Here is a 56,723-nt window from a genome sequence, read left to right on the forward strand (position 1 = left end):
GGAGAAAGAGACCCGAAAACCGGTGGCAATCTTCCACAATGTTGCCACCGTCGGACTGGATTCACCTCGCTCGATCTGTCCCAGCATGGCCTTGCTCACCCCCGTTTCACGGGCGGCCATATCCAGGCTCCATCCTCTTTCAGTGCGCAGCCCTTTCAATCGCTGGGCCAGATAGCGACTCATCTCCTGCATCTGTTCTCCGATTACTTCGAACCACATTGTGCGCCATAACGCACAGCGCTATAGTCAAAACCACATTGTACGCAATAGCGCACAAGCTATCAGCATCCACAAGGAAGTTTCCCATGCCCCTAGCCCTCCCCCACATGGCCGCGGGACTCATCGCCGTATTGGTGGGTTACACGAGTTCTGTCGTCTTGATCATCCAGGCTGCCACGGCCGCCGGTGCCGATGCAGCCCAGGTATCTTCCTGGTTATGGACACTGGGTATCGGCATGGGGGTCAGCTGCATCGGCCTCTCCCTCTATTACCGGGTGCCTGTCTTGACGGCCTGGTCCACCCCGGGTGCCGCCCTGCTCATCACCAGCCTGGGGAACTTCAGTCTGGCGGAGGCCATCGGCGCCTTCATCATCTCTTCACTGCTGATCACCCTCTGCGGTATCAGCGGCTGGTTCGACAGGCTGATGCGTCACATTCCCGCCCCCCTGGCGGCCGCCATGCTGGCCGGAGTCTTGCTCAGGTTCGGGCTGGATCTCTTCAAGGTGGCACCGCAAGATCCTTTGCTGCTTGGCACCTTGCTACTGGCTTTCTTGCTGGGTCGCCACCTCTGGCCCCGCTACACCATGGTGCTGGTCCTGGCTGCCGGCATGCTGCTCTGCACCCTGAGGGGCGAGCTGCAACTCAACGAGGTTCACTGGCAACTTTCCACCCCGGTCTGGATCTCGCCAGCCTTTTCCATCGACGCCCTGCTCGGCATCGCACTCCCGCTCTTTCTCGTTACCATGACCTCGCAAAACATGCCGGGCATTGCCATCCTGTGCGCCCACGGCTATCAACCGGCCACTTCTTCCCTGATTGGCTGGACCGGATTCATCGGCTTGCTGCTGGCCCCGTTCGGCGGTTACGCCTTCAATCTGGCCGCCATCACAGCCGCCATCTGCATGGGCAAGGAAGTGGATCACGATGTCACTCGACGCTGGCCTGCTGCCGTGTGGGCTGGATGTTTCTACCTGCTCACAGGCTGTTTCGGTGCCACCGTGGTTGCCCTGTTCAGCGCATTCCCTGCGGTGCTGGTCACCTGCGTGGCCGGGCTGGCGCTGCTCGGCACCATAGGCAGCAGCTTGCACAGCGCCTTGCAGCAGGACAAGGAGCGGGAAGCCGCGCTACTGACTTTCCTCGTGACTGCCTCGGGGATCACCCTGCTCGGGGTCGGGTCTGCCTGCTGGGGATTGCTGATCGGAGTGACATTGCATCAAGTCAACCGGCTCCGCGCCTGACCTGACCATCTGGGGAGACTCCAGTGAGACGCAGCACATAATCCTGAGAAGAGCGTTCACATATGAACCTTATTCCTTTCTAGTGACAAAACGGCGCAGATCCTTCCCGACAAGCGCCGTTGTCAGACTCAATACTGGAGAACGAAGATGAGGAATCAGGCTGTCATTTTGTTACTGGCACTGCTGGGCGCCACCACGACCCAGGCTGCCGACACCGATCGGGAGCTGGCACGCCAACTCGCGCTGCAACAGAAGAACCTGCTGCCACTCCTGAACAATCAGGAATACCAGAGTCCACTGCCCAACCTGCTGCAAAAGGCCAGCCCGCGCCTGAAGCACCAGGCTCGGGATGCCAACCAGGCGGCCATCAGTCGGCAAGGGCTGGATGGCGAGGTCAGGGAACTGATGCAACTGCGGCTGGCCAATCCGGACCAGGCGGATGCACTGCAACAAGGGGTTGAGCCACTGGTTGCCTACATACCAAGTGGTGACGAAAAGAGCTGGAGCGCCATCGAGGCGTTCGACAGCGCCGGCAGCCCGATCTATCTCGATGTGAACCAGCCGCCGGCGCGACCGGTACTGGTGGTGGAGGCCGATCCGGTCAAAGCCAAGAATGCCGGCCTGAAGGTGATGCGAAAGGCGCTGGCTGCCGCCGACATGCAGGTGACGCCCCGTGCCACCAGCAACACCACGCCTCTCAAGACCAGCATTCTCAAGAAGATCAGGCTCAACGATGATCAGGAGCCCTGGCTGCTGGGCGCCGCCGAGGTCTATGCCGTCGTGGCCGGGGTCAACCCTGGCAGGGACGAGCCCGTGGTGGATATCGTCGACATGCCCTATCTCGACTACGACAACACCGACTACACCCCCAACCAGATCCTGGTCTATTGGGATCGCTACCGCTGGGGAGCCGTCGACGTGGTCATGATGGAGCAGGATGACAACGTCAATTACAAGGAGCTGAGTGCCCTCCTGATTGACGCACTCAAACTCGGCTTCACTGCGGGCGGCGTACCCGAGGCCCTGCCCTTCCTCGACCTCGGCGGTCGTATCGTCAAGGCACTTCCGGACTCCTGGATGACCAACAACGACGACTACCTCGACACCTTCTATACCCTGGAGCAGGACCAGAGCTATCACCAGTATCCCGGTGCCGCCGGCAATGCAGTCATCGATCTCGAGCCCAGGGAGATCCAGCCAACCCGGCCCTGACTGTCGCTCAAAACAAAAAGCCAATGAGAAGACTCATTGGCTTTTCTGTATCAGAGCCGCGGATCAGGCCTGACCTTTCGGCCTCACACCCAGTGTGTGACAGATGGCATAGGTCAGCTCTGAGCGGTTCAGGGTATAGAAGTGGAAATCCTTCACCCCTTCCTGACTCAGCACACGCACCTGGTCGATGGCAATGCTGGCTCCCACCATGTTGCGCGTCATCTGATCGTTTTCCAGCCCTTCGAAACGCTGGTGCATCCAGCGCGGGATCTTCACGTTGGTGAAACCGGCAAACTTGGCCAGGGTCTGGTAGTTGGAGACCGGCAGTATCCCCGGCACGATCTCCGCATCGATACCGATGGCGGCGCAGCGATCCCGAAAACGCAGATAGGTCTCCACATCGAAGAAGAACTGGGTAATGGCCCGGTTGGCACCGGCATCTATCTTGCGCTTGAGGTTGAGCAGGTCGGATTGCGCACTGCGAGCCTCGGGGTGGCCTTCCGGATAGGCGGCGACCGAGATATCGAAATCGGCTTCGGATTTGAGCAGGGCGACCAGGTCGGTGGCATACATGTCAGGCTTGTCGAGGCCGGGAGGCAAGTCTCCGCGCAGGGCCACGATGTGGCGAATGCCGCTGTTCCAGTAGTCACGGGCAATGGTGCGCAACTCGTCACGGCTGGCATCGATACAGGTCAGATGCGGGGCGGCGATGAGGCCGGTACGCTCCTTGATGTCCTTGATCACCTTGTGAGTGCGGTCCCGGGTGCCCGAATTGGCGCCATAGGTCACAGAGACGAATTTGGGCTCCAGCACCTGCAGGCGCTCGATGGACTGCCAGAGGGTGTTCTCCATCCCTTCGCTGTTGGGCGGGAAAAACTCGAAACTGACCGATATGTCGCCACCCAGATCCGCCAAACTCTGGTTGAGTGCCTCAACCTGACGCGCGCTGTGAAATCCCATCTGCTCTCTCCCTGTCCTGCAACCCATTCCTTCACGCCAAAACGGATGTTTGGACGTCTAAACGTCTTTCTATCTTTATGAGAAAACGGATCAAAGTCAATACCGATTTGTCAGCGACAAGGGGGATTGCCGATTTTTTTATTTTGCAATTCAACCTAAGTAATGAGCGACCCCATCCCAAAATGCTGTCAGGCACGCTATGATGCGGGCGGATCGTCCTGGACGTTCTGAATCTGCGTGTGATTGCTTGGCCGGGTTTCCCGGCCTTTTTTTAACTTCTTTCCCCGCCTGCCGATAAGCAATTCAAGCGTTTGCAGGAGCCCCATCATGGAAGATCACCCCGGTTTTGCCACCGATCTGCTGTTCGATCGCTATCAGGGCGAGGTGACGGATCATGATGCGTTCTGGACCGTGCGCACCCCGGGCTCTCCAGACTACTACTTCGGCAACTACCTGTTGCTGCCCACCCCCCCAAGCGATCGTGACAAGGGCTGGCTCGAGGCCAGTTTCGACAGGCTGATTGGCTGGGATCCCCGTATCCGCCACCGTACCTTCCAGTGGCCTCTCGCCGCAGGCCAGAACAGCCGGGTCGCCGGGTTCGTGGCGGCGGGATACCAATACATGGAGTGCGTGGTACTGGCGCTGGGAGCAATGGAGTGGCAAGCCCCCACCGGCAGCAATATGGCCCCGGCTCGCCCGTTCACCGCGGCGGACTGGGATCAGTGGCTCGCCTTCGAGCTGGCAGAGCGGGATCCCGCCCATTCGGAGGAGCGCTATCTTCCCTATCTCTTGTCACGCCGCCAGCTCTATCAGGCCATGATCGATGACGAGCTCGGACAGTGGTGGGGGTTATGGCATCAGGATCAACTGGTTGCCAGCTGCGGACTCTTCTTCACCGGCACCCTGGGACGCTTTCAGCTGGTGCGCACGCACGCAGAGTGGCGAAACCGGGGGCTCTGTCGTCTGTTGCTGAGCCAGGTCGCACGCCAGGGACTGGCACGGGCCAGTTCGCTCATCATAGTGGCAGACGAGCACTATCACGCCCAGCGGGTCTATCGCACTCTGGGTTTCGTGCCGGTGGCCCGTATCGGCAGCCTGTGCCGCTGGCCACGGGAATGACAAGTCATCACGCAGATGCAAAACGGGAGGCCAAGGCCTCCCGTTCTTCATGGTGAACCATCAGGGCTGTGCCCCCTCCAGTTCGCTGGCGAGCGCCTCCTCCACTTCGGCAGGAGGCGCTGGAGCGACGGCTCCGGACACCGGTACTGACGGAGGCTGGGTCGCGCTTGCTCCGGAGGGCGCTTGTCCATCCGGCACCACAGGCGCAGCAGGTTCGGTCCCGATGGCACCCGACACAGGGACGGCAGGCACGCTCGCCTCACACTGACACTCCTGTCCCTTGCCCTGGTTGCCCTGATGGGGGGCATACCACCCTTTCAACCCCTGTTCCAGGCGATCGGCCGCCGCCTTGGGTGCCACGGTTCCCAGCAATACCTGCTGGCTCACCTCGGCCAGTTCATCCCCGAGCTTGGGAGTGCCGCGGGAGAGGATCTGGGTGGCAACCCGGATGGTGGAATCGCACTGATCCCGCCACTCCATCATCTCTCTGGCCGCCGGATTGGTGGCTTCAAAGAAGTGGTTGGAGAGCGAGAAGAAGCCGGGCAGCGAGTTGGTATAGAGCTCGGCAAACTGGGGAGTGGTCAGCCACTGCAGGAAGGTCATGGCGGCCTCCTTGTTCTTGCTGGCCGGATTCATCCCCATACCGATGTCGGTGTGATCGGTGAAGAAACAGCCATCCCCCTGCTTTGCCACGGGCGGGCGCATGACACCGAAGTCCACCTTGCCGGTGAAGGGGGCGATCTCCCAGGATCCCGCTGCATAGAAGGCAGCCTTACCCGAGGTGAACAGCTCGTTGGTGGTGGCGTAGTCGCGGCTCTCGCCCCCCTCCCCCAGGTAGTCACGCCAGCGGGCCAGCTCCTCGAACACCTTGACGTATTGCGGGTTGTTGAAGCGCTCCTGGCCCCCGATCAGCGCCAATCGACCATCCTCCCCCTTCCAGTAGTTGGGGCCTATGTTCTGGAAACCGAGCTCGGAGGCAACCCAGCTCTCCGAGCCGCTCACGGCGAGGGGAACATAGCGACCATCCGCCTTCACCTTGTCCAGGGCCGCGAAGAATGCCTCGCGGGTCTGGGGAACCGTCAGCCCCAGCTCACTGAAAATCTTCTTGTTGTAGAAGAAGCCGTGAATCACCGATGCCATGGGTACGCAGAAAGTCTGGGCGCCACTGTCGGTCTGCCAGGGGGATTGGGCAAAGCTCGGGAAGTTCTCCATCCCCGCCATCTCGCTCAGCTCCACCAGATGGCCCGCCTTGAACAGGGCCAGGGAGTCGTCAAACGGGCGGCAGGTGATGAGATCCCCCGCCTTGCCCGCCTTGAGGCTGGCCCAGAGGGTCGGCATGTACTCGACGTTCTGCACCCCGTTGAATTTCACCTGAATACCCGGGTGGGCTGCCTCGAAAGCAGGGATGATCTTCTGTTCCCACAAGGCCTTGTCATCAATGCGCCAGCTCTCTATCACCAGCTCGCTGGCCATCAGCTGACCACACAACAGGAGACTCAGGGCCCCGATCCACTTGTTAGCCATAAGTCCTCCTATACCTTGAAATGGGCGATCAATTGCTGCTGCTTGGCGACCAGATCCGCCAGCACCTCACTGCTGCTGGCCGATTCCCGTGCCTCCCGCTCGGTCTCGTAAGCCACATCCGCAATGCCGGCGACATGACGGGCAACCCCCTGACTCACGGAGATCTGTTCCTGAGCGGCATGAGCCACCTGATCCGCCATCGCCTTGATGGCACTCATCCGCTCGGCAATGGATTGCAGCGCCTCGTCCATCACCCGGGTCTGGGCCACGCAATCCTGGGTCTGCTCCTGGCTGCGTGCCATCACGGCCACCACATGCTTGCTGGAACTTTGCAGGTTCTCGATCATGGCCTGGATCTCCTCGGTCGAGGTCTGGGTCCGGTTCGCCAGTGCCCGCACCTCGTCCGCCACCACCGCGAAGCCGCGACCGGCGTCCCCCGCCCGGGCCGCCTCGATGGCCGCGTTCAGCGCCAGCAGGTTGGTCTGCTCGGCGATGCTGCGGATCACGTCGAGGATGCTGCCGATGTTGTCGCTGAATTCCCCCAGCTTGTGGGTGATGCCGACCGCCTCTTCCATGGCACCCGCCAGTTGTTCGGTGATCTGGCGCGTAGTCGCCACCTGTTTGCGTCCGGCGCGGGCCTCTTCGTCCGCCAGGTCCACCTCACGCTTGGTGCCGTCGGTGGAGCGCGCCACCTCGGTCGCACTCACCTCCAGCTCGGTGATGGCGGCAGCCACCTGATCGGTCTGGCTCTTCTGATCCTGCACCCGTGACATGGCCCGCTCGCTTATCTCGGCGGCGCGGCTCGCCTCGTCCACCAGATGGCGCGAGCCGGCATTGATCTGGGCGAGCAGCTCGCCGGTCTTGTCTGCCAGGGTATTGATGGAGCGGGTCAGGCTGCCAAACTCGCAGCGGCTCTGGTAGTCGATGCGCCGGGTCATGTCACCCGTGGCCATGCGATCCAGCTCCCGATCGATGAGTTGCAGCGGACGCTGGATGCTGCGGGCCGTGGTGTAACCGATGAGGAGCGCGGCGGCCGCGGAGATGGCAGACACGATCAGGATCCAGGCGCTGGCGCTGCTGACGGCGTCATCCGCCCCGACCCGGCTCGCGCTGGCAATGCCGCCCGCCGATTTGGCCATCTCGTCCAGCAGCGCCAGGCTGTTGACCAGACTGGTGTCGAGCTGCTGGTTCAGGGACTGCAGCGAGGCCGCCAGTTGCTGGCCATTGCGCATGGTCGCCAGCAACCCTTTCGGGCCGAGGGCCAGCTCCTGCATCCGATCGAGGTTGACGATGAAACGCTGCCTCACGTCATCGGGCACCTGCACCCGTTCGAGCCGTTTGCGTGCCATCTCGATATCCTTGCCGAGCACCTTCTCCAATTCATTGAGATCGGTCTTGGCATCGGCCCGGCGGATGTTTTTCAGATCCCGGGCAATGCCGGAGGTGATGAGTTCGGCCTTGTTGCGCATGGAGCGTTTGCTCGCGGTCTGCTGCAACAACAGGTCGGCGGCCCACTGGTAGGTATCTTCCAGCCGGATGAACGCCAGCTCCAGTTCATGGCGCCGATCGAGTGCGGCCACCCACTGGCCGTGCTGGGTCAGCACCTGATCCGCCAACCCGTAGAACTCGCGGGTCGCCCCGTCGACCTGGCGGAACCGCTCGCTCGCCTCGGCCACCCCGTCAAACCGGGCCATCTCCTTGCTCTGGGCCAGGAAACGCGCCTGCTGCGCCTTGAACTGGCTGGCCAGTTGCGGCAACTGGGCCGCCTCCTCGCTGGTTCTGTAGGTGAGCACCCAGCGGTTGCTGTCCTGCAGTGCCCCCTTGAGCCCGGCGACTGCGATCACCAGGGGGGTGGCACGATCAGAAACCTGGGAGAGCCCCTCGTTGATCCCCCGGATCTTCAGAATACTGATGAAGCCGAGCAGAACCAGCAACAACAGCATCAGCACGAAGCCGGCGATGATCCGCTGCACAATAGATAAACCCATGGAGGCATCCTCACTCGTTGGGGAAAGGGGTGAATGCCGAGGTTATCGGCAGCGGGGTGCAATGGAATAGCGGTTCGTGACGCGATGGCGGGCCAGATCACAGTTGGCGTGACATGGCAGGCAGAAAAGGGCCCGAACAGAGCCGGGCCAAAGAGACATGCTTGGTTGTCATGGCCGAGCACCGGCCACGTTTGTCATCAGAAGCGGTAGCCGACGCCGAACATGAAGGCCACCGGATCGATGGAGGTGTTGATGGTGCCCACGGCGGTATGCACATCGGTATCGATGTCGATGAGCCAGGCGGAGGCGTTGACGAACCAGCGGTCATTGATCGCCATGTCCAGGCCCACCTGACCCGCCATCCCCCAGGAGGAGTCCACGCTCACATCCGTCCCGGCCAGGGCACCGCGCCCTTCCTCGTCGAAGAAGGTGGTGTAGTTGATACCGGCCCCCACATAGGGGCGCACCTTGCTGTTGGCATCACCGAAGTAGTACTGCGCCATCAGGGTCGGCGGCAGGTGTTTGACCTTGGCGACCTCACCCAGGCCGGCAGTCGACACCGAGTGGGAGAAGGGGGTCGCGGCCAGCAGCTCGACACCCCAGTTGTCCGTCAACATGTAGGAGAGGGTCAGGCCAAGCTGCATGTTGCTGTCGATCTCCAGCTCGCCCGTCCCCAGCACGTTGTCACTGCTGGTCTGGGGAGAGACGAACGCCAGGCCACCACGGACCAGGATGTCACCGGCCTGATGTGCCATGGCGACGGGGGAAGCAAAAGCGGCTGCGATTAACAGAGGAAGGATATTTTTCATCACATTATTCCTTTTTTGTTTTCTTTCTATGTTGCAAGCCCGAAAACTATAAAAGGATGTGAATGGCCGGTTATTGATTTAGGGAAGGTGCGAACAAGTCCCTGATATGAGATCATGTTTGTCATCTGGAGCCATGAAAAAGGGTTCATCATGAGTCATCAACTTACCTTCGCCGACAGTGAATTCAGCAGTAAGCGCCGTCAGACCCGAAAAGAGATTTTCTTGTCCCGCATGGAGCAGATTCTGCCATGGCAAAACATGGTGGAAGTCATCGAGCCGTTTTACCCCAAGGCTGGTAATGGCCGGCGACCTTATCCGCTGGAAACCATGTTACGCATTCACTGCATGCAGCATTGGTACAACCTGAGCGATGGCGCGATGGAAGATGCTCTGTACGAAATCGCCTCCATGCGTCTGTTTGCCCGGTTATCCCTGGATAGCGCCTTGCCGGACCGCACCACCATCATGAATTTCCGCCACCTGCTGGAGCAGCATCAACTGGCCCGCCAATTGTTCAAGACCATCAATCGCTGGCTGGCCGAAGCAGGCGTCATGATGACCCAAGGCACCTTGGTCGATGCCACCATCATTGAGGCACCCAGCTCGACCAAGAACAAAGAGCAGCAACGCGATCCGGAGATGCATCAGACCAAGAAAGGCAATCAGTGGCACTTTGGCATGAAGGCCCACATTGGTGTCGATGCCAAGAGTGGCCTGACCCACAGCCTAGTCACCACCGCGGCCAACGAGCATGACCTCAATCAGCTGGGTAATCTGCTGCATGGAGAGGAGCAATTTGTCTCAGCCGATGCCGGCTACCAAGGGGCGCCACAGCGCGAGGAGCTGGCCGAAGTGGATGTGGACTGGCTGATCGCCGAGCGCCCCGGCAAGGTAAGAACCTTGAAACAGCATCCACGCAAGAACAAAACGGCCATCAACATCGAATACATGAAAGCCAGCATCCGGGCCAAGGTGGAGCACCCATTTCGCATCATCAAGCGACAGTTCGGCTTCGTGAAAGCCAGATACAAGGGGTTGCTGAAAAACGATAACCAACTGGCGATGTTATTCACGCTGGCCAACCTGTTTCGGGCGGACCAAATGATACGTCAGTGGGAGAGATCTCACTAAAAACTGGGGATAACGCCTTAAATGGCGAAGAAACGGTCTAAATAGGCTGATTCAAGGCATTTACGGGAGAAAAAATCGGCTCAAACATGAAGAAATGAAATGACTGAGTCAGCCGAGAAGAATTTCCCCGCTTATTCGCACCTTCCCTTTCAATTGTTGTTTAATTATGCCCCGGGGCGTATTTTATTAATGCGATGTAACCACGCTGTAATTTGAATTCTATGAAACCACAGACACGCAAAGACAAAATTCTCGGCATTCTTGCCGCCATCTGGGGGATAGGTTCCTTCCTCTTCATTCTGCTGGGTTTCCTGTTCGCCCTCGCCTTCCTGATGCTGACACACTGAGTCTGCCGGACGAGTCCCTCTTTTCTCCCTCTCATCCCTGGCCGGGCGCCAGACCGGCGCACCTCGCCCATCGGCCAACAAAAAAGGGGCCTTGGCCCCTTTTTCTCGAGTGACGCTTATTTCTCCAGTAGAGGAGCGAGGAAGCGCGCCGTGTGGGACTCCTTGCAACGGCTCATCTCCTCAGGCGTACCCGTCACCAGAATACGGCCACCACCAGCGCCCCCTTCCGGGCCCAGATCAACGATCCAGTCCGCGGTTTTGATGACGTCCAGATTGTGCTCGATGATGACGATGGTGTTGCCCCGATCCCGCAGCTGGTGCAGTACCTTGAGCAACTGCTGGATATCGTGGAAGTGCAGCCCCGTTGTCGGTTCGTCCAGGATGTAGAGGGTCTGGCCGGTGTCCCGCTTGGAGAGCTCCCGCGCCAGCTTGACCCGCTGCGCCTCGCCGCCAGAGAGCGTGGTGGCGGACTGACCGAGCCGGATGTAGGAGAGGCCCACGTCCATCAGGGTCTGCAGCTTGCGCGCCACCGCCGGCACCGGATCGAAGAAGGCACGGGCATCTTCCACCGTCATCTCGAGGATTTCGTGGATGTTCTTGCCCTTGTACTTCACCTCCAGGGTCTCGCGGTTGTAGCGCTTGCCCTTGCAGACGTCGCACGGCACGTAGACGTCCGGCAGGAAGTGCATCTCCACCTTGATGACCCCGTCCCCCTGGCACGCCTCGCAGCGTCCCCCCTTCACGTTGAAGGAGAAGCGGCCCGGCTGGTAGCCACGGGAACGCGCCTCCTGAGTGCCGGAGAGCAGCTCGCGGATCGGGGTGAACAGGCCGGTGTAGGTGGCCGGGTTGGAGCGCGGGGTGCGGCCGATGGGGCTCTGGTCGATATCCACCACCTTGTCCAGATGCTCCAGCCCCTCGACGCTGCGATAGGGAGCCGGGGTGGACTCGGTGGCCTTGTTCAGCTCGCGGTGGGCGATGCGGAACAGGGTGTCGTTGATCAGGGTCGACTTGCCGGAACCGGAGACGCCGGTGACGCAGGTCATCACTCCGATGGGCAGATCCAGGTTGACGTTGCGCAGGTTGTTGCCGCTAGCCCCTTTCAATTTCAGCCACTTGCCGGTGAGCGGGGTGCGCTCGGCCGGGATGGCGATCTGCTTGCGCCCGGAGAGGTAGTCACCGGTCAGGGATTCGGGGTTCGCAATGATCTCCTCCGGCGTCCCCTGGGCGACGATGGCCCCGCCGTGCACGCCAGCCCCCGGGCCGATGTCGAGCACATGGTCGGCGAGGCGAATGGCATCCTCATCGTGCTCCACCACGATCACGGTGTTGCCGAGATCACGCAGGTGGGTCAGGGTCTTGAGCAGCCGCTCGTTGTCCCGCTGATGCAGACCGATGGAGGGCTCGTCCAGTACGTACATGACCCCCACCAGGCCAGCCCCGATCTGGCTGGCCAGCCGGATCCGCTGCGCCTCGCCACCGGAGAGGGTCTCTGCACTGCGCGACAGGCTCAGATAGTTGAGGCCGACGTTCACCAGGAAGCCGAGCCGCTCGACGATCTCCTTGAGGATCTTGTCCGCTATCTGGGCACGCTGACCGGACAGGTTCAACCCTTCGAAGAAGGCCAGGGCATCGCCGATGGACTGCTCGGCGATGGCGGGCAGGTTGCGATTGTCCACGAAAACGTGGCGGGCTTCTTCCCGCAGTCGGCTGCCACCGCAACTGGTACAGGACTTGTTGGCGATGTATTTGGCCAGCTCTTCCCGCACCGCGTTGGATTCGGTCTCCCGGTAACGGCGCTCCATGTTGTGCAGAATCCCCTCGAACGGGTGCTTGCGCACCACCACGTCGCCGCGGTCATTCATGTAGCGGAACTCGATCTCGGTGCGCCCGGAGCCGCGCAGGATCACCTCCTGGGTCTTGAGCGGCAGATCCTCCCAGGGGGTCTCCAGGTCGAACTTGTAGTGATCGGCCAGGGATTTGAGCATCTGGAAGTAGTAGAAGCTGCGCTTGTCCCAACCACGGATGGCGCCGCCGGCCAGGCTCTGGCCTGGATCATGGATGAGCTTGGCGGGATCGAAATACTGCTGCACCCCGAGACCGTCACAGGTGGGGCAGGCCCCCGCCGGGTTGTTGAAGGAGAAGATCCGGGGCTCCAGCTCCGACATGGAGTAACCGCACTCGGGGCAGGCGAAGTTGGCGGAGAAGGTCATGGGGGCAACCCCATCCTCCCCGTCCATCGGCACCACCAGCACGATGCCGCCGGAGAGAGTCAGCGCCGTTTCGAACGATTCGGCCAGGCGCAGGGCCAGGTCATCGCGCACCTTGAAGCGATCCACCACCACCTCGATGGTGTGCTTCTTGTGCAGCTCCAGCGCGGGAGGATCCGACAGATCGCATACCTCGCCGTCGATGCGGGCGCGGATGTAACCCTGGGCCGCCAGGTTCTCCAGCAGCTTGGTGTGCTCCCCCTTGCGGTTGCGCACCACGGGGGCCAGCAGCATCAGCTTGGCGCCTTCGGGCTGGGCCAGCACCTGATCCACCATCTGGCTGATGGTCTGGGCCGCGAGCGGAATGGCGTGGGTCGGGCAGCGTGGCTCGCCGACCCGGGCGAACAGCAGCCGCAGGTAGTCGTAAATCTCGGTGATGGTGCCGACGGTCGAGCGCGGGTTGTGGGAGGTGGACTTCTGCTCGATGGAGATGGCAGGCGACAGCCCCTCGATGTGGTCCACGTCCGGCTTCTCCATCAGGGAGAGGAACTGGCGGGCATAGGCGGAAAGCGATTCCACATAGCGGCGCTGCCCCTCGGCATAGAGGGTATCGAACGCCAGGGAGGATTTGCCCGAACCGGACAGGCCGGTCACCACGATCAGCTTGTCACGTGGCAGGATCAGGTTGATGTTCTTGAGGTTGTGGGTGCGGGCACCCCGGATCACGATTTTTTCCATCTTGTTGCGCGCTCGATACGGGAACCAGAGCGGGCCAGTATGGCATAGAGACTACTGGATGAATAGACAGTCTTTCCTTCCGTGCCCCTTCCTCAGAGATACTCCTTGGCCCAGCTCACCGCCTGCAACCGGTTCTTGACGTTCAGCTTCTTGAAGACGTTGTAGAGATGGGATTTGACGGTGTGTTCGCTCACGAACAGGCTGTCGGCGATCTCGGTGTTGGAGGCCCCCGTCATCAGGTGACGCACGATCTCCTGCTCGCGGGCGGTCAGCAGCGTCTGCTGACGCTGAGGTTGCCCGCTCCCCTTGCGGTAGTAGTCCACCAGGTCGCACAGCAGGTGGCGCGGGATCCAGTACTCCCCCTGCAACACCTTGCGGATGCCGAAGACCAACCTGTCCAGCGTGTCCTGACGAAAGAAGAGCCCGCTGGTATGGGGCCACATCAGCAGCAGCTCTTTGTTGGTGCTGGTCGGGGCATTGAGCAACACGGCACTGGCCTCGCCAAAGCGCTGGCAGATGGCATTGCTCCACAGCTCCTGCTGGGTCGACTTGAGGTAGTCCAGATCGATCAGCAGCAAGGTTTTGGGGGCGCCCTCTGCAACGTCTGGCAGGTCATTCAGCTCCCCCACCAGCAAGATGGGCAGACCAAGCTCTTCACTGAGGTGACGCTGGAAACGGGAGGCTTGTGCGTTATTTTCGGTGATCAGCACCAGGAGGGAGTCGGGCGTCATCAAGAGAACTTCCTTGCACATTCGAGTCGGGGCTTTTTGGCAAGGAAGAGTACCAATCCCCCTCCTGGCTGCAGCATTAAAAAAGTATTAGACGCATCGGTGGCTCCTTTGAAGCCCAGCAATTTTCCAGCCAATACAATTGGCTAGCACGCCCCCCCCATTTGGGGGGTCAAGTAGTGCCGGTGCGCACCATAACAGCTCCGCCCTCTTCACGCAGCCTGCCCCAGCCGCCTCCCCTTGCTGGTGACACCTTACCTCGGGTAAGTTACTCAGGCTGTGGCGATCCATTGACGCCACAGTGGCAGGGAAGATGTGCGCTCATGCCCGCCAACTGGTACTATGGCGGCCAAACGCTGCGGCCGATCCATGACGCCTCTGCCGGCAAGCTCCGGCGCAGCCAGGACACTGAAGAGAGATGACACCCAGCCAGGGCGCGCATCTCGTTGCAAACAAACGCATTATTGAATGGGCCCAGGCATCTGGCCTGGCCGGTATACATAAGGGTGGAAGAGAGATTATGGCCAGTCGAGGCATCAACAAAGTCATTCTGATCGGTAACCTGGGGCAAGACCCGGAAGTGCGCTACATGCCGAGCGGCGGTGCCGTGACTAACATCACCCTGGCCACCTCCGATACCTGGCGCGACAAGCAGACCGGTGAGCAGAAAGAGCGCACCGAATGGCACCGTGTCGTCTTCATGGGCAAGCTGGCCGAAGTGGCCGGCGAGTACCTGAAGAAGGGCTCCCAGGTCTATGTGGAAGGCAAGCTCCAGACCCGCAAATGGCAGGATCAGAGCGGCCAGGAGCGCTACACCACCGAGGTGCTGGTCGACAGCTTCACCGGTGTGATGCAGATGCTGGGTGGCCGTCCGCAGGGCGGTGGCCAGGGCATGGGCGGCCAGTCATCCCAGGGCAACTGGGGCCAGCCGCAACAGTCTGCACCGCAACAGAACATGCAACGTCCTGCTGCCCCGCAGCAGAACATGCAACCGCAAGGCGGTTACGGCCGTCCGGCCCAGCAGCCGCAATCCGCCCCGCCGGTCTACAACGAACCGCCGATGGATTTCGACGACGATATTCCGTTCTGATCCCCTGCGGCAGGCCCTGATTCATCAGGGCCTTTTTTTACCTGTTTCTGACGCATTCACCTCCCCCGACGACCATGTTGCTGCCACTTTCCCGCGCTTTACGTCCTCTTCGTCCAGGCTTGTGGCTATCATCGAGACGATTTCTCCCTTCGGGAACCTGCATGAACTACTTGAGTCGTCTGCTGTGCCTCGCCCTGCTGATGTTCGGCAGCCACCTTGCTGCGGAGCCGCTGCGGGTGGGAGTCAGCTTTGCCATTCCTCCCTATGTCATCAGCCACGAAGACAGGGGCATCGAACTCGATCTCATGCGAGAGGCCTTCGCAGGCAGCCCCCATGAGCTGCAGGTCGTCTATCTTCCCCTGGAGCGCACCTTCAGGATGCTGGAGGAAGGTAAGCTGGACGCCATCATCAACGTCAAACCCGGCATGCTGGAAAGTGCCTACCTCTCACAGCCGGTGATCACCTTCCACAACCGGGTCTTTACCCTGGCGCCGACGGCAGTCCACACCATGAAGGATTTGCAGACCCTGCGAGTCAGTGCCTTCCAGCGTGCACGGCAGATCCTGGGAACGACCTTCTCCGACATCGTCGACCAGAATCCCCGTTATGAAGAGGTGGCGAGGCAGGAGGGACAGGTACAGCGGCTCCTGCTCGGGCGCACCGATGCCGTGATCCTGGAACAACGGGTGTTCTACTACTATCTGGCGCAGTTGCTCGGGGATGACCAGGAGGGCGACCGCTATCCCAAGGACAAGGTCAGACAGCACGACCTCTTCCCCCCGACTCACTACCACTTCGCCTTTCGCGAGGCGGGCCACCGGCAATGGTTCGACAGACAGCTCTCCAAGATGAAGGCGGACGGGCGCTATGAGCGAATTTTTGCCGCCTATGGCACCACCTCTACTGCCGGAGACAAAAAAGCCAGCCCATGATGGACTGGCTTGATACCGGCTCCGGGGAGCCGCAGTGGATGGAGCGTTACTTCATCGCGCTGCCGTTTTTCAGCTCTGCTTTCTGCCGTTTGGCTTCGCGTTTCTCTTTCAGTGACATCTGCGGTTTTTTCTTGGCATCTTTGCCGTGATGCTGTTCTTTGTTGCTCATCATCAGACTCCAAAAAGGTTACCTGGACAGTTGGAACGGGTGTTCCAGCATGTCAGCCGAATCGTGGATTTCAGTACGCCAACAGTGACGATCGGGGATCGCACTGGCCTCAGCATACTCCCAATCTTCCGCCGGGATCCAGCCTATCGGCAGCGCCTGTCAGCCAGGCGTTCCCGTAGCGTGCTCCCCCAGGAAATGACGACCTGGCGACACTTTTGGCATCCGGGGACGGATGGTCAGCCTGTCTCCGATGGATGTGTGTTAGGGTGGGCATTCAACGATCGCAGGAGCGCGTCATGAAGAAGCTGGAAATGAAGGATCTGACCGAGGCCGAGAAAGCCGAGATTGCCCTGCTGGTGCAAAAGGCCCAGGCCAATGCCGATCACACCCTGACCAACGGGGAGCGCAACAAGATCCGCGAGGCAGGACGCCAGAAGATCGCCGCCGATCGCGCCCAGGCCGCCAAGGCGGCTTCCACACTGGCGCGGGAGAAAGCCAAGGAGCGAGCCAGTGCCCAAGTGCTGCCCGACACCTTCAGCTGGTCCGATTCCGTCAGCAACAAATACCGTGGCAGACGGTAACGGCAGCATGAATGCTCGCAGATGACGCTGCTGCAAAAAAGGGGGCTGGCAGAGCGTCATGTCATCCCCCTGAAAAGGGCAGCAGGAGGCCCCTGCCAGCTGATGCACACCCGGATAAAACGCCGATCCAGCCATCACTGACTGAAACGAATACCAAGATAAAGATTGCCATGACAGGGTGTGCGTGTTCTAATCGTTTTCGATGGTTCGGTAGTTCAGACCTGATTATGTTAGGCAGTCATCTTAAAGCAGTGATTTGTGCAGGCAGTTATCCCCGATAATTCTTGCCAGATAATTCTCCTTCTTTAGTGCTCCCCATACGTATTTCTGACGAAAAATCATGGATTGCCGCTCCGGTGGCGTTTCACTAATCACTACTCAAGGAAATTATCATGTCCAAAATGACTGGTACCGTAAAATTCTTCAACGCCGAGAAAGGCTTCGGTTTCATCTCCCCGGCTGACGGCAGCAAAGACGTGTTCGTTCACTTCTCCGCCATCCAGTCCAACGGTTTCAAAACCCTGGAAGAAGGTCAGCGCGTTGAGTTCACCATCGAGCAAGGCCAGAAAGGCCCGGCTGCTGCGAACGTCGTTCCGCAGTAATTCAAGCCGGAGCACCTTCCCCTCTTTGGGCAAGGGCCTCAGCAAGAATTGAAAAAACCCGCTTCGGCGGGTTTTTTGTTGCCCGTTTCCGGGTGACCGGCGTGTTCCCCTGCTTCCCTAGCGCCACGGGCAACAAAAAGGGCACCCTAGTGGTGCCCCATTTCCTGGTCAGGTTCCTTACAGGGGCAGGCTGATCCGCGCCTCCAGCCCCCCCTCCTGGCGATTGTGGAGACTGAGCTCACCGCCGTGCTGGTGCACCAGGGTGCGGGCGATGGCGAGCCCCAGTCCCACGCTGCCAGACTCGGTGTTGCGGGCTTCATCCAGGCGCACGAAGGGCTTGAACACCTCCTCCAACTGGCTCTCCGCAATCCCCGGCCCCTGATCGCGAACCAGGATCAGCAACTCGCCGTCACCACGCACCAGCGAAACCTCGGCCCCCCCTGCGTACTTGATGGCGTTGCCGATGAGGTTTTGCAGCACCCGGCGCAGGGTGTTGGCGCGGCAGGCGTAAACCTGCTTGCCCTCGGCCAGGCAGGTGACGGGCTGGCCCATGTCGGCATAGTCGTCACACAGGCTCTCCAGCAGGCTGACCAGATCCAGCTCCCGGGTCGCCTCCTGCTGCCCCTCCTCCCGGGCAAAGCTCAGGGTCGCCGCCAGCATCTGCTCCATCTGCTGCAGGGTCTGCTGGAAGCGCTCCTTGTCCTCCCCGTCCGCCAGAAACTCGCTGCGCAGCCGCAGGCTGGTGATGGGGGTGCGCAGGTCGTGGGAGATGGCGGCCAGCATCCGGGTTCTGTCCTGCACGAAGCGATCGAGCCGGGTGTGCATCCGGTTGAAGGCCTGGATGGACTCGCGGATCTCGGTGGGCCCCTCCTCACGCAGGGGCTCGATGTCCTCACCACGCCCCAGCCTGTCGGCGTTGGCGGCCAGTTGCTTGAGGGGACGGGTCGCCCGGCGGAACAGCCAGATCATCAGGCCGATCACCAGGCTCGCCACCAGCAGCAGGTTGAGGGTGGTCTGCCAGGACCAGCTCGCCGTCTCCTTGTCCACCAGGGAGCTGAACTGGAGCCAGCCGCCGTTGGGCAGTTCGATGGAGCCGTAGAGCCGCATGTCCTGGGGCGGCGGCATGCCGTTGCGATCCTTCATCATGCGGTTGTGGTGCTGCCAGGCCCGGCTGCGCTGGATGTCCTGCTTCAGCTCGGCGCTGATCTCCACCGCCAGGGAGGATGGATAGCCGAGCTTGGCCCGCACCAGCTTCTCGAAGCGGGGGCTGCGGTTGTCCGGCTGCAACGGCTCGTCAGCCAGACGCAGCAGCAGGGTCTCGCTGCGGCTCGCCTTGAGGATCTCGTGATAGAGGGAAGGAGGGGAGAGGGAGAGCAGGCGCACCACGGAGATGATCCGCTGCATGGCGTTGCGGCTGTTGACGTAACCGAGGGCCTCCTCCCTGTCCGAACGGTAGATCTGGATACTGAGCAGCTGGATCAGCACCAGCCCCGCCAGGGCCACCAGCACTATCTGGCCGGTCAACCCCTTGGGCAGCAGCCTGGCGAAGACGCGCTTGATCATGTCGGCCTCACTCCTGGGTCACGTCGGCGGCGAACAGGTAACCGCCACCCCAGATGGTCTTGATGAGCTCGGGATTCTTGGGATCCCGCTCCAGCTTGCGCCGCAGTCGGCTCACCAGGGTATCGATGGCGCGATCGAAGGCCACCGCCTCCCGGCCACGGGCCAGATCCAGCAACTGATCCCGGCTCAGCACCCGCTGGGGCCGCTCCAGAAACACCTTGAGCAGATCGAACTCGGCGGTGGAGAGGCTCATCCCCACCCCCTCCTCGTCCACCAGCTCGCGGCGATTGACGTCGAGCAGCCAGCGATCGAAGCGCAGATCCCGGGTCAGGGTCTCCGGCACGGGCAGGCTCTCCGCCTGGGTACGGCGCATCACCGCCTTAATGCGGGCCAGCAGCTCCCGCGGGTTGAACGGTTTGGAGAGGTAGTCGTCCGCCCCCATCTCCAGGCCGATGATGCGGTCCGTCTCCTCCCCCATGGCGGTCAGCATGATGATCGGCAGACGGGATTTGACCCTGAGCTCGCGGCACAGGGTGAGGCCATCCTCCCCCGGCATCATCAGGTCCAGCACCAGCAGGTCGAACTCCCGCTCATCCAGCAGCCGCTTCATCTCCTTGCCATCGCGGGCGCAACTGACGCGCATGCCATGCTGCTCCAGAAAGCGCTTGAGCAGATCGCGGATCTCGCTGTGGTCATCGACCACCAGAATATGAGGGCTGCCTTGGTTCATCATCATCTCTCCGTTATCGGGCTGGGGCGATTATACGAAAATCAACCGGGCGGGTTGTGTCAAAGTGTGCCAGCACGCCCCTGTGCCACACTCTGCTACAAAATAGGCTTCTACTGGCAAATTTCAGACACTTCCACGGTGTTTACTGGATACCAAGGCGAAAGAGCCTCTACCCGTACACATCCGACAGGAGTTACCCATGAAAAAGCTGACCAAGACCCTGCTGACCGCCACCCTGATCCTCGGCCTGCCGCTGGGCGCCTATGCCGCCAGCGAGGCGGTCTCCACCGCGCAACCGACCCAGGCCACGGCGACCGGTTGCCCCATGGACGGTACCGGCATGATGGGCGGCAAGCATCATGGCGGCCGCCACGACAAGATGGCCCGCATGAAGAACATGACCCCGGAACAGATCCAGGCCCATCTGCAACAGCGCTACGACAAGATTGAAGATCCGGCCAAGAAGGCGGAGTTCGTGAAGAACCTTGGTCTGCGTGCCGACGGCATGATCAAGCACGCCGAGGTGATGAAGCTGTTCGCAGAAGCAAACCAGTAAGTCGACGTAATGAAGCGGTTTGCCGAAGCAGACTCGTGATCCGGCAGGGCCCTGCCCCGACACCGGCGAAAACGACAGGGTGGCGCAAGCCACCCTTTTTTTTGTCTCCACCCCCCAGTTTTTTCACCTTTTCCTGCCTGGCCGCATCATGTTATGTGAGCGATAACAAACGTTTCACTTTCGAAATAAATCATAATGGCCCCTCACACAACAGACGCGGGCACGATCCCGGGCACAGTGGACAGGAGTCGTTATGGGATGGAATCTGGGCACAATCAAGGGGCGCTATACCGCCGTTTTTCTGGGCTTCATGGCGCTGGTGTGCGCCCTGACGGTGATCGGCATCCAGATCTGGATCACCCCCGCCCTGCAAAAGGCGGGGGAGGAGAACGTGGCGCTGCGAGTCGGCGAGATAGCGACCGACATCCGTGACCAGCTCAACGGGGTACAGACCCAGTCGCGCAGCATCACCCAGCTGGTGGCACAACTGCCGAGCGAGCAGATAGATGCCCAGCTCCCGGCCCTCATCGACCAGTACGGCAACGGCATGGTCTTCGGTGGCGGCATCTGGCCCCTGCCGGACAAGCGGGAGGCGGGGCGCGCCAAGTTCAGCACCTTCTTCCACAGGGATGCGTCCAACGCCCTCATTCCCAACACCTACTGGAACTCGGCAGAGGCGCCCAACTATTTCGATCAGCCCTGGCACAAGGCCGGTCAGCAGGCGCCCCGTGGCGTCTGTGCCTGGGCCGCCGCCTACAAGGATGGCGCGAGCCAGCAGCCGAGAACCAACTGCGCCATGGGGATCTACCAGGATGGCGCCCTCTACGGGGTGTCGACCATAGACGTCACCCTGGGCTTCTTCAACGACCTGGTGGCCAAGAAAGAGCAGGAGATCGGCGGTCAGGTGATGATCATCGAGGCTGACGGCAAGATCCTGAGCCGCAACGCCCGTCTGACCGGGGATGTGGTGCTCGGCAACCTCTCCGCCCACGCCGACTATCCCTTCGCCCTCGCCATCAGCGGCCTGCTGGGCCAGGATGCGAGCAAGGGGCAGCTGCGCACCACCTTCCAGGATCAGGGTGAGGAACAGACCCTGCTGATGGAGGCCATCGAAGGGACCCCCTGGCTGCTGGCCACCGCCCTGCCGACCCGCACCCTGACCCAGGACAGCCGGGATGTGCTCGCCACCCTGGCGAGCATCCAGCTCCCCCTGGCGGGGCTGCTGTTCGTGCTCATGGTGCTGGCCATCAGCCAGCTTGGCAGCCGCCTGCAGACTCTCAAACTCAACATCGACGCCCTCAGCGCCGGCGACGCCGATCTGACCGCCCGCATCGAGGTCAAGGGGCATGACGAGCTGGACAACATCGCCCTGTCGGTCAACCGCTTCATCGCCTTCCTGCAACAGATGATGGTGCAGGTGACCGCCGCTACCGACCTCATCACCCGCGAGCTGGCCCAGCTCGATCAGCAGACCGGGCAGGCCAGGCGGATCCTGGGAGAACACGCCAGCGAAACCGATCAGGTCGTCACCGCCCTCAACGAACTCAGCTCCACCGCCGACAGCGTTGCCCGCCACGCCAACGACTCCGCCAGCTTCACCGAGGCCGCCAACGGTCAGGCGGCCAGCTCCCGCAAGGTGGTGGGATCGGCCTCCGCCAGCGTGGTGGCCCTCATCGACGAGGTGGATCTCGCCGCCGCCAAGGTGCTGGAGATGCAGGAAGATGCCCAGCAGATCGGCAGCGTGCTCGGGGTGATCGGCGGCATCGCCGCCCAGACCAACCTGCTGGCGCTCAACGCCGCCATCGAGGCGGCCCGGGCCGGTGAACAGGGCCGGGGCTTCGCGGTGGTGGCCGACGAGGTGCGTGCCCTCGCGGCACGCACCCAGAACAGCACCGCCGAAGTGGGCAGCATGTTGTCACGGCTCACCCAGGGGGTCGCCGAGGCCGTGGTCGCCATGGAGCAGACCAAGCGCAGTTGCCAGGCGGCGGCCGACACCACGGGGCAGGTCACCGGCGGGCTCGACACCATGGCCGACGCCGTGGTGCAGATCCACGATCTCAGCAGCCAGATCGCCACCGCTGCCGAGGAGCAGAGCCGGGTGACCGAGGAGATCAACCGCAACATGGTGAGCATTCGCGACATGCTGAACCTCCTGGTGGAGAACGGCGGCAACACGGAGCAGAGCGCCGCCACCCTGCTGGGGTCCAACCGCCAGTTGCTGGCCCTGGTGCACCGCTTCAAGGTGTGAGCCTGAATACCAGGCAGCAAAAAGGGGCCCGCGGGCCCCTTTTTCATTCACTTTGCCAGGACTCAGGCCTTGTTGGCCAGGTTCAGGGTCTTCACGGTCTCGCCTTCGAACTTGATGACCACGTTCTTCTGGGCCACTTCGGAGTCTTTCAGCAGGGACTTGGTGGTCTCGGCCAGCAGCGGGGAGGCCTTGTTCAGAGCGTCCAGGTCATAGGTCCACACTTCCAGACCGGCGTCGGTCTTGGTGCTGGCCGGGGCGCCCAGCTTGTCCTTGATGGCCTGCTTGTTGGAGCCGCCTTCCTTGATGTCCAGAGCCTTCTTGATCGCTTCGTTGGAAGCGGTGTCCATGGCGTTGCCAGCCATCTCTTTGGCGGTGCTGGTGACGCTGCTGGTCACGGTGTCGGTCAGGGAATCCATCAGGCCGGCGTGGGCAACCAGAGGCAGGGCGGTCAGGGCAATCAGCAAGGACTTTTTCATGAAGATACATCTCGCAAGAATGAAAAGAGCGCGCATGAAACCAGCGGGATGAATTGGAGTCAAGAAAATCCCTTGGTCAAGCCGTATTCGGGGGGGAAAAGCCCCGTAGCGGCTCCGACCAGTGCCCTTGTCAGCCGCTGAGCTGGTCCTTGCCCGCCAGCTTGGCCCGGTAGAGCGCCCTGTCGACCCGTGCCATCAGGTGAGACACCTGCTCGTCGGGGTCGGACTCCACCAGCCCGAAACTCAAGGTCACGGGCTCGATCCCCTTGACCCTGGCATGGCTCAGGCGCTGCCTCAGCTTCTCGGCCACCACCCGGGCGTCGGGCAACCGGGTATTGGGAAGCACCAGCATGAACTCGTCACCCCCCCAGCGGGCCAGCAGATCGATCTCGCGGATGCAGCCCCGGGTCAGCTGCACGATATCGATCAGGGTCTGGTCCCCCACACCGTGGCCATGGCGATCGTTGATCTGCTTGAAGTCGTCCACGTCCATGGCGATCACGGCAAAGGGCTCCTTGAAGCGCTTGGCGCGCTCATGCTCCAGCCGCACCGCCTGCTCCAGCCGATAGCGGCTGGCCGCGCCGGTCAGGGAGTCCGTCTCCGCCAGGCGGCGGTTTTCCTCCACCTGGAACTGCAATGCCTGGTTGAGCCGCTCCAGTTCGGCGGTACGCTGCGCCACCTGCTGCTCCAGGGTGCGGTTTTGCAGCTCCAGCCGGGCGTAGAGTTCCCGCTGGGCGTGGATGTTGCGGTGTGCCCCCACCATCCTGGCGACACTGCCGTCCGGGTTGCGTGCGACGATGCGGCCACAATCCGCCACCCAGAGGTAGTCACCGTTACGGCAACGGCAGCGGTATTCGGCCCGGTAGTCCGCCGCCCGCCCGCTCAGGCAGGCATCGAAGCTCTCCATGACCTGCGCCAGATCGTCCGGGTGGATCAGGTTCTCCCAGGTGAAGACGGTGTTGTCGAGGGAGTGGGGCTCATACCCCAGCATCTGATACCAGCCGGGATAGCGATGGACATAGCCGGTGTTGGCATTCCAGTCCCAGAGACCGTCGCTCACGACCTCCAGCATGCCGCTCATCACGGCCTCGTCGAGGGCCGGTTGCCTTGTCATCTCATTGTCATGCAGCATGAAAACCTTCCTTGTTCTGCTACTCGGCACCACGGTTCCGCTTGTTGACCTGGCGGGAAAACCGGGCCTGCCGGTCGAGCCTTCAAGGGGGCGACTGGCCTCGACACCCCGTCATGACGGGTTATCGGCCAGGTTGCCCTCTTGTTGAACAACAGTAGCAGCCCGCACACTTTCGAGTCTTGCGCGCCGTCACGCTCCCTTCCGTTCTTCTGCCGGCCAGATTGCACCACGGCGGTGCACACCTTTGGCGCAGCCCTGCCCATATTGGGCAAGCCTCGCTGACCAGGGTTGCGATTAATAAGTAAGTGCATGAATAAAAAGAAAAATACTTTTCTGGCGCAATATTTGCCTTTATCTGGGTGAACCACAAGGATTGGGGATATTGCATGAAATTAATCACCGCCATCATCAAGCCGTTCAAACTCGACGACGTGCGCGAAGCCATCGCCAGCCTCGGCGTCGAGGGGCTGACGGTTTCCGAGGTCAAGGGGTTTGGCCGCCAGAAGGGGCACACCGAGCTGTACCGGGGTGCCGAATACCAGGTGGATTTCCTGCCCAAGGTAAAGCTGGAGATTGCCACACTGGCCGACAACGTCGAGCAGATCATCGAAGCCATCAGCAAGGCCGCCCACACCGGCAAGATAGGTGACGGCAAGATCTTCGTTTATGACCTGCAGGCCGCCGTGCGCATCCGCACCGGCGAGACCGACGCAGACGCCCTTTGATACGACTGGAACTGAGGAATACGACATGGAAGAGTTGATCACATCCGTCAGCGAGCTGCGCTATGCACTCGACACCTTCTACCTGCTGATCTCCGGCGTGCTGGTCATGTGGATGGCCGCCGGGTTCGCCATGCTCGAAGCCGGCCTGGTCCGCGCCAAGAACACCACCGAGATCCTGACCAAGAACATCCTGCTCTATGCCATCGCCTGCATCATGTTCCTGCTGGTCGGCTACAACATCATGTACGTGGACAACAGCGCCGGCGGCTGGCTGCCGAGCTTTGGCAGCCTGATGGGCAGCCAGGCGGACGACGCGGGCCACTCCCTGCACTCCGACTTCTTCTTCCAGGTGGTGTTCGTCGCCACCGCCACCTCCATCATCTCAGGTGCGGTGGCAGAGCGGATGAAGCTCTGGTCCTTCCTGCTGTTCTGCGTGGTGATGACCGGCTTCATCTACCCCGTGGAAGGCTACTGGAGCTGGGGTGGCGGCTTCCTGAAAGAGGCGGGCTTCTCCGACTTCGCAGGCTCCGGCATCGTCCACATGGCGGGCGCTGCCGCTGCCCTGGCCGCCGTGCTGCTGCTCGGCCCCCGTCGCGGCAAATATGGCAAGCAAGGGGAGATCTACCCCATCCCCGGCTCCAACCTGCCGCTCGCGACCCTGGGCACCCTGATCCTCTGGATGGGCTGGTTCGGCTTCAACGGTGGCTCCCAACTGGCGCTCTCCAGCGCCGCTGACGCCACCGCCATCGGCACCGTGTTCGTCAACACCAACGCCGCCGCGGCCGCCGGTGTGGTCGGCGCCCTGCTGGTCAGCAAGCTCACCTGGGGCAAGGCGGATCTCACCATGATCCTCAACGGCGCCCTCGGCGGTCTGGTCGCCATCACCGCCGACCCGGCCTCCCCCAGCCCGCTGTTCGCCAGCCTGATCGGCGCCCTGGCCGGTGCCCTGGTGGTCTACGCCATCGTCGCCTTCGATCGCCTGAAGATCGATGATCCGGTCGGTGCCATCTCGGTACACGGCGTCTGCGGCCTGTTCGGCCTGATGGTGGTGCCCTTCTCCAACACGAGCGCCACCTTCGGTGCCCAGTTGCTGGGTGCAGCCACCATCTTCGGCTGGGTCTTTGTCGTCTCCCTCGTGGTCTGGAGCCTGCTCAAGGCCACCATGGGCCTGCGGGTCAGCGAAGAGGAAGAACTGATGGGTGTGGATGTCCACGAGTGCGGCATCGATGCCTACCCCGAGTTCGTCAGCGTCAAATCCAGCATCTGACACGGCCATCGGATGTGGGGCCCGGGGGACACCCCGGGCCCCGTTTTTTTGGCGGCTCGGCGCCCCTGAAGGCAGGAGAGCAGTTCGAGTGATACCACTCTGCCAAGTAGCCGGTGAACCCTCTGCTTTGCCCCCTCCCCTTTTCAAGGGGAGAGTCGGGGTATGCCGTGCCGATTGACGGATGGGGCCATGACCCCCTCCCCGCCTCCCCCTTGGCAGGGGGAGGAGCAAGCGCCCCTGGCTGGACGGATCAAGTCATGGATGTGGCAGATGAAAATACATTCAAGAGGCGCCATTCACATCGGGCATTGCACCCAGAGAGACTGGCATTGTGCCAACCCACTCCCCTCACCCTGCCCTCTCCCAACGGGAGAGGGGATAAAGCAGCACCGGGGATATGATCGCCAGCCATGGCGATTCGATTGACGTAAAAATAGTCAGCCATGTAGGTTCGATTAGCGAAGCGTAATCGGACGACGTGTTTTCTCCCTTCTCCCCTTGCGGGAGAAGGGTCGGGGATGAGCGGCGGCAATATTATTGCCGTAGCAGATGAGAATAAAATAAGCGGTGCAATGCGCTTCGCTTATTGCACCCTACACTATTCCTACATTATGCCTACCAATTCCCTCACCCAGCCCTCTCCCAAAGGGAGAGGGGATGACGCGGCACTGAGGATATAACCATCAGCCACGCAGGTTTAATTTCGCGAGCGTTCGATTACGCTTCGCTAGTCGAACCCACAAGAGGATCAGGGACAACAGATTGAACACCCAATGGCGAACTGCTTAAATATGGAACTTTCCCTGATGGGACGATATTCGCTGCGGCTTCAAGATGTACATCTTGATCATCGAAGAAAATATGTGGCTTAAATGCTTTAAGCACTTTTGCTTTTCCTACTCCGCCTAGGAAAAAAGCTTCATCGACATAAATCCCCCAACTTCTCAAAGTTTTAATTACTCGCATCTCCGATGGGCTATTACGAGCGGTAACTATAGCTATGCGAAGAGGTGAATATTCTGCCTTCATAGGAAGGCGATTACGTAAAACCGCTAGCTTTCTTAGCAAATTGGCATAAGGGCCATCCGCCATAGGCACATCTTGTAATGCATCCTCTCTTGCATGAAAAGCGGCCATACCTTCAGTTTTATATACTAATTCACTCTCATCCGAGAACAGTACCGCGGGAATTCAGATAATAAGTGCGACACTCATGGATGAATGGCGAGAGGTGGCCAACTGCTGATTGGTGGTACCCTTCTGCTCGCCAAAGTAAAAGCAGTATCACCATGAGCTATCAGCAGTTGACCGAGGGGCAACGATACCAGTTATCGGTGCTTCGCGCACAGGGGATGTCCATCCTTGCCACCGCACGCGCCATTGGCGTTCATCGCTCCACCCTCTACCGGGAGCTGCGTCGTAACGCCGGGCCGCAGGGCTACCAGCCAGACAATGCGCATCAGCACGCCACCCACCGACGGGCCAGTGCGGCCAAATCTCGGCTATCTGCCGATGTCATCCAGTTTGTCGAGCTGACACTCGCCTGGTGGTGGAGCCCGGAGCAGATAAGCGCGGTGGGCAAGCAGATAGGCCTCATGGTGAGTCACGAGTGGATATACCGCCATGTGGCCGCCGACAAAGCCCGGGGTGGCCAGTTGTACCGCCATCTGCGCCAGGGCCACAAGCGCTACCGCAAGGGGGCGAGCAGCCTGCGTTCTCCCATCAAGGAAGCCCGCTCTATTGATGAACGGCCGGCTATCGTCGATAGCCGGGAGCGGCTCGGTGATTGGGAGGCGGACACGGTGCTGGGCAAGCAAGGCACAGGTGCACTGGTCACCCTGGTGGAGCGCAAGAGCCGGCTCTATCTGGTCAAGCGGGTCGCGAGCAAACAGGCTGGGGTGGTGCGGGATGCGATAATCGAGATGTTAACGCCCTACATCGAGCAGGTGCATACCATCACCTTTGACAACGGCGGCGAGTTTGCCGAACACAAGGCGATAGAGGAAGCGCTGGGTGCCGAGACTTACTTTGCGCACCCTTACTCTTCGTGGGAGCGCGGTCTGAACGAGAACAGCAATGGGCTGTTGAGGCAGTTTATCCCAAAGGGAACAGACCTGAGAGAGGTCACGGACGAGGATGTCAGGAGAGCGGAGCAGTGGCTCAACCTACGACCTCGGAAATGTCTCGGATTCAGGCAGCCTGTCAAGGTATTCGAAGAGTACTGTCAGGCGGCATAGGCGAGTGTCGCACTTCGAAGTTGAATTCGCGCCGCATCACCATCGAACGCAATCCTTACTTGGCCTTCAGGCAACTGAGCTGCCTCTTTAGGTGGAAGTTTTACAATGGCCGCAGCACATTGCCGTGAATCGATGACTTGCTGTGCATCGCTGACATTAGTTGTTAAGAATAAATCGACATCAAATGCATCCAAATAGTCAGCTACTGACTCACCAGCTGTGAATGCAGAACGAGTAATATCCAACTTCATATGCCGGATCGTATTTAACACCCTGAGACCAGTGTCAGGGCTATTTCTAGACATGACAACCACCTCAACCAGTGGGTTTTTCTCACCAATTTCAAGATGAGTATTCAGTGCAAGTAAAGCCTTGACTAAGGGAAATCCTGTCCCTGGAGTTAATGGCTCATTTTCATGAGCCAACATGTACTCTCGATAACGGTCAATAGCTGTATCACGATCAGTGTCGAAAATCTCTCGAAATATCTGATCTGATTCACTCATATCAAATAAAGCAGTTGCCGATACTCCAACAACCAAGGTCTTACTTAAGTCTAATGCCATTACTCCCCCCCAGTTTCCATCAGATATTGATTATTGTCTTATAAATTTGAAGTTAGTATCCCAACCGCTCCGCCAACCCCGAATACCGCTCGGTCTTTTTCCGCACGGCCTGTGCCAGCAGGGCGCGATCGCCGTAGAGATCGAGCCGGGCCTTGGCGCGGGTGATGCCGGTGTAGACCAGCTCGCGGGTCAGGAGCGGGCTGGGGCTGTCGGGCAGCACCAGCACGGTATGGGCAAACTCCGACCCCTGGGATTTGTGGATGGTCATGGCGTAGACCGTCTCATGGGGGGGCAACCGGCTGGGCAACAGGGCCCGCAGGGTGCCGTCCGGCTGCTCGAACCACACCTTGAGACGGCCGGTGTCATCGGGCAGGCAGAGCCCCATGTCGCCGTTGTAGAGGCCCACCCCGTGGTCGTTGCGCACCACCATCACCGGGCGGCCCGCATACCAGTCGCCGTCACGCTGGATCAGCCCTGCCTTGGCGAGGGCCAGTTCGAGCCGCTCGTTCAGCCCCGTCACCCCGAAGGGGCCGTCCCGCAGGGCGCAGAGGATCTGGAAGCCGTTGAACGCCTTGAACACCGCCGCCGGATCCTCGCCGGCCCGGGCCGCCTTGAGGTAGCTGCCATAACCGGCCACCCCCTCGGCGATCAAGGCGTTGTAGGCCTCCCCCGCCCAGGGGTGCAGGCGGATGTCGCCAAATCCTGCGCTCCAGACCGCCTCCACCGCCGCCCCGTCGCCGCTGTTGCAGGCCCGCGCCAACTGGCCGATGCCCGAATGCTGGTCAAAGCGCCAGCTCTTGGAGAGCAAACAGAGGCTGTCGCGCACGCTGGCCCCCGCGGGCGTGCCTTGCAGGCGATAGCCGGTCTGGCGGGAGAGCCAATCCGCCTGCGCCGGGCTGATGCCCTGTTCGATAAAGCTGCAGATATCCCCGAGCACGGCCCCCGCCTCCACCGAGGCGAGCTGATCCTTGTCGCCGAGCAGGATCAGGCGAGCGTGGCTCGGCAGCGCATCCAGCAGGCGCGCCATCATGGGCAGGTCCACCATGGAGGCCTCATCCACCACCAGCAGGTCGAGGTGCAGCGGGTTGCCCGCGTGGTGGCGGAACTGGCTGCGCCCCGGAATGACCCCGAGCAGCCGGTGCAGGGTGCCCGCCTCCGTGGGGATGGCCTCCACCCACTCGGGGGGCAAGTCCAGGGCCTGCAAGGCAGCGCCGATACTCTCGGTCAGACGCGCCGCCGCCTTGCCGGTGGGGGCCACCAGCCGGATAGCCGGGGCCTTGCCCCCTTGCAGGCCGGTCTCCACCAGGATGGCGAGGAGCTTGGCCACCGTGGTGGTCTTGCCGGTGCCGGGGCCGCCGGAGATGACCGCAAAGGGGCGCGCCGCCGCCGTGGCCGCCGCCAGCTTCTGGCCGTTGCAGCAGAGCGCCTCGGGTACCAGGGTATCCAGCCGCTCCAGCTCGCTGGCCGCCTGGGCGCTCTTTAGCAGGGTCTCCACGGCGGGCCACTCCACCTCATGGGGGAAGACCAGATCCAGGTACTTCTCCACAAAGTGGCGGACGGAGAAATCCGGCGCGAGGCGGGCCTTGAGCAGGGCCCCGAACACCAGGCCGTAGTCGCGGGCAAAGAGGCGTGACAGGGCCGGGGCAATCTCCGGCCATTCGGCCCGTTCACTCAAGGCGCTAAGGTGGCGGGCCACCCCCAGCTCAAAGTCGTGGTAGCGGGTGAGGTAGAGGCGATCCCCCCAGAGTCGCAGGGGCCAGCGGGGGCTCTCTCCCTCCTCCTGTTCGCTCCCCACCAGGGGGCTGGCCGCAAAGAGGGCGGGCCAGCTCGCAGGATCCGCGAGATCCGCCAGCAGATCCCGGCTCTGATCCGCATCCAGCCCGAAGGGACGCGAGGATCCCTGCCCGTCACCGCCCTGAGCGAGCATCGCCAGCGGCAGGCAGACATGGCCGCGCCCCAGCTCATGGCAGGCGAGCGCGGCCCCCAGCACCAGCTCGGGGCTGCCGCCAAGGTCGGCCACCAGCCTGGCAAATTGCAGGTCAAGCTGGCGGATGCGCCCCGCCAGCGCCAAGGCTTTCAGCCGCTCTATCATGGTTTCGCCCTTCATCTCGCCCCTCATGCCTCTGCCTTGTTCGATTTCTCTAAACGATGATCGTCAGATGTCACACCTTTACTAAACAACTCGTCCAGCCCCAGCACCAGTTCCCGGCTGGGCCGGGCATGGAAAATGCCCCCCTGGGGCATGCCGCGCAGGAAGAGATAGAAGACCCCGCCAAAATGCCGGTCGAAATCGTAGCCCGGCAGCCGCAAGGCGAGCAGCCGATGCAGGGCCAGCGAATAGAGCTGGTATTGCAGATCGTAGCGATGCTCGCGCATGGCCCGCTCCAGGGCCGGGCGGCCGTAATCGGCGGGGCTCATGCCAAGGTGGTTCGATTTGTAGTCGAGCAGATACCAGCGCCCCTGCCACTCGAACACCAGGTCGATGAAGCCCTTGAGCATCCCCTGCACGGTGGCAAAACCGAGCGGCTTGCCGTCCCGCGACAGGGGGTCGTGCTGCTGGCAGAGTGCGGTCAGCGCCGGTGCCGTCACCCGCCCCATTGGCAGGAAGAACTCCAGCTCCACCTGTTTGCGCTCGGGGGCCAGATCCCGCAGCCGCACCGGATCCCCAAGGCCGGTCTCAAGGGGGGTATCCAGCACCGCCTCCACCTGCTGTTGCAGCACGGGGGCCCAGCCTTCGTCGAACCCCTCCTGGGTCAGCAGGGCGGCGATGTGCTGTGCCAGCGACTCGCCCTTCGCGTGCTCGAAGTCGATGGTCTCGAACAGGCTGTGGAGCAGGGTGCCGGGACGCGCCCCCTTGGGGAAGGTGAAGATGGAAGGGGCAGGCGCCTCCTCTTCCTGCACGGTGACGGCGGCCTCGGTGGCCACCTCGTCGTCGAAGCCGGGGTTGGCCAGCACCCCCTTGCCGTGGCCGTTGCCCTGGGCCGCGAGCCCGGAGTAGGAGCTGATCCACCAGTCCCGCTCAAGCTGCCCCTGGAACGTGCGCACGGTGGGCTCCCCCGGCTTCTCCGCTTCGGCGGGCAGCGGGGCCGGGCGGGTGAGCGAGGGCTCACCGACGGCCACCCCCGGCAGGGCCTGGGCCAGGTCGGTGAGGGCGGTCGCCAGTGTCCCGGCGTCCCCCTCCTCCCCCTTTTGCAGCAGGTAGCCGATGGCGGTGCGGTGCAGGTCGGTCTTCTCCGACTTGCCCGCCCCGGAGCGCACCGGCGCCAGCCCGAGCCAGGTGGCATAGACCCCCCGGGTCAGGGCCACGTAGAGCAGGCGCAAGTCTTCGGCGAGGCGCTCCTTGTCGGCCTCGGCTAGGGACTCTTCGGCGCCGGTGAGATCGAGCACGGTGCGATTGCCAGCCTCCCCCGCTTCGTGGAACAGGGGGGTGTCGGCGGCGCGGTGGCTGCAAATGAACGGCAGGAAGACCAGCGGGTACTCCAGCCCCTTGGATTTGTGGATGGTGACGATCTGCACCAGCTTGCGCTCGGACTCCAGGCGAAGTATCTGCTCCCCGTCCTGGCCATTGGGCTGGCTCACCGCCTCCCCGAGCCAGCGCAGCAGGGCGTACTCCCCGTCCAGCTCGCCGCTCGCCTGTTGCAGCAGTTCGCCGAGATGGAGGAAGTTGGTCAGCCGCCGCTCCCCGTAGGGGCTCGCCAGCAGGGAGGCGGCGAGGTTGCGCCCGTGCATCAGGGCCCGCAGCATGGCCAGCACCCCGTGGCGATGCCAGACCGCGCGGTATCCCATGAACTCCTGCACCGCGCTCTCCCAGGCCCGCTCGTCCGAGGCCAGCGCGTCCAGGGCCCTGGCATCGAGATCGAACAGGCCGGTGGCGAGCGCTGCCCTAAGGCTTCGCTCATCGCTCGGGTTCTGGCAGGCGTGCAGGATCAGCAGGATCTCCCGCGCCTCCACCTGGGCCAGCACGCTCTCGCGGTTCGACAGATAGACGGAGGCGATGGCAAGGCGCGCCAGCTCCTGCTGCACCAGCTTGCCCTCGGCGCCGGTGCGCACCAGCACGGCGATATCCCCGGCCCTGACCGGCTCGCTGCCGAGCATCGCCTTGCCCTCCCGGGCCAGCGTGAGCAGGCGATGGATCTCCGCCGCCGTGGCGCGGGCCATCCTGCTCTGGTACTCCCCCTTGTTGAAGGTGGGCTGACCGGTGAGCTGCCAGCAGTGCAGCACGGGGGCGGTCTGCCCCTCGATCAGCAGTGCCCGGCTCTTGCCCTGCGCCTCCACCGGCAGGAAGGGGATGTCCGCCTCGTAGATGAAGGGATCCTTCGCCCGCTCGAACAGGCCGTTGACCGCCGCCACCAGGGCGCGGCTTGAGCGCCAGTTGCGCCCGAGGGTGTAGTGGGCGCTCACATTTCGCCGCGCCTGGATGTAGGTAAAGATGTCGGCGCCACGAAAGCCGTAGATGGCCTGCTTGGGGTCGCCGATCATCAGGAGCGCCGTGTCCTGGTGACCGCCGTAAAGGCGATGGAAGATGCGGTACTGCTGGGGGTCGGTATCCTGGAATTCATCGATCATGGCGACCCGGTAGGTGGCGCGGATGCGCTCGCACAGCCGCTCCCCCAGGCCCGAGCCGAGCGCCCCGTCGAGATCCCGCAGCAGATCGTCGAAGGAGAGCTGATGGGCCTGGCGCTTGCTCTCCTGCATTCGGCTGCGCACCACCCTGGCCGCCCGCTGCAAGACGAGATCCCGGATGCCGGGTCGGCTCGCCAGCAGGGCGTCTATCTCGCCAAAGAGCGGCAGGGTGGGCACCGTTCCCCCCTTCTTGAGGTTCTCCTCCAGCGCCTGCTGGCCGAAGCGCTCCAGCTCCTTGGGGAGGACGTAGCCGCTGGTCTCGTCCTGCGCCCAGTCGCCAATCTTGGCAAGCCAGCCCTCGTAGTTCTTGCCGGTGTAACGGCTGATCTGCCCCTCGGTCTGGCGGCGGATCTCGTCCGTCTGCGCCAGCCACCCGGCTTTCACTGCCCCGATGCGGGCCATGGCGACGCTGTGCCGCGCCGCCAGGGTCTCGTCCCCCGCCACCGGGCGGATCTCCAGCTCGTCGTTGTCGAGCCAGCTCCCCATCTCCCGCAGCAGGGCGGCGGGGCTCGGCCAGAGCCTTCGCACCGCCCGGGCCAGGGGCTGATCCACCGGATAGAACTCGGCGCGCCAGTAGTCACTCACCGCCTGCAGCCGGAGCCTGCTGTCGTCGGTCAAAAATTCGGTTTCAAAGAGGGCGCCCGACTCGAAGGCGTTCTGCCTGAGCATCCGCTGGCAGAAGCCGTGGATGGTGAAGACCGCCGCCTCGTCCATCTGCCGCTCGGCGGCCAGCAGGCGACGGGCCGCCAGGTCGTGATCCTCCACCTCCGCCAGCAGTTGGGCCAGCAGGGTATCCGTGCTGTGGCCGCGCATAAAGGCGAGGCGCGCCTCGTGGATGCGGGCGCGGATCCGCCCCCTCAGTTCGGCGGTGGCCGCCTCGGTAAAGGTCACCACCAGGATCTCGGTCACCGACAGGGGCCGCTCGTGGGCACAGGGCTGACCGGCGTCTCCCCCCTCCTCGCCTGCTTGTTCGATAACCGGGCCGTGGCCCAGCAAGAGGCGCAGATAGAGGCCCGCGATGGTATAGGTCTTGCCGGTCCCGGCGGAGGCCTCGATCAGCCGCTCGCCATAGAGGGGAAAACGCAGGGGATTGAGCGGGTTAGCCATTATTGCAACTCCTCCAGCGCCTGATGGAGCGGGGTCAGGTGTTCACGGGCCAGCCCCTGCAACTGGGCCAGCACCTCGTCATCAAGTTCCGGGAAGCAGCGGGCGACATAGACGTCCTGCCCCTCTCCCGTCACCATGTAGCCGCCGTTGAAGCGGGCAAGTGCCGCCTTGTCGGCCTCCTCCGGCTTTGCCGGATCCTTCTCGATCCCCTTGAGCCACTCCCAGGCGGTGCTCGGGAAGAAGGGCAGCGGCCGCTTCATCCCCTGGGTCCAGAGGGCCACCAGGGCCGCCAACCTGGGCCGCGCCTCGTCCGCCGCAAGCCTTGGCAGCCGCAGACTCTGTTTGGCATCGAACAACAGGGTGTCGCCGGGGGCGCTGCTCAATGAGAGGCAAAGGTGCTGGATCCAGGCCAGCAGCAGATCCTTGCCGTTGAAGCTGCCGGGTTTGACCACCAGTGCTCGTCCCTTCTGGGTGTCTATCCAGCCCTGAAGCTGCCCCTGGGCCAGGGCGATGTCGATCTCCACCGCCTGTTTGTCCCCCGTCCAGGGGCGCAGCCGCGCCGCCAGTTTGCCCATCTCGCCGTCGATCTCCTCCAGCAGCAGGCTGCCGAACCACCCTTGCGGCAGCAGGCCGGAGAGTTGCAGCCGATGGCGACGGGCCTCGCTCTCCCCTTCGGTCAGATGGGCATCCAGCAGCAGCGCCTTGAGCTGATAGTGCTGCAGGCCGTCCAGCTCGAAGGGCTCGCTGTCTTCGATGGTCGCCTCCTCCAGCTCGAACCACACCTTGAGGCGGCGGTTGAGGAAGTACCTGGCTGGCTGGCGATAGAAACGCAGCAGCTCCGCCAGCTCCAGCCCCTGCTCCCTGCCCCACTCCGCGGGCAGGGGCAGATCGCCGCTCTGGAAGTTGGCGGCCCCCCGCTCCGGGCTCAGTGCCGGCAGCCAGTCGGCGGCATAGGTGAAGAGACCGGAGCCGGGTTCGGGGTAAAAGTAGGCCGGGCTGTAGGGGGTGAGGGGGTGCGCCACGATCAGGTGTTCGAGCAGCCGCCGGCCCGAGGTGTCGTCGTCGAGATCTTCATCCCCCGCCAACACGAAGCCCTGGCGCACGTAGTCGATGAGCTCCGCCAGCAGCACGGAGGGTACCTTCTCGCTGTTGTCCTGGGCGCTGAACCCCTGATAGCTGATGTAGAGCCCCTGCTGGGCACTGAGGAGTGCCTCGAGGAAGAGGTAGCGGTCGTCATCCCGGCGGGATCGGTCCCCGCGCCGCGAGGCCACCGCCATCAGATCGAAGCCCATGGGGGGCAGGGTGCGCGGGTAGACGCCGTCGTTCATGCCGAGCAGGCAGACCTGGCGGAAGGGAATGGAGCGCATCGGCATCAGGGTGCAGAAGTTGACCTGACCGGCGAGGAAGCGCTGGCTGGAGCGGGACTCCCCCAGCACGCTGCCGAGGTAATCCTGCAAGAGGTCGGCACTGATGGCCTGCTCGAAGCGGGCCTCGCCGAGCTGGGCCTGCCAGTCGGTGAGCTGGCTGCGAATGAGCTGGAGCTGGCGCTCTTCATCCTCGTCGGCGAGATAGAAGCGCTCCAGCAGCGCCAGCAGGCAGGCGTGCCATTCGGCCAGCGGCTGCGCCTGTTGCAGCCTGGGCAGAAACTCCGCCAGGGAGTCGACGAACCAGGCGAGCTTGCCGAGGATCAGCCCCTGCTGACCCTCGATGTCCGCATAGGGCAGGATCCCCGCCACCGGCTCCCCGTCCCCCATGGCAAAACCCAGCAGCATGCGCCGCAGGCCGAACAGCCAGCTGTTGCCGGACAGACGCGGCAGCGCGAAGCGCTCGGGATAGTCGTCATCCAGCCCCCAGCGGATGCCGGTCTCCTGCACCCAGCGCCGCAGCACGTTGAACTCGTCGTCGTCCAGCTCGAAGCGGCGCAGCACGGCGGGCACCTCCAGGATGGCGAGCAGCTCCCCCGCTCCGAAGCGGGCGTTCGGCAGCCTGAGCAGGGCGAGGAAACTTTGCAGCAGCGGGCTCTCCTGGCTCGCCGCCCGATCGGAGATCGCAAAGGGGATCTGGCCGCGGGCCCCGCCCCGCCCCTTGCCGCCCTCCTTGCCAAAAACGGCCTGGATGTAGGGACCGTAGCTGTTGACGTCCGGCATCATCACCACCACGTCTTTGGGGGTGAGGGTGGGATCCTGCTCGAACAGGGCCAGCAGCCGGTCGTGCAGCACCTCGAGCTCCCGCATGGGGCCGTGGCAGGCGTGGATCTGCAAAGTGCCGTCATCCAGGCTGACAGGGCTCTTGTGGTGGCTGGCATCGAGGTTGAACTCGCCGGCCCCCCGTTCCGCCAGCTCCAGCACGTCTTTCTGGATGGCCCGCAGCAAGGTGACCTTGCCCTCATCGTCGCGATCCTCGATGTCGACGAAGGCCTCGATCTGCGGTACCTCCAACTCCATCAGCTGGTGCAGGTAGTCGCGCCCCAGCTTGCCCATGGAGGCGAGCAACGGATTGGCGGGGCCCTGCAGGGTCTCGAGATCCGTACCGGGCTTGAGCTTGTTTTCGAGGCGCGCCAGTGTCTTGCGATCGAGCAAGTCCCCCCAGTAGTAGCGGCAGGGGTTGGTCACAAACAGGTGCACCTCCACCTCGGGGCGGCTGCCGAGGGCCAGCAGGGCCTCCACGTAGCGGGGCGGCAGGGCCGAGATGCCGAACACGAAGACCCGTTGCGGCAGCCTGCCCGGCAGATCCCGGGTGCGCTCCAGCTCGTGGATGAAGGCCTCGTAGAGGTTGGCGCGGTGGTAGCCGCTGGGGCTGAGGGCCAGGGTGCGGGCCACCAGCTCGCGCCAGAGCTCGGGCTGCCAATCCTGACCGCTCACCCCGGCCAGCTCCTGGCTCAATCCTTCCCCCTCTTCCCAGCGGGCGATCCAGTCCGGCCGGTAGACCAGATACTGGTCGAACAGATCCGCCACCTTCTGGCAGAGCTGCCAGAGCCGCACCTGCTCCGGCGCCGCCCCGTCACTGCCCCCCAGATAGGCCGCGAGGGGCGCAAAGGCGGGTCTGCCGAGCAGGGTGGGCAGAATGGTCATCAGGTGCCAGCTCATGGCCCCCTTGTTGTAGGGGCTCTGGCGCGGCACGTCCGCCAGCACCCGGGTGAACATCTCCCAGATGAAACTCGCGGGCAGGGGAAAGTCGATGTTGGCGGCGATGCCGAACGCCTTGGCCAGCTCCAGCTTGAGCCACTGGGCCATGCCGGGACTCTGCACCAGGATCTGCTCCCGATCGAAGGGGTGGGAGAGCGGAGCCTGCCGGATGCGGCTCACCAGCAGCTCCTTGAGCAGATCCAGCTGATTGGAGTGGTAGAGGGTAAACATGGACGACTCCCGCCAATTTCATGAAGAGGGGGTGCGCGGGGGGACACTCTCTGGCATTCCCGTCACGGCACGCGAATCGGGATTGTCGGGGATCGGGGGATAAGATGCAAAAGGCACTTGTGGCGTCCGGACTGCGCGCCGTCACACAGATGGCATCCCCGGGAAGCGGGCACAAAAAAGCCGGTGCAAGGCACCGGCCAAAAGGCGTTGGAAAACTTGAAACGTCAGGGTATTACCAGTGCTTGCCGAGGCGGGCATCCAGGCTGAAAGCCCCTGCACCGGCCGCCGCCAGGGCCAGGAAACCACCGGCCACGGAGACGTTCTTCATGAACATCAGCATCTGCATCTGCATCTGCTCGGCAGGCTGATAGTGGAAGATGAAGGCGGCCATCAGGGTGAAACCGGCCAGCAGCACGGAGAGGCTGCGGGTAAACAGGCCCAGCATGATGGCAAGACCGCCACCCAGCTCCAGCAGGATCACCAGGGGCAGCATGAACCCGGGCACGCCCATGGCTTCCATGTAACCCTGGGTACCGGCGTAACCGCCGATCTTGCCCCAGCCAGCCATCACGAACATCAGCGCCAGCAGTACACGACCCACCAGCAGTGCCACATCTTTCATCTTGTCCATCGTCATATTCCTTTGCTTACCATCATGGTATTTACAGTGTAAAAGCTAATTGTTAACTCATTCATTTCGCCAAGATTTTTCTATCAAGGCAGGTCAAACAGCAGGGCTTCACTCCCCCTGGAGGCGGTGAGCACCCAGCTCGACTCGTCGCGGCTGAGCAGCCCGTCGCCGGGTCGGGCAGCCAGACCGTTGCCGGTCAGCTCCCCTGAAATCATGTGCAGGTAACCATGACGCCCTTGCAGTGCCCACTCGAGGGTCTCCCCTTCTGCGAGCTGCAGACGCCACACTCTGGCCTGCTGGCGGATCCTGAAGGATCCCGCCTCGCCGTCCGGTGACGCCACCAGCGTCATCCCGGGCTTGTTTTCAATCTTCTTCTGCTGATAACCCGGGGTCGTGCCGTGTTCATTCGGCTCGATCCAGATTTGCAGCAGGGAGAGCGGCTCGGTCTGCGAGGGGTTGTACTCGCTGTGCCGGATGCCGGACCCTGCGCTCATCAGCTGGAAATCCCCCGCCGGGATCTGCTCGGCGTGGCCGAGGCTGTCCTTGTGCTCTATGGTGCCTTGCAGCACGCAGGTGAGGATCTCCATGTTGGCGTGAGGGTGGGTCGCGAAACCGCCACCCGGCGCCACCCGATCCTGATTGATGACCCGCAGAGCAGAGTGTCCCATCCATTCCGGGTCATAGTAGTGACCGAAGGAGAAGCTGTGACGGGCATCCAGCCAGCCAAAGTTGGCCTTGCCCCGTGCTTCTGCGGCTCTCAATTTCATCATGGTGTGCTCCTCACTGACCAAGTTGGTTCATTAACGCTGGCGACCGTCACCCAGACCGAAGGGGATGCGGTAGCTGCTGCTTTCGTTGCCCAGGCTCACCGTCAGCTTGCCCTGGGTGCGGCTCGGGATGGCGACCTGCTGGGTGCCCATCAGGTTGGCGTGGACGGAAGCCAGCAGATCACCGGACTCGTCGCGCACCTCCAGCATGGGGTTGGCCTTGCCGTCCATCGCGGCGGTGGCGCTCCAGTTGACGAACAGCACGCCCGGGGCGGCATTGAAGTCAGCGGGAACGGAAGCCTGGGCGGCACCTGCGGTCATCAGGCCTGCAACGGCCAGCATCTTGATTACGTTTTTCATGTTCATTCACTCTCTTGGGTTTTATGTCATTGCCAAGGCCCCTTGGGCCCGAATCAATGCATCCATGCAAGAGATCATTCAAATACTATGTTGTTCTTTTGCTGACATCAGACATCGTGTTTGGGGATGTCTCAGCCCGGAACTACCTTTTATTTGGCTGCCAGGCGTTCCTGCCTAAGCGTTGATTGAATATTAAAGTGACTTCCCCTAAGTTGTTAGCGAGATAATCTGGTAAACACATTCAAAAAAATTGAAGGTTGGATATGGCCAAGGAATCGAACAAGGAGCGGGCGCTGACCCTGGAGGCGATCCGGGTGCTGGACGCCATCGACCGTCGTGGCAGCTTCGCGGCGGCGGCCGACGAGCTGGGCAAGGTGCCTTCGGCGCTGAGCTACACGGTACAAAAGCTGGAAGACGAGCTGGACGCCATGCTGTTCGACCGCAGCGGCCACAGGACCAAGTTCACCCCGGCGGGCCGCATGCTGCTGGAGCGGGGCCGGGTGCTGCTGGAGGCGGCCGAGCACCTGGTGGGGGAGACCCGGGCCCTCTCCCGTGGCTGGGAGACCGACATCACCATCGCCGTCGATGCCTTGATGCCGGTACAGGCTCTCTACCCCCTGGTGGATCGGCTGGCCGAACAGACCGATACCCGGCTGAGGTTTCGCGCCGAGGTGCTGGCGGGCAGTTGGGAGTGCCTGGAAGATGGCCGCGCCGACCTGCTCATCTCCTCCCTCAATGCCGATATCGCCATGACCGGCATCAAGCACCAGGTGCTCAGGGAGGAGGTGATGCTCTACGTCGCCCACCCCGATCACCCCCTGCATCAGGAACCCGAGCCCCTGGCGGACGAGACCCTGCGCCGCTATCGCGCCATCGCGGTGGCCGACACGGCACTGCGCAAGCCGGTGCTCACCTACCGCCTGCTCGACAAGCAGCCGCGCCTGACCGTCAGCACCATGGGGGAGAAGCGGGACGCCCTGCTGGCGGGGCTCGGCATCGGCACCATGCCGCAACGCTGGATTGAAGAGGACATCAAGGCGGGCAGGCTCAAGGTGATCAGTCCCGAATATCGCCACCAGATCCAGGTCGTGCTGGCCTGGCGGAGAGACACCATGGGCAAGGCCAAGAGCTGGCTGGTGCGGGAGATCCCCAAGCTGTTTGCCGGTCAGGGGGAATAAAGGACTGCCTTCCGGGGTCGGTGGCGCAGGAAGTACCAAAACTGCGCCCCATTCTTGACGACGGGCTCAGATTCGGAGAAAAGAAAAAAAGCGGACCTCTTGCGAGTTCCGCTCAATGCCAGGAAAGAATAAAACCTTGCGGTTAAAAAAACCCTTAAATTGGAAGCAAACAATCGTTTTCTCAACCAGGAAGGTATTGAATCCGATTCGTGTTGAATTATGTGCGATGTAATATGCATCACCAGCAAAATGTTGAAAGGTTGAAGGATATGCACCACCGAGTGTCACTTTCTGCCACCTTGCACCACAACTGGTCAGGCCATTTCCGCCATTATCACCGGGTTACCCTCCTCTGGTTTTTCTAGGTGTCAAAATTTGAGCCCGATACAGACAAACCACTCAATTTCTGACACGACTAAAAATGCAGATAAAGGAATAGTTGCATGACCTACAGCCAGACACTGGCCAATCACATCCTCGACACCCTGAAGAAAACCCTGACTGACAAGGGGATCCGCTATCAGACCCTGGCAGAAGCCATGGGGGTTTCCATCGCCACCGTGAAGCGCATGATGAACAAGCCCTCCCTGCCGTTCGACACCCTGCTGGAGATCTGCCATCTGGTGGGACTCTCCTTCGAAGAGCTGCTGGACCGGACACAGGATGCCCAGAGCCGCCGGGCCGTCTTTACCCAGGAACAGGATGAGGCGTTTCACAAGGAGCCGGGGCTCTATGCCTTTCTCGCCAACATCTTCTGGCGCGACAAGACCCTTATCGATCTCAAGCGGGAGTACGGCCTGACCGATGCCTCCTGCTACCTCTATCTGCGCAAGCTGGAGAAACTCGGCATCCTGCAGCTTGGCATCGACAACAGCTACCACTTCCTCATCAGCGAGCGCATCAGCTTCGAGCAGCACAGCCGTTTCGCCCGCCAGCAGGCGCGCCAGGCCATGTCGGTACTGGGGGACTATCTGGTGGAGAACATGCACAGGCCCAACAACTACATGGCGCTGTGCCAGCTCCATCTGGGGGAGAGCGAGGCCATGGCGCTGATCGATCGCATGAAGGAGTACTGGCATCAGGAGCTCAAGCTCAACCGCCCCGCCATCGGCCAGCGGGAGGGCAGCAAGACCTACACCATGTCGCTGCAACTGGCCGACTGCGGCTACCAGAGCTTCGACGATCTGATCCCCAACATCGACAACTGATCCCGGTGGATCCTGCGGGATCCGCCATGTCAGCGCCAGAACGCCGCTACTCTGCCAGTTGCACCTGCCGCGCACCGGTGGCGAGCGGTTGCAGTGCCCGGGTATCCAGGCAGATGCGGATGGCGTCCGGTCGCCAGTGCTCGATGTCGCAATCCACCAGCTTCCCTTCCTCGTCATGATTGACCCGCACCAAGCGCAGCACGGCGCTCCCCTGGGCCAGGTTGAGGGCGCGGGCTATCTCTCCCCGGGCCGCCGAGGGGGTGATCTCGAGGCTCGCCCAGCCCTGGCCTATGCCATAGCGTTGCCGGTAGAGCTCGGTGAGGGAGCTGGCCAGAGGAGCGCTGGCGATGCCGGGGAAACGGCTCGCCAGCAGGTGATGGCTGACGTGCAGCACCGGGCGACCGTCGATCAGCCGCTGGCGGCGGATCTCGTAGAGCGGCGTAAAGGGTTCCAGACCCATCCAGCGGCACAACTCGCTGCTGGCAAGCTGGTTGCCATGGGCCAGCACCCGGGTCTCGGCGGTGCGCTGCTGCTCACCAATCCACTGGTGAAAGTGGGTGTGGATGGCGGGATCGTAGGTGAGGCGAGGCGGCGCCACGAACCAGCCGCGCCGCTCGGCCCGGTAGATGAGGCCGTCCGCCTCGAGGCTGGAGAGTGCCTCCTTGATGGTGATGCGGGTGGTGGCGAATCGCTCGCTCAGGGCCCGTTCGGCGGGCAGCTGCTGCCCCGCCGCCAGGTGTCCGCTGCCGATATAGCGGCGCAGGGTCCGGCAAATCTGTTCGCACTTGGAGGGTGTGCGGCCATCGGCCATCCCCTGTTCACTCAATTGCTCTGTCACTGTCACATCCCTGTCGGTCATTCGGGTTTGCACACCACTGGAGTAGACCAGAGGTTGTCGACCCCGAGTTGTAACCGCCCCTGATGACAGCGCCATGACAGGGCGATTGTCACGAAACTGCCATCAAAGCGCCCCGCCACCGTCATATTTCCCCTCTAGCATCCCTCTCGAACCTTAACTGACCTAGTCCAGAGGGATGGGATGATGAAAAGCGTGATCGCAAGTGCACTGGCCCTGGTGGCCATCAGTCAACCGCTGTTTGCCGCCGAGAACATCGCGGATCTCGAAAAAGCTGCCCGCGGTGAGGGCCAGCTCCAGAGCGTCGGCATGCCGGACAGCTGGGCCAACTGGAAGGATACCTGGCAGCAGCTCGGCAGCATCTACGGCATCAAGCATCAGGATACCGACATGAGCTCCGCCCAGGAGATCGCCAAGTTCGCTGCCGAGAAGGCCAACGCCACCGCCGACATCGGCGACGTGGGCGGCGCCTTCGGCCCGGTGGCGGTCAAGCAGGGGGTCACCCAGCCCTACAAGCCCTCCACCTGGGCCGACATTCCCAACTGGGCCAAGGATGCGGACGGCCACTGGATGCTGGCCTATACCGGCACCATCGCCTTCCTGATCAACAAGGATCTGGTCAAGGCCGCCCCCACCAGCTGGCAATCCCTGCTGGGTGGCGACTACAAGGTGACCCTGGGTGACGTGGGCGTCGCCTCCCAGGCCAACAACGGCGTGCTGGCGGCGGCCTATGCCACCGGCGGCAGCGAGAAGAATCTGAAACCCGCCCTGGATCTGTTCGGCAAGCTGGCCAAGCAGGGCCGTCTGTCGCTGAACGACCCGACCATCGCCAACATCGAGAAAGGCGAAGTGGAAGTGGGGGTGCTGTGGGACTTCAACGCCCTCAACTACCGCGACCAGATCGACCCCAAGAAGTTTGATGTGGTAATCCCGAGCGACGGCTCCGTCATCGCCGGCTACACCACCATCATCAACAAGTGGGCCAAGAACCCCAACGCCGCCAAGCTGGCGCGGGAATACATCCTCTCCGATGCAGGTCAAATCAACCTGGCCCGTGGCTACGCCCGCCCCATTCGCAGCAACGTGACCCTGCCGGATGACGTCAAGGCCAAGCTGCTGCCGGCCGAGCAGTATGCCAACGCCAAGCCGGTGCAGGATCACGCCGCCTGGGAGCAGAGCTCCAAGGCCCTGCCGCGCCAGTGGCAGGAAACCGTCATGATCAACATGCAGTAAGGAGTGGCCAGTGCAACACAAGGTGATAGTGGTACTTGTGGATGGCCTGGCAGCAGAGGTAGCCCATTGCATGGGCTACCTCTGTGGCATGGTGGAGGCAGAGCGCGGCCTGCATACGACCCTGAGTGCCGCCCTGCCCTCCCTCTCCCGCCCTCTCTACGAGTGCATCCTGACCGGCTTGCCGCCGGTGGCGAGCGGCATCACCCACAACGGGGTGAATCGCCTGAGCCAACACGACTCCATCTTCCATCTGGCCCGGGCCGAGGGCAAACGCACCGCAGCGGCGGCCTACCACTGGGTGAGCGAGCTCTACAACCAGAGCCCCTGGCTGGCGGCCCGCGATCGCTTTACTCACGATGAGCAACTGCCCATCCAGCACGGCTGCTTCTACTGGGATGACGGCTACCCCGACAGCCATCTGCTGATGGACGGCGAGTGGCTGCGCAGCCAGTACGACCCCGATTTTCTGCTGATCCACCCCATGGGGGTGGACGATGCGGGCCACCAGTTCGGCCTCGATTCCCGCCAGTACCGCAATCAGGCGCGCCGCATGGACAGCCTGCTGGCCGAGCTGCTGCCCCAGTGGCTGGCAGAGGGGTATCAGGTGGTGATCACCTCGGATCACGGCATGAACAACGATCTCAGCCATGGCGGCACCCTGGCCGAGGAGCGCACCGTGCCGCTCTGGCTCTTTGGCGATGCCTTCGTCGAGCGCTGGCCGGATGGAGTGGCGATCGCCCAGACCCAGCTCTGCGCCCTGATGGCGGATCTGCTGGGAGTTCCCCACGACAAGCCGGCAGCCCCCCCGCTGCTCAAGGCGGCCTTTATGCGCGAGGTGCACTGATGATGCCTGCCACCACCGAGATCCTCGCGGATCAACAGGTGAAGCCACGCCGGGTGCGCCGCCACTGGCTGCCGGCCCTGGTGCTGCTGCCCTTTGTCCTATTGATGATCCTGTTCCAGCTCGCCCCCATGGTGTGGGTGCTGGTGGGCAGCGTCCAGACCCCCGATGGCTGGGGTCTCGACCACTACCGGGAGATTTTGAGCTCCCCCTTCTATCTGCAATCCTTCGGCAACTCGTTGCGCATCGCCGGCATCGCCAGCCTGGCGGGGCTCGCCATCGGCACCCTCGGGGCCGCGGCGCTGCGCCACTGTGGCGAGCGGGTCAAGCGGGTGCTGCTGGCTTTCGTCACCATGACGGGCAACTTCAGCGGCGTGCCGCTGGCGTTCGCCTTCATCATCGTGCTCGGCATCAACGGTGCGGTGACCCTGCTGCTCAAATCCTGGGGCCTCATCGATGGCTTCAACCTCTATTCGGGCAGCGGCCTTATCCTGATTTACACCTACTTCCAGATCCCCCTCGCCCTGCTGCTGCTCTACCCGGCATTCGATGCGCTACAGGATGAGTGGCCCCAGGCCGCCGCCCTGCTCGGCGCGAGCAAGGGGCAGTATGTATGGCACGTTGCGCTGCCGGTGCTGACGCCCGCCTTGCTCGGCACCCTGATCATCCTGTTTGCCAACGCGGTGGGGGCCTATGCCTCCGCCTACGCCCTCACCACCGGCAACTTCAACCTGGTGACCATCAGGGTGGCCAGTCTGGTCTCCGGCGACATCTTCCTCGAGCCGAATCTCGCGGCGGCGCTGGCGGTGATCCTGATGGTGCTGCTGGGGGTGGTGACAGCCGCCAACCAGTGGCTGCTGAAAAAGAGCTATGTGAACAAGGGGCAATCCCATGCATGATTTGACGCCGCGCTGGCCCAGATGGGTGCTGGGGGCGCTGGTCGCCACCCTGCTGCTGCCGCTGCTGGCTACCTTTCTCTACTCCATCTCCACCCGCTGGGGGGCGACCCTGCTGCCGGACGGCTTTACCCTCGACTGGTATCTCAAGCTCTGGGGCGATCCGCGCTTTTTGGCGGCCTTTGGCCGCAGCCTCCTGGTCTGCTTCGCCACCCTGCTGCTGGGGACCCTGGTACTGGTGCCCACCGTGCTGGTGGTGGCCTACTACTTCCCCAGGCTGGATCCCTGGATGAACCTCTTGATCCTGCTCCCCTTCGCGGTGCCGCCCGTGGTCTCTTCGGTGGGGTTGCTGCAGATCTACGCTGACGGCGTGCTGCCGATTATCGGCACGCCGTGGATCCTGATCGGCACCTGGTTCACCGTGGTGCTCCCCTTCATGTACCGGGCGCTGGCCAACAGCCTGCAAGGGGTGCCGCTCAAGGATCTGATGGATGCCGCTCACCTGCTGGGGGCGAGCAGTGCCCGCGCCTTCCTGCTGGTGGTGATCCCCTGCCTGCGCAAGGGGCTGCTGGCGGCGCTGTTTCTCTCGCTGTCCTTCCTGCTCGGGGAGTTCGTGTTTGCCAACATGCTGGTGGGCACCCGTTACGAGACCCTGCAGGTCTACCTCTACAACATGCGTGCCACCTCGGGCCACTTCACCAGCGCACTGGTGATGAGCTACTTCCTGCTGACCCTGCTGCTCACCTGGGCAGCCAACAGATTTCATCGGTGAATCAACATGTTCCATCTAGAAGTGAATCAACTGCACAAATCCTACGGCGACACCAAGGTGTTCGAGGGAATTGAATTCGGCATCCGCAAGGGGGAGCTGGTGACCCTGCTTGGCCCCTCCGGCTGCGGCAAGTCCACCCTGCTGCGGGCGCTGGCCGGGCTCACCCCGGTGGATGGCGGTCAGGTGCGGGTAGCCGGTGAGGAGATCACCTGGCAGGCACCCCAGAAGCGGGGCATCGGCATGGTGTTCCAGAGCTATGCGCTCTTCCCCAATATGACGGTGTGGGACAACGTCGCCTTCGGCCTCAAGATGAAGCCCCAGCCGGGGCGGGATCTCGCCGCCAGCGTACAGGAGGCGCTAGAGCTGGTGGAGCTGACCGGCTTCGAGCGCCGCTATCCGGGCGAACTCTCCGGCGGCCAGCGCCAGCGAGTGGCCCTGGCCCGCGCCCTGGTGGTGCAACCGCGGATCCTGCTGCTGGATGAGCCGCTCTCGGCGCTGGATGCCCGCATCCGCCGCAGCCTGCGCCAGCAGATCCGCGAGATCCAGCAGCGCCTCGAGCTCACCACCATCTTCGTGACCCACGATCAGGAGGAGGCGCTGACCCTGTCGGATCGGATCTTCCTGATGAACAAGGGGTCCATCGTCCAGAGCGGCACACCGGAGCAGATCTACACCCGCCCCGCCAGCGAGTTCGTGGCGGGCTTTATCGGCAACTACAACCTGCTGGGTGGCGAGCAGGCCAAATCCCTGTTCGGCCCGCGCTTTCGCGGTAAGCTGGCGCTGCGGCCGGAGTCCATCACCCTGCTGCCCGCAGGGGCGGTCAGCCACGAGCCCAGCCTGCCCGGCATCGTTCGCCAGCAGCAGCTGCTCGGCAACGTCATCCGCTATCAGGTGGAGTGCGAGGCGGGGCTGTTGACGGTGGATAGCCTCAACCGCCGTGCCAGCGATCTGCTGCCGGTGGGCAGCGCCGTGACCCTGGTGGTGGCCCGGGATCAACTCTGTGAGGTAGCATAACGCCATGAATCCCATTCATTTTTCAGCCAGTTCCCCGATGCTGGCAGCCAACCCGAGGAGCAGCCATGGCCCTGGCACTGTTTGATCTGGACGAGACCCTGATAGCGGGGGATTCCGCCAGCCTCTGGCTGGAGTACATGGTGGCCCAGGAGCTGGCCCCGGCGGGCATGGTGGCCGAGGAGCAGGCCATGATGTCCCTCTACCATCAGGGCAAGATGGACATGCACCAGTACATGGCCTTCACCCTGCAACCGCTGGCAGGCAGGACGCGCCAGTGGCTCGACTCCCTCTGCACCCGCTTTGCCGAACAGGTGCTGCGGGAGCGTATCTATCCGGAGGGGTTGGCCCGCATCGAGTGGCACCGCCAGCGTGGCGACGAGCTGGTGCTCATCTCCGCCTCCGGCGAGCATCTGGTGGCCCCCATGGCGCAGATGCTGGGGATGGATCACTGCGTGGCCATCCTGCTCGACGAGGAAGCCGGCATGCTGACCGGCCAGACCCGCGGCACCCTGAGTTTTCGCGAAGGCAAGGTGGCCCGCATCAACCAGCTCTTTGCCGGAAAGGAACACCTCTGGCAGGGGAGCTTCGGCTACAGCGATTCCCACAACGATCTGCCCATGCTGCAGGCGGTGAGCCATCCCCATGCGGTCAATCCGGCCCCCGCCCTGCGCCAGTGCGCCGAGGAGCTGGGCTGGCCCCTCTGGACCTGGCAGTTGCACCCTTGATCCGCGCAATGAAGAAGAGGCCCTCAGGCCTCTTCTTTGCTCAACATGCCATCCCCTGAGGGCGAGTCGTCCCGGGGAGCCAGGGGATCCACCATGTAGATGCGATTCTTGCCGTCACCCTTGGCGCGATAGACCTCGGCATCGACCATGGTCAGCAGGCTCCTGGCCCCAAGCCCGGGGGCACTCGCCACTAGGCCGCCGCTGAAGGTGATCCCAAGACCGGGTTCACGCCAGTGCAGGGAGGCCACCCCAATCCTGTACTGCTCCAGCAGCATCTGGCAGAAGTGGATATCCGGATTGGCGAACAGCACCACCAGCTCTTCCCCGCCATAGCGGCATACCCAGCCATGATCCCCCAGCAGCTTGGCGCCAAAGCTGGCCACCCGCTTGAGCACCACGTCCCCGGTCTGGTGACCATAGGTGTCATTGATCCGCTTGAAACCGTCCAGATCGATCATGGCCAGGCAGAAGCGGTCCTGATCGAGCAGCAGCCGATTCAACCGCTCGTCGAAGAAGCGCCGGTTGTAAAGGCCGGTCAGCTTGTCGAGGTTCGCCTGCTGGCGCACCTCGTGATAATCCTTGCTCACCTCCGCCAGCTCGGCATAGACGTGCCTGAGCTCGCGCATCCCCCCCTGGTGCACCTCGTCAGGCTGGGTCCGGCTGGCCCGGATCACGGTGGCGATCTCGTCCAGCATCCGCCTGAAATAACGGGACCAGATCAGTGCCAGCACCATGTAGAGCACGCTGGCCAGCACGATGATCCCGAGCACGTTGAGGGAGGCGCTCGCCACCACCGCCTGGATGCTGGAGGCAGGCAACACGCTGATCAGCACCCAGTTGTGGTCCGGCAGACGGCTGTAGGCCACGAACTGGCGAGACGCTTGATCCAGGAAGATGCCGTCCTCTCCGCTGAAGCGGGAGAGCCAGGTCGGGTGCATCATGGGCTTGAGCAGTTGTGAGGGATCGGGGTGGGCCAGCACCTTGCCCGACTGGTTGACGATCATCTGGTAACCGCTGTTCCACTGCCGGTTCAGCTGGGCGGAGAAGGGGGCCAGGATGGCATCCACCGCGAAGACCCCCCGCACCTTGCCCTCCTTGTCGGTGATGGCCCGCGCCAGGGCGATCACCAGCGTGCCGTTGGTGTAGTCGTAGTAGGGTTCGGTCCAGACCATCTTGCCCACATGCTGGCTGGCCAGCTGATACCAGGGGCGCACCCTGGGATCGAAGTCCGCATCCGCCTGCCATTCGGGGTAGATCAGCATCTGGCGCTCGGCGGTGCCCACATAGATGTAGATGAGATCCGCCATCACCCCCTTGTAGAGACGCCACTCCCTGAGATAGGAGTCGGTGTTGCGCAGACGGGGGCCACTGATGTCCTCCACCTTGACCTGGTCGTAGATGAGGGAGAACTGACGCTCCATCTCGTTCAGGTAGGGTTCGATGAAGACGTGGCGCAACTGGTGATTGGTGGCGAGCAGGCGCTGTTGCAGCTCTCGCTGCAGGCTGCGCTCCATGTGCAGGTAGTAGATGGCGCCCAGCATCAGGACGGGAATGAAGAGCAGAAGCAGGCCCAGGCGCATCCGAGCCACCAGGGACCAGGTCTTTTTGGAGACTGCTCGCTTATCCAACCCTGACTCCATGCTATCCCCTGACATCGTGTAGTGTCAGAATATCAGCCCCACCTGATGGCGTCCAAAGGGAAGCGCATCAGGTGGCCAACGAGAAGGAACTGGCCTGGATGTTGAAACCGGAACTGCTGACTGCCCTCCATTACTGCGCCGTGATCACCCTGACCGGTGCCATCACCTCGGAGTATTTCCTGTTCCGGCGCGGCATGTCCATCGAGCAGGTGCGCAAGCTGCTGCTGGCTGACAGCCTGGCCGCCCTGGCCCTGCTGCTCATCTTCATCACGGGCGTGCTGCTGGTGGTCGCCCATCCCCAGCCACCGGCCATCCTGTTTGCCAATCCGGGTTACCGCACCAAGCTGCTGATGTTCTTCGCCATGGCCATCAGCTTTGGCTACCCCAGCCGGCTGTTCCACCACTGGCGCCGATCCTTGCGCCAGGGACGGGCTCCCCTTGTCTCCACCCAGCAGCAGTTCTGGGTGATCTGGATCCTTAGGGGCAACCTGCTGCTGCTCGCCCTGCTGCCCCTGCTCGCCAAGCTGGCCAGCCGCTGATCCTGCCCTCGCCCGGCAACAAATGGCTGACGACAAACGCCCCTTCTCGCAGGTATCGTAATGGCGGGGCCCGAGTGCCGCCGAGACTCTTTCTCAGGGATGATTCCGTATGCGTTCAAACATGATGTTATTGATGGCCGCCGCCATCTGGGGGCTGGGCTTCGTCGCCCAGCGTCTGGGGATGGATCACATGGGGCCCTTCACCTTCAACGGCCTGCGCTTCCTGCTGGGCGCCCTCTCCCTGCTGCCGCTCTTGTGGTGGCTCAAGTCACGCCAGCCGCCCCAGCCTGCCGGTGATCACCGCCTGCTGCTGACCGGGGGCCTCATCGCCGGCACCGTGCTCTTCTCCGCCGCCTCCCTGCAACAGGTGGGGCTGCTCTACACCACGGCCGCCAAGGCGGGCTTCATCACCGGCCTCTACATCATCCTGGTCCCCGTCATCGGCCTGGCCCTGCGCCACAAGACCGGGGCCAACACCTGGGTAGGCGCCCTCATCGCCATGACCGGGCTCTACTACCTCAGCGTCACCGAGGAGTTCACCATCGGCTACGGCGATCTGCTGCAAGTGATCGGGGCCCTGTTCTGGGCCGTGCATCTGCTGGTGCTGGATCACTACTCGAACCGGGTCGCCCCCATTCGTCTTGCCGGGGTGCAGTTCGTGGTGTGCGGCCTGCTCAGCCTAGCCACGGCCTTCGTCATCGAGACCCCGACGGCGAGTGGTGCCGTGGCGGGCTGGCAGGCGCTGCTCTACGCCGGTCTGGTCTCGGTCGGCATCGGCTATACCCTGCAGGTGGTGGGGCAGCGCGGTGCCCATCCGGCCCACGCCGCCATCATCCTCAGCCTGGAGACGGTGTTCGCCGCCATCGGCGGTGTCCTGCTGCTGGGGGAACATCTGGACGAACGGGCCGTGGTCGGCTGCGCCCTGATGCTGGCGGGGATGCTCATCTCCCAGATCCGCCTGCGCTGGTGGTGGAAGTCCCGCCGCAACAAGGTGCCCAGCCAGCCCTGATATCTACGGTGGTCATTGACCACAAATAAAACGAGGCGCCCTTGGGCGCCTCGTTTTATTGCCGCCTGCCTAGCGCACGCTGGAGCAGAAGCTCACGTCATCGCGCAGGGGGTCATTGCTCACGCTGTGATAGAGCTCGAAGCAGGGGCCGTCCCCAAAGGCGAGCCCGGCCGCGACGATATCGCCGATGTGCTCCTGCCAGCGCTCCCCGTACTGGCTGCGATCCGTGATGAGATAGCGGGACTGGGCGTAGCGCCCGGCGGGGATGAGCTGAATTTCCACCTCCCCCGTCCCCAGGGTGCCCACCGGCACGCTGATACCGATGTCGGTGCGGCACTGGGCCGGCGGCGTCACCTCGGGGTTGTCGTGGTAGATGAAGATCCACTCTCCCCCTTCCAGGCCACGGGGCGCGGCCCACTGGTGAAGGCGATGGCAGACGGCGTCATACCCTTCACCATAGGGGCCGGTCACGCGGATATAGGCCAGGGTGCGGGCGTCCATCTCGACGGTGTTCATGGTGTTGCTCCTTGCTGATGAGTGGCCTTCAGCATAAGGGAGTGCCCCTTGCCATGCGTGTCCTTCCTTGCGATCCAGGTGTCCGTTCTTGCCCTTGTCGCGGCGAAACGCCCCCGGGGTGCAACCATAGTGACGACGAAACGCCTTGGCGAAAGCCTGGGAGCTGCCAAGCCCCGCCTCCAGGGCGATGGCGGTGACGCTGGCATCTGTGTAGCAGAGCTGCCAGGCCGCCCGCTGCATCCGCAGGCGGCGGCACATCTCGCCGGGGGCCTCCCCCACCACGGCGGTGAACACCCGGTGGAAGTGGTAGAGGGAGAGGCAGGCGCGACTCGCCAGCGCCTCGATGGAGAGATCCGGATTCTGCTCCAGTGCCCGCAGCACCGGCGTCAGGCGCTCGCGATAGTCGATCATCGGCGCACCCTGGCCATGTAGAGGGCATCCACCAGCACCCCATAACGCAGGCCGTAATCCCGGGCTACGCCCTCCTCCACGAAGCCCGCCTTGCGATAGAGGGCCAGGGCCGCCTGATTGTCGGCCCAGACCGTCAGCTCCACCCGCGTCAAGCCGAGCCAGTTGTCCGCCAGATCCAGCGCAGCCTGCATCAGGGCGGTGCCCACCCCGCGCCCGGCCCAGTCGTCGTGTACCGCCATGCCGATGCTCGCCACGTGGCGGCGGCGGGGGGCAGGCTCCACCATCAGGACCAGCGCGCCCGCCACCTCCCCCTCCCACTCCGCCAGCAGGCTGTAGATGCCATCCCGCGGGGTCAGCTTCTGCTCCCACTGCTGCAAGGAGGGGAAGGGAAGTTGCAGGGTGCCCGCCTGGGCATGGGGCATGGCGTGAAGATCCCGCAGGGCGGCGGCATCTTCCGGCCCGGCGCGGCGAATGGTGATGGACATGAGACCTCCTGATTGGCTGAATCCCATCTTGCCGCAAGGCTGGCGTCTGTTTCCACCCCCATCAGCGAAACCAATCAAAGGGTTAGGCACACTCCATTGGAGCCGCTCCCCCACTTCACCTAGTCTGGCGACTCATCACAAGGAGACCCGCCATGACCGACAAAACCCTGCGCAGCGCCAACGGCGCCCCCGTCGTCGACAACAACAACAGCCTCACCGCCGGCCCCCGCGGCCCCGTCCTGATGCAAGACATCTGGTTGATGGAGAAACTCGCCCACTTCGACCGCGAGCGCATTCCCGAGAGGGTGGTGCACGCCAAGGGCTCGGGCGCCTACGGCACCTTCACCGTGACCCACGACATCAGCGCCTTCAGCAAGGCCGACCTGTTCAACGCCGTCGGCAAGCAGACCCCGGTGTTCCTGCGCTTCTCCACCGTGGCCGGCGAGAAGGGGGCCGCCGACGCCGAGCGGGACGTGCGCGGCTTCGCCCTCAAGTTCTATACCGAGCAGGGCAACTGGGATCTGGTGGGCAACAACACCCCGGTGTTCTTCATTCGCGATCCCCTGAAATTCCCCGACTTCATCCACACCCAGAAGCGGGATCCCCGCACCAACCTGCGCAGCGCCACCGCCGCCTGGGACTTCTGGTCACGCCACCCGGAATCCCTGCACCAGGTCACCATACTGTTCAGTGATCGCGGCATCCCCAGGAGCCTGCGGGAGATGAACGGCTACGGCAGCCACACCTTCAGCTTCATCAACTCGGCCAACGAGCGCTTCTGGGTCAAGTTCCACTTCAAGACCGAGCAGGGCCACCGCTTCTACACCGATGAAGAGGCGGCCACCGCCGTCGGTCAGGACAGAGAGACCAGCCAGGCAGATCTATTCAACGCCATCGAGCAGGGCGACTTCCCGCGCTGGAAGGTCTATGTGCAGGTGATGCCGGAGGCCGACGCCCAGACCTACTCGATCCACCCGTTCGATCTCACCAAGGTGTGGCCCCACAAGGACTACCCGCTCATCCCGGTCGGCGTGCTGGAGCTCAACCAGAACCCGGACAACTACTTCGCCCACGTGGAGCAGGCCGCCTTCACCCCGGCCAACGTGGTGCCCGGCATCGGCTTCTCGCCGGATCGCATGTTGCAGGGGCGGCTCTTCTCCTACGGTGATACCCAGCGCTATCGCCTCGGCGTCAACCACGGCCTGCTGCCGGTCAACGCCCCGCGCTGCCCGTTCCACCACAGTGCCCACCGCGACGGCGCCATGCGGGCGGACAGCAACGGTGGCGCCAGCCCCAACTACCAACCGAACCGCTTCGGCACCCAGCAGCCGAGCGAGCAGCACGAACCGGCCCTGAGTCTGGAAGGGGCTGCCCTGCACTACGATTTTCGTGACCATGACAGCGACTACTACAGCCAGCCGGGGGATCTCTTCCGCCTGATGGACGAGGGGCAACGTGCCCGCCTCGCCGCCAACCTGGCCCGCTCCCTCATCAATGTGGAGGATGACGCCATCGTCGCTGCCCAGCTCAGGCACTTCGAGCAGGCCGACCCCGAGTACGCCAAGCGGGTCGAGCTGGCCCTGGCCGCTCTGCAGCGCTGAGTCGCAGGCAGCCAACCTCTGCAAAAGCAAAACGGGGGCCTGATGGCCCCCGTTCTCGCATGACGGTCTTTGATGAATGAAAAACGCAGCCCAGGGCTCTGTTGATCAATGCTGTATCCATCCCGGACGCCGTGCCCTCGCGCGCTTCCCTCCCTTGCCAACAAGGGTTTGTACCGCCAGCTCACGGCGGCAACAACGTTGTGCACTGGCAGAGCGGCACCATTGTCCACCTGTGGTAATAAACCTGTCTGTGGTAATGCACTTTTAGTCACCAATAAAAACGGAGCCCGAGGCTCCGTTTTTCCATGCCGTATCCATCCCGGACGCCGCGCCCTCGCACGCTTCCCGCTCCCTTGCCAACAAGGGTTTGTACCGCCAGCTCACGGCGGCAACGACGTTGGGCACTGGCAGAGCGGCATCATTATCCACCTTTGGTAATAAACCTGTCTGCGGTAATGCACTTTTAGTCACCAATAAAAACGGAGCCCGAGGCTCCGTTGTTCAATGCAGTATCAATCCCGGACGGAACGCGCTTCGCGCTCTTCCCGCTCCCTTGCCAACAAGCGTTTGTACCACCAGCTACTGCGACGACGTTGTGCATTGGAAGAGCGACGAGCCATTGCTTAGATCCCAGTCAAGAGAAGAAAGAGCCGCATTATGCGATAGAGATCACGCCCGTGTCTGTAGCTGGATCAAGAAAAGGCTCACTGGCCCACCCGGATCGTCCGCTGGTTGCCCTCCGGTTCACCACTCTGTGACGGCGTCGTCACCTCTCGCCAGATCAGGGGACCATTGGTCTCCATCGCCTGCTGCGGCGCGCACTCCAGCCAGAGATCCCCCTGCTGGATGCGGGCCCCCTGGGAGTATTTCTGATCCTGATACCAGCACACCCGCTCGGGCAGCGAACCAAGGGGCAGCACCAGCTCGGTGCCCACCGAGTGGCTGAGGGTGTTGGACGCCGGGGCAGCCAACGCGGGGAAGAGCCAGCCAAGGGCCAGCAGACAACCTGCACAACGGATCATGGGAATTCCTGTCACGGGGGAGTGAAAGTGTAAAGCGACCAGCAGAGCCCTCGACTTGACCAATAAATGTCGGCTCATCTGGCATTCCGGAAGCAATATGATAGCCTGCCTGCGCCCGCAAAGGCCTGTCAGGGCTCTGCCGTGGGCCCCCACCGGCATCGCCGGGATGCGGTAATGAATAACCCTTAATAATCAGATAATTAACTGGATATGTTGTCAATGCGTATCATGCCGTTGCTCAAGGCTGCCTGCCTGAGCCTGATGTTGTCCGCCTGTGTCGCCCCCCTGCTGATGATGAGCCCCACCAGCCAGCTGATGTGGGCCCTGCTCAAGCCGCTGGTCGGTTTCGATCCGAACGAGGCCAACCTGTTCGAGCAACCGCTGATCAAGGACAGAATGACCGCCATGCTGGGGCCCAACTACGAGAGCACCATGCAGCTGCTCAAGACCGCCGACGAGCTACAACAGGAGGGGCCGCTCTTTTACGTGGTCTCCCGCTACGCCCCCGTGCCGGACGTGGCCAAGCAGGCCGGCATGGTCTGGAACGCCGACACCAACCAGCTCGCCGTCATGGTGCAAAAAGGTGACGGGGCGACCCAGGTCTTCGGGGAAAACCTGACGGCCGCCACCCCGACCTGGCCCAGCGCCATGCAGGGCTGGCAGTCCCAGGCCACCCCGGCCACCACGGCCCTGAGCGGTGCCGGTCAGGGGCTCACGGGCGCTGGCAGTTCTCTGCTGGGCACCATGATGGGGGGCCTGCAACAGAGCGCCAGCAAGGCCCTGTCCGACTCCACCAGACAGGTGATCGGCAGTGCCGCCACCACGGCGCAGCAACAAGC

General features: G+C 62.7%; 51 protein-coding genes (2 of these 51 cut by a window edge). 26 read left to right on the forward strand and 25 right to left on the reverse strand.

Annotated features, from left to right (window positions below; translation table 11 throughout):
- Positions 1 to 192 carry the beginning of a helix-turn-helix domain-containing protein gene (locus C3F36_RS08380; protein WP_042015843.1) on the reverse strand. The gene continues 381 nt to the left of window position 1, outside the view, so only the first 192 of its 573 coding nucleotides appear in the window; the start codon lies at positions 190 to 192; its stop codon lies off the left edge, out of view.
- A gap of 113 nt (positions 193 to 305) precedes the next feature.
- Between C3F36_RS08380 and C3F36_RS08385 the strand changes: the two genes are divergently transcribed.
- Both C3F36_RS08385 and C3F36_RS08390 read left to right on the forward strand, forming a co-directional pair.
- Positions 306 to 1,457 carry a benzoate/H(+) symporter BenE family transporter gene (locus C3F36_RS08385; protein WP_233759731.1) on the forward strand — a complete coding sequence of 384 codons (1,152 nt, stop codon included), beginning with the start codon at positions 306 to 308 and terminating at the stop codon, positions 1,455 to 1,457.
- Positions 1,458 to 1,604: 147 nt separating this feature from the next.
- On the forward strand, positions 1,605 to 2,669 hold the full coding sequence (locus C3F36_RS08390) for a DUF3103 family protein (RefSeq protein ID WP_042864823.1): 1,065 nt from the start codon (positions 1,605 to 1,607) through the stop codon (positions 2,667 to 2,669).
- 63 nt (positions 2,670 to 2,732) lie between these two features.
- Here the strand turns inward: C3F36_RS08390 and metF are convergent, their stop codons facing one another.
- Entirely contained in the window at positions 2,733 to 3,629 is an 897-nt protein-coding gene (gene metF / locus C3F36_RS08395) for a methylenetetrahydrofolate reductase (RefSeq protein WP_010674220.1), read from the reverse strand.
- Positions 3,630 to 3,956: 327 nt separating this feature from the next.
- Between metF and C3F36_RS08400 the strand changes: the two genes are divergently transcribed.
- Positions 3,957 to 4,748, forward strand: a complete 792-nt coding sequence (locus tag C3F36_RS08400; protein ID WP_042864822.1) for a GNAT family N-acetyltransferase — start codon at positions 3,957 to 3,959, stop codon at positions 4,746 to 4,748.
- A gap of 60 nt (positions 4,749 to 4,808) precedes the next feature.
- Here the strand turns inward: C3F36_RS08400 and C3F36_RS08405 are convergent, their stop codons facing one another.
- From C3F36_RS08405 to C3F36_RS08415, 3 genes are all read right to left on the reverse strand, one after another.
- Complete coding sequence (locus tag C3F36_RS08405) at positions 4,809 to 6,272, reverse strand: extracellular solute-binding protein (protein WP_042864821.1); 1,464 nt, start codon at positions 6,270 to 6,272, stop codon at positions 4,809 to 4,811.
- 8 nt (positions 6,273 to 6,280) lie between these two features.
- Positions 6,281 to 8,260: a methyl-accepting chemotaxis protein gene (locus C3F36_RS08410; RefSeq protein ID WP_104454893.1), complete on the reverse strand. Its 1,980-nt coding sequence runs from the start codon at positions 8,258 to 8,260 to the stop codon at positions 6,281 to 6,283.
- 197 nt (positions 8,261 to 8,457) lie between these two features.
- On the reverse strand, positions 8,458 to 9,069 hold the full coding sequence (locus C3F36_RS08415) for an OmpW family outer membrane protein (RefSeq protein WP_104454894.1): 612 nt from the start codon (positions 9,067 to 9,069) through the stop codon (positions 8,458 to 8,460).
- A 150-nt stretch (positions 9,070 to 9,219) separates the two neighbouring features.
- Between C3F36_RS08415 and C3F36_RS08420 the strand changes: the two genes are divergently transcribed.
- Positions 9,220 to 10,200, forward strand: coding sequence for an IS5-like element IS5 family transposase (locus C3F36_RS08420; RefSeq protein WP_000019402.1), 981 nt, complete (start codon positions 9,220 to 9,222; stop codon positions 10,198 to 10,200).
- A 221-nt stretch (positions 10,201 to 10,421) separates the two neighbouring features.
- Positions 10,422 to 10,547 (forward strand): hypothetical protein, encoded by a 126-nt coding sequence (locus C3F36_RS23985; protein ID WP_010674215.1) that lies wholly within the window; start codon positions 10,422 to 10,424, stop codon positions 10,545 to 10,547.
- Positions 10,548 to 10,663: 116 nt separating this feature from the next.
- Here C3F36_RS23985 and uvrA read toward each other — a convergent pair whose 3' ends face one another.
- Both uvrA and C3F36_RS08435 read right to left on the reverse strand, forming a co-directional pair.
- The gene (uvrA, locus tag C3F36_RS08430) at positions 10,664 to 13,492 is read right to left on the reverse strand and encodes an excinuclease ABC subunit UvrA (RefSeq protein ID WP_039040117.1); all 2,829 of its coding nucleotides are present in this window, start codon (positions 13,490 to 13,492) and stop codon (positions 10,664 to 10,666) included.
- 92 nt (positions 13,493 to 13,584) lie between these two features.
- Positions 13,585 to 14,223: a LuxR C-terminal-related transcriptional regulator gene (locus C3F36_RS08435; RefSeq protein ID WP_010674213.1), complete on the reverse strand. Its 639-nt coding sequence runs from the start codon at positions 14,221 to 14,223 to the stop codon at positions 13,585 to 13,587.
- 517 nt (positions 14,224 to 14,740) lie between these two features.
- Here C3F36_RS08435 and C3F36_RS08440 point away from each other — a divergent pair.
- Both C3F36_RS08440 and C3F36_RS08445 read left to right on the forward strand, forming a co-directional pair.
- Positions 14,741 to 15,310, forward strand: a complete 570-nt coding sequence (locus C3F36_RS08440; RefSeq protein WP_104452170.1) for a single-stranded DNA-binding protein — start codon at positions 14,741 to 14,743, stop codon at positions 15,308 to 15,310.
- A gap of 161 nt (positions 15,311 to 15,471) precedes the next feature.
- Complete coding sequence (locus C3F36_RS08445; RefSeq protein ID WP_104452169.1) at positions 15,472 to 16,242, forward strand: substrate-binding periplasmic protein; 771 nt, start codon at positions 15,472 to 15,474, stop codon at positions 16,240 to 16,242.
- 46 nt (positions 16,243 to 16,288) lie between these two features.
- On the opposite strand, the gene C3F36_RS23990 is transcribed toward C3F36_RS08445, so the two are convergent.
- A complete protein-coding gene (locus C3F36_RS23990; RefSeq protein ID WP_257520123.1) occupies positions 16,289 to 16,414 on the reverse strand; it encodes a hypothetical protein in 126 nt (41 codons plus the stop codon).
- Positions 16,415 to 16,707: 293 nt separating this feature from the next.
- Between C3F36_RS23990 and yjbD the strand changes: the two genes are divergently transcribed.
- Positions 16,708 to 16,992 (forward strand): DUF3811 domain-containing protein, encoded by a 285-nt coding sequence (gene yjbD / locus C3F36_RS08455; protein ID WP_199769679.1) that lies wholly within the window; start codon positions 16,708 to 16,710, stop codon positions 16,990 to 16,992.
- A gap of 392 nt (positions 16,993 to 17,384) precedes the next feature.
- Entirely contained in the window at positions 17,385 to 17,594 is a 210-nt protein-coding gene (gene cspE, locus C3F36_RS08460; protein WP_010675897.1) for a transcription antiterminator/RNA stability regulator CspE, read from the forward strand.
- A gap of 177 nt (positions 17,595 to 17,771) precedes the next feature.
- Here the strand turns inward: cspE and C3F36_RS08465 are convergent, their stop codons facing one another.
- Positions 17,772 to 19,157, reverse strand: a complete 1,386-nt coding sequence (locus C3F36_RS08465; RefSeq protein WP_010675898.1) for an ATP-binding protein — start codon at positions 19,155 to 19,157, stop codon at positions 17,772 to 17,774.
- 7 nt (positions 19,158 to 19,164) lie between these two features.
- Entirely contained in the window at positions 19,165 to 19,887 is a 723-nt protein-coding gene (locus tag C3F36_RS08470) for a response regulator (RefSeq protein ID WP_010675899.1), read from the reverse strand.
- Between the two features lie 199 nt (positions 19,888 to 20,086).
- Between C3F36_RS08470 and C3F36_RS08475 the strand changes: the two genes are divergently transcribed.
- Both C3F36_RS08475 and C3F36_RS23995 read left to right on the forward strand, forming a co-directional pair.
- Complete coding sequence (locus tag C3F36_RS08475; RefSeq protein ID WP_104454895.1) at positions 20,087 to 20,443, forward strand: hypothetical protein; 357 nt, start codon at positions 20,087 to 20,089, stop codon at positions 20,441 to 20,443.
- Positions 20,444 to 20,696: 253 nt separating this feature from the next.
- Positions 20,697 to 22,691, forward strand: a complete 1,995-nt coding sequence (locus tag C3F36_RS23995) for a methyl-accepting chemotaxis protein (protein WP_043154966.1) — start codon at positions 20,697 to 20,699, stop codon at positions 22,689 to 22,691.
- A 62-nt stretch (positions 22,692 to 22,753) separates the two neighbouring features.
- Here C3F36_RS23995 and C3F36_RS08485 read toward each other — a convergent pair whose 3' ends face one another.
- Together C3F36_RS08485 and C3F36_RS08490 are read right to left on the reverse strand one after the other, a co-directional pair.
- On the reverse strand, positions 22,754 to 23,167 hold the full coding sequence (locus C3F36_RS08485; RefSeq protein WP_010675902.1) for a hypothetical protein: 414 nt from the start codon (positions 23,165 to 23,167) through the stop codon (positions 22,754 to 22,756).
- 130 nt (positions 23,168 to 23,297) lie between these two features.
- Positions 23,298 to 24,299 carry a sensor domain-containing diguanylate cyclase gene (locus C3F36_RS08490; RefSeq protein ID WP_048209682.1) on the reverse strand — a complete coding sequence of 334 codons (1,002 nt, stop codon included), beginning with the start codon at positions 24,297 to 24,299 and terminating at the stop codon, positions 23,298 to 23,300.
- Positions 24,300 to 24,685: 386 nt separating this feature from the next.
- Between C3F36_RS08490 and glnK the strand changes: the two genes are divergently transcribed.
- Both glnK and C3F36_RS08500 read left to right on the forward strand, forming a co-directional pair.
- Positions 24,686 to 25,024, forward strand: a complete 339-nt coding sequence (glnK, locus tag C3F36_RS08495) for a P-II family nitrogen regulator (RefSeq protein ID WP_039040122.1) — start codon at positions 24,686 to 24,688, stop codon at positions 25,022 to 25,024.
- A 25-nt stretch (positions 25,025 to 25,049) separates the two neighbouring features.
- A complete protein-coding gene (locus C3F36_RS08500; RefSeq protein WP_010675905.1) occupies positions 25,050 to 26,291 on the forward strand; it encodes an ammonium transporter in 1,242 nt (413 codons plus the stop codon).
- A 717-nt stretch (positions 26,292 to 27,008) separates the two neighbouring features.
- On the opposite strand, the gene C3F36_RS08505 is transcribed toward C3F36_RS08500, so the two are convergent.
- Positions 27,009 to 27,482, reverse strand: coding sequence for a 5'-nucleotidase (locus C3F36_RS08505; RefSeq protein WP_199769711.1), 474 nt, complete (start codon positions 27,480 to 27,482; stop codon positions 27,009 to 27,011).
- A gap of 98 nt (positions 27,483 to 27,580) precedes the next feature.
- On the opposite strand from C3F36_RS08505, the gene C3F36_RS08510 reads away from it, so the two are divergent.
- Positions 27,581 to 28,528, forward strand: a complete 948-nt coding sequence (locus C3F36_RS08510; RefSeq protein ID WP_104454191.1) for an IS30-like element ISAs2 family transposase — start codon at positions 27,581 to 27,583, stop codon at positions 28,526 to 28,528.
- Here C3F36_RS08510 and C3F36_RS08515 read toward each other — a convergent pair.
- The 7 genes from C3F36_RS08515 to C3F36_RS08545 form a co-directional block, all read right to left on the reverse strand.
- Entirely contained in the window at positions 28,516 to 29,094 is a 579-nt protein-coding gene (locus tag C3F36_RS08515; RefSeq protein WP_104454896.1) for a 5'-nucleotidase, read from the reverse strand. The genes C3F36_RS08510 and C3F36_RS08515 overlap by 13 nt on opposite strands.
- A 52-nt stretch (positions 29,095 to 29,146) precedes the next feature.
- Positions 29,147 to 31,201 (reverse strand): exodeoxyribonuclease V subunit alpha, encoded by a 2,055-nt coding sequence (gene recD / locus C3F36_RS08520; protein ID WP_104454897.1) that lies wholly within the window; start codon positions 31,199 to 31,201, stop codon positions 29,147 to 29,149.
- Positions 31,202 to 31,209: 8 nt separating this feature from the next.
- Positions 31,210 to 34,824, reverse strand: coding sequence for an exodeoxyribonuclease V subunit beta (recB, locus tag C3F36_RS08525; protein WP_104454898.1), 3,615 nt, complete (start codon positions 34,822 to 34,824; stop codon positions 31,210 to 31,212).
- Positions 34,824 to 38,180: an exodeoxyribonuclease V subunit gamma gene (gene recC, locus C3F36_RS08530; RefSeq protein ID WP_104454899.1), complete on the reverse strand. Its 3,357-nt coding sequence runs from the start codon at positions 38,178 to 38,180 to the stop codon at positions 34,824 to 34,826. The genes recB and recC overlap by 1 nt, the downstream gene beginning before the upstream one ends.
- A gap of 232 nt (positions 38,181 to 38,412) precedes the next feature.
- Entirely contained in the window at positions 38,413 to 38,811 is a 399-nt protein-coding gene (locus C3F36_RS08535) for a DoxX family protein (protein WP_104454900.1), read from the reverse strand.
- A gap of 83 nt (positions 38,812 to 38,894) precedes the next feature.
- The gene (locus C3F36_RS08540; RefSeq protein WP_010675910.1) at positions 38,895 to 39,581 is read right to left on the reverse strand and encodes a pirin family protein; all 687 of its coding nucleotides are present in this window, start codon (positions 39,579 to 39,581) and stop codon (positions 38,895 to 38,897) included.
- A gap of 30 nt (positions 39,582 to 39,611) precedes the next feature.
- Positions 39,612 to 39,944 (reverse strand): hypothetical protein, encoded by a 333-nt coding sequence (locus C3F36_RS08545; protein ID WP_041211883.1) that lies wholly within the window; start codon positions 39,942 to 39,944, stop codon positions 39,612 to 39,614.
- A gap of 257 nt (positions 39,945 to 40,201) precedes the next feature.
- On the opposite strand from C3F36_RS08545, the gene C3F36_RS08550 reads away from it, so the two are divergent.
- Positions 40,202 to 41,116, forward strand: a complete 915-nt coding sequence (locus tag C3F36_RS08550; RefSeq protein WP_010675912.1) for a LysR family transcriptional regulator — start codon at positions 40,202 to 40,204, stop codon at positions 41,114 to 41,116.
- Positions 41,117 to 41,559: 443 nt separating this feature from the next.
- On the forward strand, positions 41,560 to 42,324 hold the full coding sequence (locus C3F36_RS08555; RefSeq protein WP_010675913.1) for a helix-turn-helix domain-containing protein: 765 nt from the start codon (positions 41,560 to 41,562) through the stop codon (positions 42,322 to 42,324).
- A gap of 46 nt (positions 42,325 to 42,370) precedes the next feature.
- On the opposite strand, the gene C3F36_RS08560 is transcribed toward C3F36_RS08555, so the two are convergent.
- Positions 42,371 to 43,183, reverse strand: a complete 813-nt coding sequence (locus C3F36_RS08560) for a UTRA domain-containing protein (protein ID WP_199769680.1) — start codon at positions 43,181 to 43,183, stop codon at positions 42,371 to 42,373.
- Positions 43,184 to 43,366: 183 nt separating this feature from the next.
- Here C3F36_RS08560 and C3F36_RS08565 point away from each other — a divergent pair, with 183 nt between their 5' ends.
- From C3F36_RS08565 to C3F36_RS08590, 6 genes are all read left to right on the forward strand, one after another.
- Positions 43,367 to 44,413, forward strand: a complete 1,047-nt coding sequence (locus C3F36_RS08565; protein ID WP_010675915.1) for an ABC transporter substrate-binding protein — start codon at positions 43,367 to 43,369, stop codon at positions 44,411 to 44,413.
- Positions 44,414 to 44,423: 10 nt separating this feature from the next.
- On the forward strand, positions 44,424 to 45,257 hold the full coding sequence (locus C3F36_RS08570; protein ID WP_104454901.1) for an alkaline phosphatase family protein: 834 nt from the start codon (positions 44,424 to 44,426) through the stop codon (positions 45,255 to 45,257).
- The gene (locus C3F36_RS08575) at positions 45,257 to 46,153 is read left to right on the forward strand and encodes an ABC transporter permease (RefSeq protein WP_104454902.1); all 897 of its coding nucleotides are present in this window, start codon (positions 45,257 to 45,259) and stop codon (positions 46,151 to 46,153) included. Before C3F36_RS08570 ends, C3F36_RS08575 begins: the two co-directional genes overlap by 1 nt.
- Positions 46,146 to 46,922 carry an ABC transporter permease gene (locus C3F36_RS08580; RefSeq protein ID WP_039040132.1) on the forward strand — a complete coding sequence of 259 codons (777 nt, stop codon included), beginning with the start codon at positions 46,146 to 46,148 and terminating at the stop codon, positions 46,920 to 46,922. The genes C3F36_RS08575 and C3F36_RS08580 overlap by 8 nt, the downstream gene beginning before the upstream one ends.
- A gap of 6 nt (positions 46,923 to 46,928) precedes the next feature.
- A complete protein-coding gene (locus C3F36_RS08585) occupies positions 46,929 to 47,936 on the forward strand; it encodes an ABC transporter ATP-binding protein (RefSeq protein ID WP_104454903.1) in 1,008 nt (335 codons plus the stop codon).
- A 65-nt stretch (positions 47,937 to 48,001) separates the two neighbouring features.
- A complete protein-coding gene (locus tag C3F36_RS08590; protein ID WP_041211889.1) occupies positions 48,002 to 48,661 on the forward strand; it encodes an HAD family hydrolase in 660 nt (219 codons plus the stop codon).
- 23 nt (positions 48,662 to 48,684) lie between these two features.
- Here C3F36_RS08590 and C3F36_RS08595 read toward each other — a convergent pair whose 3' ends face one another.
- Positions 48,685 to 50,289 carry a sensor domain-containing diguanylate cyclase gene (locus C3F36_RS08595; RefSeq protein WP_104454904.1) on the reverse strand — a complete coding sequence of 535 codons (1,605 nt, stop codon included), beginning with the start codon at positions 50,287 to 50,289 and terminating at the stop codon, positions 48,685 to 48,687.
- Between the two features lie 110 nt (positions 50,290 to 50,399).
- On the opposite strand from C3F36_RS08595, the gene C3F36_RS08600 reads away from it, so the two are divergent.
- A complete protein-coding gene (locus C3F36_RS08600; protein ID WP_029314852.1) occupies positions 50,400 to 50,840 on the forward strand; it encodes a DUF2214 family protein in 441 nt (146 codons plus the stop codon).
- A 109-nt stretch (positions 50,841 to 50,949) separates the two neighbouring features.
- Positions 50,950 to 51,849, forward strand: a complete 900-nt coding sequence (locus C3F36_RS08605) for a DMT family transporter (protein WP_104454905.1) — start codon at positions 50,950 to 50,952, stop codon at positions 51,847 to 51,849.
- A 69-nt stretch (positions 51,850 to 51,918) separates the two neighbouring features.
- On the opposite strand, the gene C3F36_RS08610 is transcribed toward C3F36_RS08605, so the two are convergent.
- Both C3F36_RS08610 and C3F36_RS08615 read right to left on the reverse strand, forming a co-directional pair.
- Positions 51,919 to 52,776, reverse strand: a complete 858-nt coding sequence (locus tag C3F36_RS08610; protein WP_104454906.1) for an AraC family transcriptional regulator — start codon at positions 52,774 to 52,776, stop codon at positions 51,919 to 51,921.
- Complete coding sequence (locus C3F36_RS08615; protein WP_104454907.1) at positions 52,773 to 53,261, reverse strand: GNAT family N-acetyltransferase; 489 nt, start codon at positions 53,259 to 53,261, stop codon at positions 52,773 to 52,775. Before C3F36_RS08615 ends, C3F36_RS08610 begins: the two co-directional genes overlap by 4 nt.
- Before the next feature lie 152 nt (positions 53,262 to 53,413).
- Here C3F36_RS08615 and C3F36_RS08620 point away from each other — a divergent pair, with 152 nt between their 5' ends.
- Positions 53,414 to 54,862, forward strand: coding sequence for a catalase (locus C3F36_RS08620; protein WP_104454908.1), 1,449 nt, complete (start codon positions 53,414 to 53,416; stop codon positions 54,860 to 54,862).
- 704 nt (positions 54,863 to 55,566) lie between these two features.
- Here the strand turns inward: C3F36_RS08620 and C3F36_RS08625 are convergent.
- Positions 55,567 to 55,884 (reverse strand): YnjH family protein, encoded by a 318-nt coding sequence (locus tag C3F36_RS08625; RefSeq protein WP_104454909.1) that lies wholly within the window; start codon positions 55,882 to 55,884, stop codon positions 55,567 to 55,569.
- Positions 55,885 to 56,103: 219 nt separating this feature from the next.
- Here C3F36_RS08625 and C3F36_RS08630 point away from each other — a divergent pair, with 219 nt between their 5' ends.
- Positions 56,104 to 56,723, forward strand: the start of a protein-coding gene (locus tag C3F36_RS08630; RefSeq protein WP_104454910.1) for a hypothetical protein. Its footprint extends 673 nt past the window's final position; only the first 620 of its 1,293 coding nucleotides appear in the window; it begins with the start codon at positions 56,104 to 56,106; the stop codon falls past the right edge of the window.

It is taken from the genome of Aeromonas sp. ASNIH2 (assembly GCF_002934795.1).
Taxonomy (GTDB): domain Bacteria; phylum Pseudomonadota; class Gammaproteobacteria; order Enterobacterales; family Aeromonadaceae; genus Aeromonas; species Aeromonas caviae.

Coding starts and splice junctions, on each gene's coding strand:
- C3F36_RS08385 (WP_233759731.1), top strand. CDS start 306: ATGCCCCTAGCCCTCCCCCACATGGCCGCGGGACTCATCGCCGTATTG.
- C3F36_RS08390 (WP_042864823.1), top strand. CDS start 1,605: ATGAGGAATCAGGCTGTCATTTTGTTACTGGCACTGCTGGGCGCCACC.
- metF (WP_010674220.1), bottom strand. CDS start 3,629: ATGGGATTTCACAGCGCGCGTCAGGTTGAGGCACTCAACCAGAGTTTG.
- C3F36_RS08400 (WP_042864822.1), top strand. CDS start 3,957: ATGGAAGATCACCCCGGTTTTGCCACCGATCTGCTGTTCGATCGCTAT.
- C3F36_RS08405 (WP_042864821.1), bottom strand. CDS start 6,272: ATGGCTAACAAGTGGATCGGGGCCCTGAGTCTCCTGTTGTGTGGTCAG.
- C3F36_RS08410 (WP_104454893.1), bottom strand. CDS start 8,260: ATGGGTTTATCTATTGTGCAGCGGATCATCGCCGGCTTCGTGCTGATG.
- C3F36_RS08415 (WP_104454894.1), bottom strand. CDS start 9,069: ATGAAAAATATCCTTCCTCTGTTAATCGCAGCCGCTTTTGCTTCCCCC.
- C3F36_RS08420 (WP_000019402.1), top strand. CDS start 9,220: ATGAGTCATCAACTTACCTTCGCCGACAGTGAATTCAGCAGTAAGCGC.
- C3F36_RS23985 (WP_010674215.1), top strand. CDS start 10,422: ATGAAACCACAGACACGCAAAGACAAAATTCTCGGCATTCTTGCCGCC.
- uvrA (WP_039040117.1), bottom strand. CDS start 13,492: ATGGAAAAAATCGTGATCCGGGGTGCCCGCACCCACAACCTCAAGAAC.
- C3F36_RS08435 (WP_010674213.1), bottom strand. CDS start 14,223: ATGACGCCCGACTCCCTCCTGGTGCTGATCACCGAAAATAACGCACAA.
- C3F36_RS08440 (WP_104452170.1), top strand. CDS start 14,741: ATGGCCAGTCGAGGCATCAACAAAGTCATTCTGATCGGTAACCTGGGG.
- C3F36_RS08445 (WP_104452169.1), top strand. CDS start 15,472: ATGAACTACTTGAGTCGTCTGCTGTGCCTCGCCCTGCTGATGTTCGGC.
- C3F36_RS23990 (WP_257520123.1), bottom strand. CDS start 16,414: ATGATGAGCAACAAAGAACAGCATCACGGCAAAGATGCCAAGAAAAAA.
- yjbD (WP_199769679.1), top strand. CDS start 16,708: ATGAAGAAGCTGGAAATGAAGGATCTGACCGAGGCCGAGAAAGCCGAG.
- cspE (WP_010675897.1), top strand. CDS start 17,385: ATGTCCAAAATGACTGGTACCGTAAAATTCTTCAACGCCGAGAAAGGC.
- C3F36_RS08465 (WP_010675898.1), bottom strand. CDS start 19,157: ATGATCAAGCGCGTCTTCGCCAGGCTGCTGCCCAAGGGGTTGACCGGC.
- C3F36_RS08470 (WP_010675899.1), bottom strand. CDS start 19,887: ATGAACCAAGGCAGCCCTCATATTCTGGTGGTCGATGACCACAGCGAG.
- C3F36_RS08475 (WP_104454895.1), top strand. CDS start 20,087: ATGAAAAAGCTGACCAAGACCCTGCTGACCGCCACCCTGATCCTCGGC.
- C3F36_RS23995 (WP_043154966.1), top strand. CDS start 20,697: ATGGGATGGAATCTGGGCACAATCAAGGGGCGCTATACCGCCGTTTTT.
- C3F36_RS08485 (WP_010675902.1), bottom strand. CDS start 23,167: ATGAAAAAGTCCTTGCTGATTGCCCTGACCGCCCTGCCTCTGGTTGCC.
- C3F36_RS08490 (WP_048209682.1), bottom strand. CDS start 24,299: ATGCTGCATGACAATGAGATGACAAGGCAACCGGCCCTCGACGAGGCC.
- glnK (WP_039040122.1), top strand. CDS start 24,686: ATGAAATTAATCACCGCCATCATCAAGCCGTTCAAACTCGACGACGTG.
- C3F36_RS08500 (WP_010675905.1), top strand. CDS start 25,050: ATGGAAGAGTTGATCACATCCGTCAGCGAGCTGCGCTATGCACTCGAC.
- C3F36_RS08510 (WP_104454191.1), top strand. CDS start 27,581: ATGAGCTATCAGCAGTTGACCGAGGGGCAACGATACCAGTTATCGGTG.
- C3F36_RS08515 (WP_104454896.1), bottom strand. CDS start 29,094: ATGGCATTAGACTTAAGTAAGACCTTGGTTGTTGGAGTATCGGCAACT.
- recD (WP_104454897.1), bottom strand. CDS start 31,201: ATGAAGGGCGAAACCATGATAGAGCGGCTGAAAGCCTTGGCGCTGGCG.
- recB (WP_104454898.1), bottom strand. CDS start 34,824: ATGGCTAACCCGCTCAATCCCCTGCGTTTTCCCCTCTATGGCGAGCGG.
- recC (WP_104454899.1), bottom strand. CDS start 38,180: ATGTTTACCCTCTACCACTCCAATCAGCTGGATCTGCTCAAGGAGCTG.
- C3F36_RS08535 (WP_104454900.1), bottom strand. CDS start 38,811: ATGGACAAGATGAAAGATGTGGCACTGCTGGTGGGTCGTGTACTGCTG.
- C3F36_RS08540 (WP_010675910.1), bottom strand. CDS start 39,581: ATGATGAAATTGAGAGCCGCAGAAGCACGGGGCAAGGCCAACTTTGGC.
- C3F36_RS08545 (WP_041211883.1), bottom strand. CDS start 39,944: ATGAACATGAAAAACGTAATCAAGATGCTGGCCGTTGCAGGCCTGATG.
- C3F36_RS08550 (WP_010675912.1), top strand. CDS start 40,202: ATGGCCAAGGAATCGAACAAGGAGCGGGCGCTGACCCTGGAGGCGATC.
- C3F36_RS08555 (WP_010675913.1), top strand. CDS start 41,560: ATGACCTACAGCCAGACACTGGCCAATCACATCCTCGACACCCTGAAG.
- C3F36_RS08560 (WP_199769680.1), bottom strand. CDS start 43,183: ATGACCGACAGGGATGTGACAGTGACAGAGCAATTGAGTGAACAGGGG.
- C3F36_RS08565 (WP_010675915.1), top strand. CDS start 43,367: ATGAAAAGCGTGATCGCAAGTGCACTGGCCCTGGTGGCCATCAGTCAA.
- C3F36_RS08575 (WP_104454902.1), top strand. CDS start 45,257: ATGATGCCTGCCACCACCGAGATCCTCGCGGATCAACAGGTGAAGCCA.
- C3F36_RS08580 (WP_039040132.1), top strand. CDS start 46,146: ATGCATGATTTGACGCCGCGCTGGCCCAGATGGGTGCTGGGGGCGCTG.
- C3F36_RS08585 (WP_104454903.1), top strand. CDS start 46,929: ATGTTCCATCTAGAAGTGAATCAACTGCACAAATCCTACGGCGACACC.
- C3F36_RS08590 (WP_041211889.1), top strand. CDS start 48,002: ATGGCCCTGGCACTGTTTGATCTGGACGAGACCCTGATAGCGGGGGAT.
- C3F36_RS08600 (WP_029314852.1), top strand. CDS start 50,400: ATGTTGAAACCGGAACTGCTGACTGCCCTCCATTACTGCGCCGTGATC.
- C3F36_RS08605 (WP_104454905.1), top strand. CDS start 50,950: ATGCGTTCAAACATGATGTTATTGATGGCCGCCGCCATCTGGGGGCTG.
- C3F36_RS08610 (WP_104454906.1), bottom strand. CDS start 52,776: ATGATCGACTATCGCGAGCGCCTGACGCCGGTGCTGCGGGCACTGGAG.
- C3F36_RS08615 (WP_104454907.1), bottom strand. CDS start 53,261: ATGTCCATCACCATTCGCCGCGCCGGGCCGGAAGATGCCGCCGCCCTG.
- C3F36_RS08620 (WP_104454908.1), top strand. CDS start 53,414: ATGACCGACAAAACCCTGCGCAGCGCCAACGGCGCCCCCGTCGTCGAC.
- C3F36_RS08625 (WP_104454909.1), bottom strand. CDS start 55,884: ATGATCCGTTGTGCAGGTTGTCTGCTGGCCCTTGGCTGGCTCTTCCCC.